A 55,861-nucleotide genomic window follows, 5' to 3' on the forward strand; every position below is an offset into this window, starting at 1 on the left:
GAGGGCTCTGACACCAGGCCGCCCGGCGTAGCCAGAACCATATCCGGATACAGCTGCAGCGCCTCTTCGAGGGCCCGGCGCTCGTAGCGCCGGTAGGCGGTGGCGCCGTACAGGCTGTGGATTTCGAGTATGCCGCAACCCGCCACCCGCTCGATCTCGCTGCTGAGTTCGATGAAGGGATAGCCGATATCGGCCGCCAGCATGCGCCCCAGCGTGGACTTGCCCGCGCCGCGCAGGCCGATCAAGGCGATCTGGCGCAGGCGGTTGCGGGGCGGCCTTTCGGGCTGGCCGGCGAACAGTTCGGAAAGCGTCTGGCGGGCCAGCTGAAGCTCTTGTTCGCCGCGGCCTTCGAGCAGTTCACGGATCAGCAGCCATTCGGGCGTGGAAGTGGTGACGTCGCCGACCAGTTCGGCCATTGCGCAATTGAAAGCCCCCGCAATGCTTTGCAGCACCAGGATGGACACATTGCCCACACCTCGTTCGAGATTGGCCAGATGCCGCTCGGACACCGCCGCGGCCCGGGCGAGCTCCTTGCGCGTCATGCCGCGCCTTGCGCGCAACCGCCGCACGCGCTCGCCCAGCGCAAGCAGGTAGGCGTCGCGCACTGTCTCCGTATTGGCCGCCGTGGCGGCGACCTTATCATCTAGTGCTTTATTCTTCACCCAGAAAAACCCTAAGAAAGCCGTTGATATGCATTATAGTGCTTGACATGACAGAAGAAAAGGCATAATTTTCAGCCTGACAAGCACATCGGATCGGCGCCCGGCAGGTCCCAGGCCATGCGCCCGAGCCGATCCAAGAAGGACGCAACATGAGCAACATCGAGACATTTCAGGGGCTTATCCGCCAGGTAACAGATTTTATCGGCGCCCAGCCCCTCGACAAAACCCTTCAGGAAAAACTGAATAAGCAGTTTCCTTACGGCGGCGACGTCTGTCAACGCATTGTGGAGGCCTGTAGAACCGGGGTCCAAGAGGGCTGGATGTGCCAGTACGAAGCCGGCGGCCTGCGTTACGGCCGTGTCATCAAGCCCGCGGCCGAACTGCACAATTATTCCGTCGACGTCGTCGACATGGAAGACATCGCCGGCCCCCACCATCGGCATCCCAATGGCGAGATCGACCTCATCATGCCCATGGCCGCTTCGCAGGACGCGCGCTTTGACGGCCAGCCGGGCGGCTGGCTGGTGTATGGACCCGATTCCGCCCACAGCCCCACCGTGACGCAGGGGCGCGCCCTGGTGCTCTATCTGTTGCCCGAAGGCAAGATCGAGTTCACCCGGCACTAGGGCCTGTTGACGCTACAAGGACAGTCCGCAGGCCCGAGGCGCGCCACGGCCGGCCGTCTTTCCGGCGGACTCCGTTCGCCCCGCTCTAAAAACCGAATTGGATACTTATGAAGAAACTTGCTAACTATGTTCAAGGCCGATGGCAGGAAGGCACCGGCGACGGCGCCGTCCTGGTCGACCCCGTTCTGGGCACACCGCTGGTTGCGGTCTGCGCCAAGGGCGTGGACATGGCCGCCGCCTATGACTTCGCCCGCGAACAGGGCGGGGTCGCCCTGCGCAAGCTCAGCTACGCCGAGCGCGCCGGGCTGCTGTCCCAGGTGGCGCAGGTGCTGCAGGCCAATCGCGACAAATACTACGACATCTCGCTGCAGAACTCCGGCACCGTCAAGAACGACACGGCCGTCGACGTCGACGGCAGCATCTACACGCTGTCTTATTACGCCAAACTGGGCGCCAAGCTCACCGACGGCCAGGTGCATCTGGACGGCGACTCCGACTCGCTGGCCAAGGACAAGGCCTTCGCTACCCAACACATCGAGGTTCCCGCGCACGGCGTCGCCCTGCTCATCAACGCCTTCAATTTCCCGGCCTGGGGGCTGTGGGAAAAAGCCGCCCCCGCCCTGCTTTCCGGCGTGCCGGTCGTGGTCAAGCCCGCCACGGCCACGGCCTGGCTCACTCATGAGATGGTCAAGGACGTGATCGAAGCGGGCATTCTGCCCGAAGGCAGCCTGAACATCGTCTGCGGGCGTCCCGAAGGCATGATGGACGCCCTGAACGGCCTGGACATGGTGTCGTTCACCGGTTCGGCCGACACCGCCGCCACCCTGCGCCGGCATCCGCGCATCCAGCATGACGGCGTGCGTTTCAACGCTGAAACCGACAGCGTCAACTGCGCCCTGCTCGACCCCGAAGGTACGGGCGCCGACCTGCTGGTGCGCGAAGTGGTGCGCGAGCTCACCATCAAGTCCGGGCAGAAATGCACGGCCATCCGGCGCATCCTGGTGCCCGAAGCCAGCTACGACGCCGTCGCCAAGGCCATCGCCGACAAGCTGCAGACGATCACCGTGGGCGATCCGCGCAACGAATCCGTGCGCATGGGCAGCCTGGTCAGCGCCCAGCAGAAAAAAGCCGTCCAGGAGGGCATTGAACTGCTGGCCGGCCACTGCGACGTCGTCTTCGACGGCCGCAACACCCCCATACTGGCCGAATCGACCGACCATGCCTGCGTGGCGCCCATGCTGTTCGGCACCCGCGATCCCGACGGCCTGGCGCTGGTCCACGAAACCGAGGTCTTCGGCCCCGTGGCCACCATCATGCCCTACCGCGACCCCGAGCATGCCTATGCGCTGGCCCGCCGCGGCATGGGTTCGCTGGTGGCCTCCGTCTATGGCGAAGATCCCGGCTTCCTGGCACGTGCCGCGCTGAGGCTGGCCGAAAGCCACGGCCGCGTCCACGTCATCAACAGCGAGGTCGCCAAAGTACAGACAGGGCATGGCAATGCCATGCCGCAATCCAACCATGGCGGTCCCGGACGCGCCGGCGGCGGCCAGGAGCTTGGCGGCCTGCGCGCCCTGGCCTTCTATCATCGCCTGGCCGCCATCCAGGCCCCGCCCGAGGTCCTGGCGCAGCTCACCGCCAGCCCCTGATAGGCCCCGCCCGTTGAAGCACGACCCACGCAACACCCTATAAGACAACCCAACCGACACAAAGACGCCCAGCGCCGCCAGCAGTACCTACGCAAGATCTGGAGACACTCATGCAAGCCTGCCCCGCAGAATTCAACTTTGCTCAACATATCGCCGAAATCAATGCGGGCCGCGCCGGCAAGACGGCCTATATCGACAGCCAGGGCACGCTGTCATACGGCGAACTGGCCACACGCGTCGCCAAGTTCGCGGGCTTGCTCGCCGAGCTCGGCATTCGCCGCGAAGAGCGCATTCTGCTTTCCATGCTCGACACCAATGATTGGCCGGTCGTCTTCCTGGGCGCCCTGCACGCCGGCGTGGTGCCGGTGGCCGTCAACACGCTGCTGCCCGCCGCCGACTATGCCTACATGATGGAACACAGCCGCTGCCAGGCGGTGTTCGTCTCCGAGCCCCTGCTTGCCACGGTCCAGGAGGCCATGGCCAGCGCCCGCCACGAAGTCAAGCACATCGTCGTGGCCCGTCCTCAGGGCGAACTTGCCGCCGGCCACATCGAATTCGAAAGCCGCCTGCAGCAGGCCCCCGAGGCGCCGCCCGCCCCCACCAAGGCGGACGAGATCGCTTTCTGGCTCTACTCGTCGGGCTCGACCGGCCAGCCCAAGGGCGTGGTGCACAGCCACGCGAATCTGTGGCACACCGCCGAGCTCTATGGCAAGCCGGTGCTGGGCGTGCGCGAGGACGACATCGTGTTTTCGGCCGCCAAGCTCTTCTTCGCCTATGGACTGGGCAACGGCCTGACCTTTCCCCTGTCGGTCGGCGCCACGGTGGTGCTGATGGACGAACGTCCCACGCCGGCGGCCGTGTACAAGCGCCTGGTCGAATACAAGCCCACTGTCTTCTGTGGCGTGCCCACCCTGTACGCCAGCATGCTGGCCTACGACGCCATCCCCTCGAAGGCCGAGGTGGCCATGCGGGTGTGCGCGTCGGCCGGCGAGGCCCTGCCGCGCGATATCGGCGACCGCTTCACCCAGCAATTCGGCTGCCGCATCCTCGACGGCATCGGCTCTACCGAGATGCTGCACATCTTCCTGTCCAATCGCGAAGACGACCTGCGCTACGGCACGACCGGCAAGCCCGTGCCGGGCTACGAGGTCGAGCTGCGCGACGACGAGGGCCGGCCGGTGCCGCGCGGCGCCATCGGCGACCTCTATATCAGGGGGCCCAGCGCCGCCCTCATGTACTGGAACAACCGCGACAAGACCCGTTCGACCTTCCTGGGCGACTGGGTCAAGAGCGGCGACAAATATGTGTGCGACGAAGAAGGCTATTACACCTACTCGGGCCGCAGCGACGACATGATCAAGGTCAGCGGCCAGTACGTATCGCCCATCGAGGTCGAGAACATCCTCATCCAGCACACCGCCGTGCTGGAGGCCGCCGTCATCGGCGCGGCCGACGGACAGGGCCTGGTCAAGACCACCGCCTACGTCGTGCTGCGTTCCGGCAATGCCGCCTGCGACGCCATCCAGCAAGAGCTCCAGGCCTTCGTCAAGGGCCAGCTGGCTCCCTTCAAGTATCCGCGCACCATACACTTCGTCGACGAACTGCCCAAGACGGCGACGGGCAAGATCCAGCGCTTCCGCCTGCGCGAACAAGAGAGGCACTGACATGCCGAACACAGCCGCTCTGGCCAAGGCGCCGACCCATGTGCGCATACGCGCGCTGGGCCGCGAGATGGACATCGAGTACAGCCTGATCGCGCCCGAGAAGCGGGACGCCGACCTGATCGTCTTCCTGCACGAGGGCCTGGGTTCGGCCTCGATGTGGAAAGACTGGCCCGCCCAGCTGTGCGAAGCCGCCGGCTGCCGCGGCCTGGTTTTTTCGCGCTATGCCTATGGCGCCAGCACGCCCCGGCCCCCGGATGAAAAATGGTCCGTCGAATACATGCACGACCAGGCCCGCGAGGTCTTGCCGGCGCTGTTCGAGGCCCTGGGCCTGCAGGACGAAAAACCCGTGCTGCTCGGACATAGCGACGGCGGCTCGATCGCCCTGCTGTATGCCGCCATGTATCCCGACGCGGCCAAGGCCATCGTCGTCGCGGCGCCGCACATCTTCGTCGAAGACATTTCCATCGAAAACATCGAAAGAGCCCGCGTCGCCTACTTGGAGACCGATCTGCCCCAACGCCTGGCGCGCTACCACGACGACCCGGATTCGGCCTTCTGGGGCTGGAACGACATCTGGCTGAATCCCGCCTTTCGCCACTGGAACATCGAGTCCTGCCTGGACAAGATCCGCTGCCCGATCCTGGCCTTGCAAGGCGTCGACGATGAATACGGCACGCTCGAACAGATTCGAGGGATTAAACGGATTGCAACACATGCAAAGCTCTGTATCATTGAGCGCTGCCGCCATTCCGCCCACAAAGACCAGCCCGAAACAGTCATCAACGAGGTCACGGATTTCATCCGCGATCTTTCCTGAACCGCGCGCCCTCTTGCGCATCCCTGAAGTCATCCCTTTTCATAAAAAACAGGAGTAGGCAATGAAAAAAATCTTCACCCATACCGCCCTGGCCACGGCGCTTGCACTCAGCGCCGGCAGTGCGTTCGCCGCCGTCAAGGTCGGCTTCATGCTGCCGTACAGCGGCACGTACGCCAAGCTGGGCGAAGCCATCGAAAACGGCTTCAAGCTGTATGTGCAAGAGCAAGGCGGCAAGCTGGCCGGCCAAGAGGTCCAGTACTTCAAGGTCGACGATGAATCCAATCCCTCGAAGGGCCCCGAGAACGCCAACCGCCTGATCAAGCGCGACGGCGTCGACATCCTGGTCGGCACCGTGCACTCGGGCGTGGCCATGGCCCTGGCCAAGGCGGCCAACGATTCCGACACCACCCTCATCATTCCGAACGCCGGCGCCGACGCCATCACCGGGCCCCTGTGCAGCAAGAACGTGTTCCGTTCTTCGTTCTCGAACTGGCAGCCCGGCTATGCCATGGGCGCCGTGGCGGCCGAAAACGGCGACAAAACCGCCGTCACCATTTCCTGGAACTACGCGGCCGGCAAAGAGTCCACCGACGGCTTCAAAGAGTCCTTCGAGAAGGCCGGCGGCAAGGTCGTCAAGCACCTCACCCTGCCGTTCCCCAACGTCGAGTTCCAGCCTCTGCTGACAGAAATCGCCTCGCTCAAGCCCGATGCGGTCTACACCTTCTTTGCCGGCGGCGGCGCCGTCAAGTTCGTTCAGGACTATGCCGCGGCCGGCCTGAAAGACTCGATTCCCCTGTATGGCGCCGGCTTCCTCACCGACGGCACGCTCGAAGCCCAGGGCGCATCGGCCCAGGGCCTGCAGACCGCGCTGCACTATGCCGACGGCCTGGATACGCCGCGCGACAACAAGTTCCGCGAAGACTACATCAAGAACTTCCCGCAGCTTCCGCCCGACGTCTACGCCGTGCAGGGCTACGACGCCGCGCAGATGCTCGAAGCGGGCCTGAAGGCCGTGGACGGCGACATCAGCAAGAAGGACGCCATGCGCGACGCCATCCGCAGCGCCAAGATCGACAGCCCGCGCGGCGAGTTCACGCTGTCCAAGGCCGGCAACCCGGTGCAGGACATGTATCTGCGCAAGGTCGAAGGCGACAAGAACCAGTTCGTGAAGATCGCGGTCGAAAAACTGGCCGACCCCGCTCGCGGCTGCAAGCTGTAAATCCGTACCCGCAAGGGGCGCGTGCGCGCGGCGCGCGCGCCCCTTGCCCCGTTGAACCAAAGGAATATTCGTGGACCCGGCCATCCTCCTGATCCAGTGCCTGAACGCCGTGCAATACGGCCTGTTGCTTTTCCTCGTCGCCAGCGGCCTGACCCTCATCTTCGGCATCATGGGCATCATCAATCTGGCCCATGGCAGCTTCTACATGATCGGCGCCTACATGGCCTTTGCGCTGCAGCCGCTCGTGGCCCAGTATCTGGGCGGGGGCTTTGTCCTGACCGTGCTGGTGTGCGTGGTGCTGGCCACGGTGCTGGGGTATTTCCTCGAGTGGGCCTTCTACAGCTACCTGTACACGCGCGAGCACCTTCAGCAGGTGCTCATGACCTACGGCCTCATCCTCGTCTTTGAAGAACTGCGCAGCATCATCGTGGGCAACGACGTGCACGGCGTGCCGGTGCCCTCGTGGCTGACCGGCTCGGTGCGCCTGGGCGACGTCATGACCTATCCCGTGTATCGGCTCTTCATCTCGCTGGTGTGCATCCTGGTCGCCGCGCTGATGTTCTGGGTGCTCACGCGCACCCGGCTGGGCATGATGATCCGCGCCGGTGCCAGCAACCGCGAAATGATCAATTCGCTGGGCATCGACATCAACCGGCTGTTCCGCATCGTGTTCGCCATCGGCGTGGCGCTGGCCGCGCTGGCCGGCGCCATCGCCGCCCCGGTCTCCTCGGTGTATCCCGGCATGGGCAACGCGGTACTGATCATCTGCTTCGTGGTGGTGGTCATCGGCGGCATCGGCTCCATCAAGGGCGCTTTCCTGGCCGCCATGCTGGTGGGCTTCGTCGACACCTTCGGACAGGTGTTCTTCCCGGCCGCCGCGGGCGTCATGGTCTACCTGCTGATGGCCGCCATTCTTCTGTTCAAGCCCGAAGGGCTCTTCAAACACTGACAAGGCTGACCACGCATGCGTTTCATTCTTCGTGCCATTTTGCTGTTGGTGCTGCTGGCGCTGGTGCTGTCCTTGCCCTCGTTCGCCACCAGCTACTATCTGGGCCTGGTCGTCAAGATCATGATCTACGCCCTGTTCGCGCTCAGCCTGCAACTGCTGGTGGGCTGTACCGGCCTGGTCAGCCTGGGGCATTCGGCCTTCTTCGGCATCGCCGCCTATTTCGTCACGCTGCTCTCGCCCGAGTCGGGCGCGGGCAATATGCTGTGGCTGCTGCCCGGCGCCATACTGGCGGCCATGGCCTACGCCGTGGTCACCGGCGCGCTGGCGCTGCGCACCAAGGGCATTTATTTCATCATGGTCACGCTGGCCTTTGCCCAGATGGCCTATTACGTCTTTCACGACACGGCGCTGGGCGGCGGCACCGACGGCATCTATCTTTACTTCCGTCCCGAGATCCGCCTGGGCGACTGGGTCGTGCTCAATATCGACGACCAGTTCGTGTTCTACGTGTTCACGCTGGTCTGCCTGCTGCTGACCTGGCTCTTCCTGGCCCTGCTGATGCGCTCGCGCTTCGGCGCGGCCCTGACCGGCATCCGGGTCAACGAGCAGCGCATGCGCGCCGCGGGTTTTTCAACCTTCAAGTACAAGCTCATCGCCTACATCATCGGCTGCGGCCTGGCCGGCGTGGCAGGCTTTCTGTATGCGGTCAAGGACGGCTATGTGAACCCCGAACTGCTCGCCTGGGAGCAATCGGGCCTGGTGCTGCTCATGGTCATCCTGGGCGGCATGGGCCGCCTGTGGGGCGCCATCGTCGGGGCCGTCGCGCTGACCCTGCTGCAAGAGGTCTTCCAGTCGCACGCGCTGTTCGGCGAATTCGCCAGCAGGTGGCACCTGACCTTCGGCCTGGCCATCATCGCGCTGGTCGCCGCCCTGCCGCAAGGGCTGGCCGGTCTGCCCGATCAGTGGCGCAACCGGCGCCGTCCCAAGTCCATCTCCTCGGCTTCGGCCCAGTAAAGGCAGTACCATGACGCAAACCCTGCTATCGGCCAAGCACATCACGCGCCGCTTCGGCGGCCTGACGGCCATCGACAATGTGTCGCTCGAGCTCAAGCGCGGCGCCGTGCACGCCGTCATCGGCACCAACGGCGCGGGCAAATCCACCCTGGTCAGCGTCCTGTCGGGCGAACTGGCGCCCAACGAGGGCACCATTCACCTGAACCAGGAGAACATCACCGACTGGCCCCAGCCCCGCCGCGCGCGGGCCGGCATGGGCCGCAGCTACCAGCGCACCACCATTTTTCCCTCCCTCACCGTGCACGAAAACTGCCGCCTCACCGCGCAGGCCAATCATCAGCACTTCTGGAGCTGGACACCGGCCCGCCGCTGCACGCAAAGCAACGAAGCGGCCGACCGGGCGCTCGAACTGGCGGGCCTGACGGGCTTTCGCGACCAGACCGCCGGGCTGCTTTCGCACGGCGGCAAGCGCCAGCTCGAAATCGCCATGAGCCTGTCCACCCATCCCACGGTCCTGCTGCTGGACGAGCCGCTGGCCGGCATGGGCTCTGAAGAAACCGACCGCATGCTCAACCTGCTGGCCTCGCTCAAGAGCGAGCACGCCATCCTGCTGGTCGAACACGACATGGACGCCGTCTTTCGCATTTCCGACGAAATCACCGTCATGGTCAATGGCGCGGTCATCGCCCATGGCGACCCGGTCAGCATCAAGGCCAACCCGCTGGTGCAGACGGCTTATCTCGGAGACGAAGAATGACGACGCTGATCGAAGCCTGCGGGCTGCATACCTACTACGGCGCCAGCCACGTGCTGCACGGCATCGACCTGCGCATCGAAGCGGGCGAATCGATCGGGCTGCTGGGCCGCAACGGCATGGGCAAGACCACGCTGATCCGCACCGTCATGGGCCATCTGGCCCCAGCGCAGGGCAAGATCGTCATCCGCGGCCAGGACAACACCCGCGCCCAGCCGCATCAGATCGCCCGCCAGGGCGTGGCCTACGTGCCCGAAGGGCGCGGCATCTTCCCCAACCTGGACGTGCGCGAAAACCTGCTGGTGGCCGCCCGCCCCGGCTACAAGGGCCGCAAGGACTGGACCTACCAGCGCGTGCTGGACACCTTTCCGCGCCTGACCGAGCGCCTGGGCCATGGCGGCCAGCAGCTTTCCGGCGGCGAACAGCAAATGCTGGCCATCGGCCGCGCGCTCATGACCAATCCGGACATCCTCATCCTGGACGAGGCCACCGAAGGCCTGGCGCCGCTCATCATCAACGAGATCTGGCGCATCATCGAAGCCATCCGCGATACCGGCGTAGCCACCCTCATCGTGGACCGCAACTACCGCAAGGTGCTCACCCATACCGATCGCTGCGTGGTGCTGGAAAAAGGCAAGGTGGTCGAACAGCGCGACAGCGCCACGCTAGCCAGCCAGACCGAACTGCTGACGCGGTATCTGGGGGTGTAGGGGTGCAGGCTTATGCCGACGGCGCTTCAGTCTTAAAACGTCGTCGGCTTGCGTTCATGGCTTGCGGATCGTCCTGCTACATCGGACTCCAGCACCATTCTCACATAGCGGGTATATGGAATGCCTTTGGCCTTGGCCTTGGCTTTTACCGCCTCGAGCAGCGAGGCGGGCAGGCGCATATTGAGCGCGGCTGACTTGGGTTCGACTTCGAAATGCATGGGTTGAAAGCCCGATAGATCATATTCGGACAGATCGGCCTCGGCGACGAACCGTTCGGCTTCGGCATCGCTGCGTATCGAAGGCATCGGTTTAGCTTTGTTTCGCATAATGTGCAACCTCCTTCTTATGCATATACCGGGCGCTGATGGGCCGTAGGACAGCCTGTCCGCTGACATGCTTCAGCACAAACACCAGGAATACATATCGGCCAGTTGGCGTTCTCCCGATTGCACGCATGCGTGGCTCGCCGGGATGAGGATCGGCCATCACCATGGGCGCTTTCAGCAGCACTGCTTCAATCTCGGCCAGGGATACGCCATGCTTGCCGCATTTCGGCCAATTGCCGCTGTCCCAGTCGAAGCCCGCTATCCTTATGCGTTGATTATACATAATGTGTAGACAAACGTATTACATTACCTGGAAGCGTCGGAGGACGCACTTGCCCAATCAGGCGCGCAAGCAATCAAATTAGGGTAAGCAGGCGGAAAAGGACATTAGGCAAACTCGCCCGGCCGGACGAGAAGGCCACCCCGGATAAGCGCAGCGAAAGCGAATTCGCCTCTTCCTTGCGCCGCCGGGCAATGCGGATGGCGAAGAAGACTAGGCTGTGAAGGCCGCCGCGGCGCGGCCCAGCCTGTCATTGACGGCGCGCCAGGGCGCTGAGCGGGGGGGCTGCTCGAAGATCAGGCGGGTGTAGCCGCCCTGATCCAGGCGGCGCAGCAATGCGTAGAGCTCGCGGGCGTAGGCATCGGGCTGCGCCGGCGCCGCAAAGCAATCCACGCCGGGGCCCAAGGCGAAAGCATCTTGGGGCGGTTCGAACATGACGCAGGCCACACGGCCCTCATGGGACTTGACGCCGTCCAGCAGCGCCAGCATCTCTTGCCGCGGCAATACCCGCAAAGGCGTGCGAGGCGCATAGTGGGCCTTGAGCGAACCGGAAACGCGAGGCGCGTGAGCATGCGCCTGTCCCTGCTCCTGGTTTTGGCTCTGATCCTGAGCTGTGCCTCGCTCTAGCGCCCGTACTTGCTCGTGCTGCCGCGCAGGGTCCGCATCGCGCGCATCGGCGTCCCCCTCGGCGGGGATGAGGTCCGCGGGCGCAAGGCCCAGCACTTCGCCGATCTCGGCGGCCGTGATGTGGCCTGGGCGCAGAATAATCGGCCCCACCCCCCGCTCCAGGCGAGAAAGATCCAGTATGGTCGATTCGATACCTACCTCCGAGGCGCCGCCCTCGAGGATGAGCAAGTCCTCTTCGGCCATGGCGGGGAATTCGGCCCGCACGTGTTCGGCAAGGGTGGGAGACACTTGGCCGAACTGATTCGCCGAAGGCGCGGCGACGCCGCCATGGCCGCCCTTCAGCTCGGCAAAGCGGCGCAGCAAGGCCTGGGCGACAGGATGCGACGGGCAGCGCAGTCCGATGCTGTCCTGGCCGCCGGCCACGTCCGCGGGAATGCGGTCGGCTCGGGGCAGGATGAGGGTCAGCGGCCCCGGCCAGAAGGCATCGATCAGCAAGTGCGCCTGGGGCGGCACCTGCGCCGCCCAATAGCCGAGGCCGGCGCCGGGCGCCAGATGAACGATGACGGGATGGTTCGCCGGCCGGCCCTTGGCCGCATAGATGCGCGCAATGGCCTGCACGTTTTCAGCGTCCGCCCCCAAGCCATATACAGTTTCGGTCGGAAAGGCGACGAGGCCGCCGTCCAGCAGGCGCCGGGCGGCCCGCTCGATCACTGCTTCCATTGGATTCCCAGCGCCGCGGCAACGTCACGCGCGCGGCCGCGCGCCGCTTCGAGCGTGTCGCCCAATACCGTGACGTGGCCCATCTTGCGGGCACGGCGTGCCTCGGCCTTGCCGTAGAGATGCAGCTTGGCGCCGGGCACGCGCAACACCCCGGTCCAATCGGGCTCGCGCAGGCCGCCCTGGCCGTCGAACCAGACATCGCCCAATATATTCAACATGACCGAAGCGCACAGGCAGGAAGGATCGCCCAGCGGCTGGCCGGCCATGGTGCGGGCCTGCTGTTCGAACTGGCTGCTGATGCAGGCGTCGATCGTATAGTGCCCGCTGTTGTGAGGCCGCGGCGCCATTTCGTTTGCTACCAGCCGCCCGTCGTTCAGCACGAAGAACTCGACGCACAGCACCCCGACATAATTCAATGCATGAGCAATATCTTGAGCGATGCGCGCCGCGGTCCGATGGAAGGCCTGGGCCACCCTCGCACCCGCAGGTTCGACCGTGGAAACCGCCAGAATGCCGTCACGATGCTCGTTCACGGAAGGCGCATAGGCCACGGCCTCGCCATGCACGTTGCGCGCGACCACCACGGAAATCTCGCTGGTAAGCGGCACCAGCGCCTCGAGCACGCAAGGGACGCGCCCCATCGATTCCCATGCCGCCAGCGCTTCGGCGCGGCCGGCGACGCGCGCCTGGCCCTTGCCGTCGTAGCCGAGGCGGGCGGACTTCAGAATGCCGGGAAATAATTCCTGACCGGCCTCGTCGAGGTCGCCCGGCTGCACGACAGGCATATGCGGCGCCACAGGCACGCCTGCCTGCGCCAGAAAGGCCTTCTCGGCGATGCGGTCCTGCGCAACGGCCACTGAACGGGAGCCGGGACTGACGCGAACGCTCTGTTCCAGCCGCGCCAGGCTTTGCGCGGGCACGTTCTCGAACTCCGTCGTGACCGCGGCGCACAGTCCGGCCAGCCGGTCCAGCGCCTGCTCGTCATCGTACTCCGCCCGGATGTGCAGGTCGGCCACCACGCCCGCCGGACACTCCGCGGCGGGGTCCAGCACGGCGACCTTGTAGCCCATGCTTTGCGCGGCGTGGCAGAACATGCGTCCCAACTGGCCGCCGCCGAGCATGCCGAGCCAGTTGCCCGGCGCGATCACGGAAGCATCGGAAGATTTATTCATGTTGGATGGATGTTGTGCCCGCGTTGAAAAAGGAAATCAGCCCGCCCGGCCGGATGCGGGCGGCGGGACGACCATGTTGCGCGCGGCCTCGGTCTGCCTGGCCCGGAAAGCGTCGAGCTTGTCGCGCAGCGCGGGATCGGTAACCGCCATGCAGGCGATGGCGTGCAAGGCGGCGTTGGCCGCGCCCGCCTCGCCGATGGCGAAAGTGGCGACCGGCACGCCCTTGGGCATCTGCACGATGGAAAGCAGGGAATCCTCGCCTCGGAGATAGCGCGACGGCACGGGCACGCCATAGACGGGGACCGGCGTGAGCGCGGCCATCATGCCGGGCAGATGGGCTGCGCCGCCCGCGCCGGCAATGATGCCGCGCAAGCCCCGCTGCGCCGCCTGCGCGCCGTACTGCGCCATGTCGCCGGGCATGCGGTGCGCCGAGATGACGCGGGTTTCGTGGGCCACGCCGAAGTCGCTCAGCATGTCCGCCGCGTGTTTCATGATGTCCCAGTCGCTGGACGACCCCATGATGATGCCGATCAGCGGGCGCTCATCGGTGGACGTGTCGGCGAAGGTGCTCATAAGCGTATCGGCAAAAAGGCCCGGCGCGCGGGCAAAGGAGTACGGGGATCAGGAGGTAAGGCGAGTGACCGCCTCGCGATACTTGGCGGCCGTCTTTTCGATGACCTCGGCCGGCAGGCGCGGCGCGGGCGGCGTTTTGTCCCAGGGCTGGGTCTCGAGCCAGTCGCGCACGAACTGCTTGTCGAAGGACGGCGGACTGCCGCCTTCGGCGTACTGATCGGCGGGCCAGAAGCGCGATGAGTCGGGTGTAAGCACCTCGTCCATCAGATGCAGGGCGCCCGCCGCGTCCAGGCCGAACTCGAACTTGGTGTCGGCGATAATGATGCCCTTGCCCGCCGCATACGCCGAAGCCTCGGAATAAAGCCTGAGGGTGATGCTGCGGATCTGCTCGGCCATATCTTGCCCCACCTCGGCCACCACGCGCTCGAAATCGACGTTTTCGTCGTGGGCCCCGACCTCGGCCTTGGCCGCCGGCGTGAAAATGGGCTCGGGCAGGCGGCTGGCTTGCTTCAGCCCGGCGGGCAGCGAGATGCCGCAGACCGCGCCCGTGGCCTGGTAGTCTTTCCAGCCGGATCCGATCAGGTAGCCGCGCGCCACGGCTTCGACCAAGATGGGCTTGAGCCGCTTGACGACCACCGCGCGGCCCGCGACCTGGTCGCGTTCATCCGCCGCCACGACGTCTTCGGGCGCGATGCCGGTGGAATGGTTGGGAACGACATGGGCGAGCTTGTCGAGCCAGAACGAAGTGAGCTCGGTCAGCACCTGCCCCTTGCCGGGGATGGGGTCGTCCAGAATGACGTCGAAGGCGGAAATGCGGTCGGAGGCGACGATGAGCAGCTTGTCGTCGCCCACGGCATACATATCGCGCACCTTGCCGCGTGCCAGCAGGGGCAGCGACCTGATCTGCGATTGATGCAGTGCCGCCATTTACTGCACCACCTGGGCCAGCTCGCCGGCCGCATAGCGGCGCGCCATTTCGTCGAGCGCGACAGGCTTGATCTTGCTGGCGTTGCCGGCCGTGCCGAACTGCTGGTAGCGCTGCAGGCAGATTTGCTTGGCGGCCAGGCGTGCGGGCTTGAGGTATTCGCGCGGGTCGAACTTGGAGGGGTTCTCGGCCATGAAGCGGCGGATGGCGCCGGTCATGGCAAGCCGGATATCGGTATCGATATTGACCTTGCGCACGCCGAACTTGATGGCTTCTTGGATTTCCTCGACGGGCACGCCGTAGGTTTCCTTCATGTCGCCGCCGAACTGGCGGATTTCGGCCAGGAGCTCTTGCGGCACGCTGGAGCTGCCGTGCATGACCAGATGGGTATTGGGCAGGCGGGCGTGGATCTCTTTGATGCGCGAAATGGACAGGATGTCGCCCGTGGGCTTGCGCGAGAACTTGTAGGCGCCGTGGCTGGTGCCGATGGCGATGGCCAGCGCGTCGAGCTGGGTCTGGCGGACGAAGTCGGCGGCCTGCTCGGGATCGGTCAGCAGCTGGTCCATGGTGAGCGTGCCCTCGGCGCCGTGGCCGTCTTCTTTGTCGCCTTTCATGGTTTCGAGCGAGCCGAGACAGCCCAGTTCGCCCTCGACCGTGATGCCCAGCTTGTGGGCCATCTGGACGACGCGCTTGGTGACGTCCACGTTGTAGTCGTAGTCGGCGATGGTCTTGCCGTCTTCTTCGAGGGAGCCGTCCATCATGACGCTGGTGAAGCCCAGGTCGATCGCGCCCTGGCAGATCGCCGGCGATTGGCCGTGGTCTTGATGCATGACCACGGGCAGATGCGGATAGCTTTCGACCGCCGCCTGGATGAGCTGTTTCAGGAAGCCCTCGCCGGCGTATTTGCGCGCACCCGCCGAGGCCTGCATGATGACGGGGCTGTCGGTTTCGTGCGCGGCCTCCATGATGGCCTGTACCTGCTCGAGGTTGTTGACGTTGAATGCCGGGATGCCGTAGCCGTTCTCGGCGGCATGATCGAGCAACTGGCGCATGGAAACTAGGGCCATGACAGGACCTCCAAATCAAAGAATAAAGGGGATTGCAGCAATTTTACCCGAATGGGCGGCGGGCATCGGCCCGCGCGGCGCGCCAAAAACGTTTGGAGACAAAGGCTTGAGGCCTGTAAAGGCTAGGGCCGCCCTATGCGCGCGGCCGACTTGGGCCGGAAGGCCTTGACGACCTCTTCGCGCGTCTCGATATAGGGGCCGCCGATGAGATCGATGCAATACGGCACGGCGGCAAAGATGCCCGGCACCACGTGGCGGCCGTCGGCATCCTTCAGACCCTCGAGCGTTTCCTTGATGGCCTTGGGCTGGCCGGGCAGATTGATGATGAGAGCGGCATGACCGGCGGTCTCGCGGATGACCGCCACCTGGCGTGAAAGTATGGCCGTCGGCACGAAGCGCAGGCTGATCTGGCGCATCTGTTCTCCGAACCCGGGCATCTCTTTGGTGGCCACGTCCAGCGTGGCCTCGGGCGTGACGTCGCGCCGCGCGGGGCCCGTACCGCCGGTCGTCAGCACCAGATCGCAGCCCGCCTCGTCCACCAGTTCGATGAGCGTGCGGGCGATGACCGGCCTTTCGTCGGCGATGAGGCGGGTCGCGTACTGTGCGCCGCCCAGCAAGGCCTCATCCAGCCAGGACTGCAAGGACGGAATTCCCTGGTCTTCGTAGGCGCCGCTGGACGCGCGGTCGGAGACCGACACCAGGCCGACCAGAAGCTCGTCGGAATTGCGGCGGACCAGCCGGGCTTGCGTGGACATGGGACCCCTCCTGTGCAGTTGAATTCAAGCAGCGGCGCGCTGCTGCAGGACGTCGACGGCGGGCAGGACCTTGCCTTCCAGAAACTCCAGGAAGGCGCCGCCCCCGGTCGATATATAGCCGACCTTGTCGGCGATGCCGTACTTGGCAATGGCGGCCAGCGTATCGCCGCCGCCGGCGATGGAGAACGCCTGCGACTCGGCAATGGCGCGGGCGATGGCCTCGGTGCCGCCGGCAAAGGCGTCGAATTCGAACACGCCCACCGGGCCGTTCCAGACGATGGTGCCGGCCTGGCGCAGCTTGTCGGCCAGCGCGGCGGCCGTGTCGGGGCCGATGTCGAGAATGAGGTCGTCGTCCGCCACCTCGTCGGCCGGCTTGACCGTGGCGGCCGCATCGGCCGCGAAAGACTTGGCGCACACGACGTCGACCGGAATGGGCACATCGGCGCCGCGCTGCTTCATCAGTTCGATGACCACGCGGGCCTGATCGATCTGCTCGGGTTCGGCCAGCGACTTGCCGATGGACAGGCCCTGGGCCAGCATGAAGGTGTTGGCGATGCCGCCGCCGACGATGAGCTGGTCCACCTTGTCGGCCAGCGACCGCAGTATGGACAGCTTGGTCGACACCTTGGAGCCGGCCACGATGGCCACCATCGGGCGCTTGGGATCCTGCAGCGCACGGCCCAGGGCATCGAGCTCGGCCTCGAGCAAAGGGCCCGCGCAAGCAATGGGGGCGTAGCGGGCGATGCCGTGCGTGGTGGCTTCGGCGCGGTGCGCGGTGCCGAAGGCGTCGTTCACGTATACATCGCACAACGCCGCCATCTTGCGCGATAGCGACTCGTCGTTCTTCTTCTCGCCCACGTTGCAGCGGCAGTTCTCGAGCAGCACCACCTGGCCCGGATCCACCTGCACACCGTCGATCCAGTCCTGCAACAGCCGCACCGGCTGGCCCAGCAGCTCAGTCATGCGCGCCGCCACGGGCGCCAGGGTGTCCCCCTCCGCCACGGTGCCCTCGGTGGGCCGTCCAAGGTGCGAGGTCACCATCACCGCCGCTCCCGCGTCCAGCGCCATGCGAATGGCGGGAATGGAGGCACGGACGCGCGTATCCTCGGAGATGTCGCCTTCGTCGTTGAAAGGCACGTTGAGGTCGGAACGGATGAAGACGCGCTTGCCGGACAACGCGTCGGTCTTGGACAGGGCCGATAGAGTTTGGATCGAAGACATGGAAACGGATCGTAGTTGAAGCGAAGAACGCCGGCCTGCGGGCCGGGCCTCTGCGCCACTGTTTCAGGGGAGCCTTCGGCTCCGCAAAGTTACGGTCAAAGGGCGGGATGATTCCCGCCCTTCAAATGCTGCAGCGTCGGACTACTTGGCCGACATCAGGGCCACGGTGGTGTCGAGCATGCGGTTGGAGAAGCCCCACTCGTTGTCGTACCACGAACCCACCTTGACCAGGTTGCCGGAGACCTTGGTCAGGCCTTCGTCCACCGTGCTGGAGGCGGTCGAGTGATTGAAGTCGACCGACACCAGCGGCTCGTCGGTGTAGGCCAGAATGCCCTTGAGGGGGCCTTCGGCGGCGGCCGCCTTGAGGATGGCGTTGACTTCGTCCACCGAGGTTTCGCGGGCGGCCACGAACGACAGATCGACCAGCGAGACATTGATGGTGGGCACGCGGATGGCGTAGCCGTCGAGCTTGCCGTTGAGTTCGGGCAGCACCAGGCCGACCGCGGAAGCCGCGCCGGTCTTGGTGGGGATCATGCTGGACGTGGCCGAGCGCGCGCGGCGCAGGTCGCTGTGATAGACGTCGGTCAGGACCTGGTCGTTGGTGTAGGCGTGGATGGTGGTCATCAGACCGGTGACGACGCCGAGTTTCTGATGCAGGGGCTGCACCAGCGGAGCCAGGCAGTTGGTAGTGCACGAGGCGTTCGAGATGACGGTGTCGCTGGCCTTGAGTACGTCGTGGTTCACGCCGTAGACGATGGTGGCGTCGACGTCCTTGCCGCCGGGAGCCGAGATGATGACCTTCTTGGCGCCGCCCTGGATGTGGGCGCCGGCTTTTTCCTTGGTGGTGAAGAAGCCCGTGCACTCGAGCACGACGTCCACCTTGAGCTCGCCCCAGGGCAGTTCGGCCGGATTGCGATTGGCCAGCACGCGGATGCGGTCGCCATTGACCACCATGTAGTCGCCGTCGACGTCGACCGTGCCGGGGAAGCGGCCGTGCGCCGTATCGTAGCGGGTGAGGTGGGCATTGGTCTTGGGGTCGCCCAGGTCGTTGATGGCGACGATCTCGATGTCGTGCTTTTTACCGTCTTCGTAGTGGGCGCGCAGGACGTTGCGCCCGATGCGTCCGTATCCGTTGATCGCTACGCGAATTGCCATGGTGATTCTCCTGTTTTACAAAACTTGCTCGACGGCTGCCGCGACACGTTCGACGGTCAGGCCGAAATGCTTGAATAGGACGCCGGCGGGCGCGGATTCGCCATAGGTGTCGAGACCGACCACGGCGCCCTCCAGGCCCACATATTTGTACCAGCCGGCCGTGACGCCGGCCTCGACGGCGACGCGGGGCAGCCCCTTGGGCAGCACGGCCTCGCGCCATTGCGCGTCCTGCTCGTCGAAAAGCTGGGTGCAGGGCATGGACACCACGCGCACCGCGATGCCGCGGGCCGCGAGCTGCTCTTGCGCGCCCAGGGCCAGCGCCACTTCGGAGCCGGTGGCGATGATGACCGCCCGGGCGTCCTCGGCATCGCGCAGCACATAGCCGCCGCGTGCAATCGCCTCGACGGCCTCGGGCTCGCGCTGCACGAAGGGCAGATTCTGGCGCGAAAGCAGCAAGGCGCTGGGGCCGCCCTGGCGAACCGCCATGCCCAGGCTGGCCGGACGCTGCAGCGCCAGCTGCCATGCCACGGCGGTTTCGGTCGTGTCGCAGGGGCGCCATACGTGCAGATTCGGAATGAGACGCAGGCTGGCGGCGTGCTCGACCGACTGGTGGGTAGGGCCGTCTTCGCCCAGGCCGATGGAGTCGTGCGTGAAGACGTGCACCACGCGCTGCTTCATGAGAGCGGCCATGCGCACCGCGTTGCGCGAATAATCGGAGAAGGTCAGGAAGGTGCCGCCGAAAGGCAGGTAGCCGCCGTGCAGGGCCAGGCCGTTCATGACGGCCGCCATGCCGAACTCGCGTACGCCGTAGTTGATGTGGCGGCCGAACTGCAGGCCGTCATCGGTGGCGCGCACGGGCGTCACGCCCTTCCAGTCGGTGAAGTTCGAACCGGTGAGGTCGGCCGAGCCGCCCAGCATCTCGGGAAGGATCCCGGCAAACGCCGCGATGGCGAATTGCGAAGCCTTGCGGCTGGCCACGGTCTCGGCCTTTTCGGCCGTGGCCCGGACAAAGGCCAGCGCCCGCTCGGCGAAATCGGAGGGAAGCTCTCCCGCCATGCGGCGCTTGAACTCGGCGGCTTCGGCCGGATAGGCCCGGGCGTAGGAGTCGAACGCGCGCTGCCACTCGTTCTGCCACAGCTGACCCTTGTTGCGCGCATCCCAGCGCTGGTAGACATGGTCGGGGACCACAAAGGGCTCGTGGGGCCAGTTCAGCGCGTCGCGCGTGGCGACGATCTCGTCGGCGCCCAGCGGAGCGCCGTGCACCTTCTCGGTGCCCGCCATGGTGGGCGCGCCCTTGCCGATGACGGTGCGGCAGCAAATGAGCGTAGGGCCTTTGCCTTGGGCCGCCCAGGCCTTGGCCTGCTCGATGGCCTGGTCGACGTCTGCGACGTTATGGCCGTCGACGTTGCGCACCACGTTCCAGCCGTAGCTTTCGAAGCGCCCGGGGGTATCGTCGCGGAACCAGTTCTCGACCTTGCCGTCGATGGAGATGCCGTTGTCGTCGTAGAAAACGATGAGCTTGGACAGGCGCAGCGTGCCGGCCAGCGAGCACACCTCGTGCGAGATGCCCTCCATCAGGCAGCCGTCGCCCGCGAAGGCATAGGTGAAGTGGTCGACGACCTTATGGTCGTCGCGGTTGAACTCCCGGGCCAGCAGGGCTTCGGCCAGCGCCATGCCGACCGCGTTGGCCAGGCCCTGGCCCAGCGGACCCGTGGTGGTTTCTACCCCGGCGGTGATGCCGACTTCGGGGTGGCCGGGGGTGCGCGAATGCAGCTGACGGAAATTCTTGAGCTCGCCGATGGGCAGGTCGTAGCCGGTGAGGTGCAGCAATGCGTAGATCAGCATCGAGCCGTGGCCGTTCGACAGCACGAAGCGGTCGCGGTCGAACCAGGCCGGATCGGCCGGATTGTGGCGCAGGTGGCGGGTCCAGAGGGCCTCCGCGATGTCGGCCATGCCCATGGGCGCGCCCGGATGGCCGGAATTGGCTTGTTGGACAGCGTCCATGGAAAGCGCGCGGATGGCATTGGCCAAAGTGGAGTCTTGGGCTGGCGAAGGGCTCATGGGGTATTCTCTAGGACCTGGCGGCCGCGTGCGGGCCGCATTCCGGCAATGCGTTGCAAAGCTATTGATTTTACCACCTCGCATTTTTCCCAGCCCATGGCCCGACCCAGATTCTTCTGCCCCCTTCCCCTGCAGCCGCATCAGGCCCTGGCGCTGCCTGCGGACCTCGCTCATTACGCCTTGCGCGTATTGCGCCTCAAGGATGGCGCGGCGGTCATCCTGTTCGACGGGCTGGGCGGGGAATACGAGGCCGTCCTGCGGGTGCAGGGCAAGTCGGCCGAGGCGCTGGTCGGGGCTCACCACGCCCTCGAAGCCGAGTTGCCGGGCCGCATCACGCTGGTGCAGGGCCTGCCCTCGGGCGACAAGATGGACTGGATCGTGGAAAAAGCGGTCGAACTGGGCGCGAACCGCCTGATTCCGATCGCAGCCCGGCGCAGCGTGGTGCAATTGAACCCCGAGCGCGAGGCCAAGCGCCTCAAACACTGGCAGCGCATCGCCCAGTCGGCCAGCGAACAATGCGGCCGCAACCGCCTCATGCGCATAGACGCCCCCCTGAACCTCGAGGCCTGCCTGGATGCGCTGGACGCGGCAGGCCCGGCGCTGCTATGCCACCCCGAGGCCGGGAAGACGCTGGGCCAGGCGCTGGGCCCGGAACCGGACGTCACACTGCTGGTGGGGCCCGAAGGCGGCTGGTCGCCCGAAGAACAGCAACTGGCGCTGCGCCGGGGCGCCACGCCAATTCGGTTCGGAACACGGGTGCTGCGCACCGAAACGGCGGGACTGGCGCTGATCGCAGCCGTCAGCGCCTTGAAAGGCTGGAACTGAAGCATTGAAGCGGCCTTGCCGTCACCTCCGGTGGACCGGACGCCTGGCGCCTGGAACGGTCGAGCGGCTCACGCCGCAGCGCGCGGCTCGAGCCCGCCCGGGGCTATTCTTCTTCGCGCGCCCCCGAATAAGGCGTGGGCGCCACCCCCGGCTCGGGATCGGGATGCTTGCCAGCATGCACGACGGCATACGAGAAACTGCGCTCGTTGTTGCTGGCGAACTCCACCACGTCGTCGCATACCGTCAGGATGGCCTGGGCGTCTTCGGTCAGCGCCGGATCGCCCGAGTGCAGCTTGTCGAACCAGAGAAACAGGCCGGCCTTCTGGTCGAGAACGGTGTCACAGATGCAGTCGTACAGGGCGTCGAGGTTGCCGCCGAAGAATTCGGGGAAATCGACCGCCTTGACCACCGCGCGCAGCACCGCTGAACGGCTGCGCGCCCGGTCGCAATCGACCACATAGGCAGTAAGGCCGGCGGCCTGGGCCCGCTCGATGGCTTCATCTCTGGAAATGGCGGCAGAATCGATCAGGCCGCCCTTCTGAAATTTTTTCTGCCATGTCTGCGCTTGGGTCATTGTGGCGTCTCCTTGAAAAACGCTTTGACTTCCTCAACACGATCCATGCTGTCGGCTCGTCCTAGGCGGATGAGTTCACGGGTATACCCGGCCTCGAACAGCAAGTAGGATACCAACGCACCGCCTGTCGTGGCCCCGGAACCCGACGATACACCGAGTACCCGGAAAAGTGTACGAACCGAACGTGGCATTTGATGCAAAAACTCCATGGCAATGTTGTCCAGCGGCTTGCTGGGGGTGATGGTCAGTGCGCTGACCGTCCTGAGTGACTGCTTTTCGACCTTCTCGGCCGGCGCCAGGCCGAGAAGGTCGTTGATGCGCTCCAGCCTTTCGACGTCCATGGACAGGCTGTCGACGAATATGCTGGAGAGCACCTGGCCGCCCACCTGAGCGAGCGGCGGATAATTCGAATCGACCCGGCGCTCTTCGGCATGGGTGTCGTCCCTGTGCCCCGTGCCGATGACCAGCACCCGCTCGGCGCCGAGGTGAATGGCCGGGCTCAGGGGCGCCAACTGCCGCATGGAGCCGTCGCCGCACCATTCGGTCTTGCCGTTCACCAGGATGGCCTGGGCGGGAAAGACGAAGGGAATGGCGCTGGAAGCCATGAGGTGCTCCACGCCTACTGTTCCGGGCACGGCGCGCCGCAGGCTTCGTGTCCAGGGCTCTATGAGGTGGCGCGCATTATAGAAGGTAAGATGCTCGCCCGAGATAAAGGCGGTTGCGGTGATGGCAAGCGCACGCAACTCGCCCTTGTCCAGATTATCGTTGAGGCGGTCGAAATCCAGCGTGGACGCCAGCAGATCGGCCAGGGGGCTGTTGTCCAGCAGCGAACTGGGACGCCGTCCGCGCAGGCTCGGCCACAGCCAGCCCAGGGCCAGCATGCTCAGCCAGCGCCAGCCCGTGCTCAGCAGCGAAAGCGCGTCGCTGCGATAGATATTGTCGGTATGAAGCGTTTCCCACAAGGTGACCAGGCGGTCTACCGCCAGATGGCTGTCGTTGGCCCGGCAGGCCAGCGCCGCCGCGTTGATGGCGCCGGCCGACGTGCCGCACACGATGGGAAAAGGGTTGCGGAACTGCGGTGAACGCTGCGGATCGAGTATGTCCAGAATGCCGGACAGTACACCGACCTGATAGGCGGCGCGGGCGCCGCCCCCCATCAGGACCAGGCCTACCGGCGATCGACCGAAGCCCTCGCGCATGACATCAGGTCGGGCGGGGCGTGTTGGCGTCGACGACGGTCAGGGCGGCCATGTTGACGATGCGCCGCACCGTCGAACTGGACGTCACGATGTGCACCGGCGCATTGGCCCCCAGCAGGAACGGGCCCACCGCCACGTTTCCGCCCGCCGCCGTCTTGAGCAGGTTGTAGGCGATGTTGCCGGCGTCGACGTTGGGGCAGATGAGCAGGTTGGCCGGGCCCTTGAGCGTGCTCGAAGGCAGGATGCGCTGGCGCAGCGCCTCGTCCAGGGCGCAGTCGCCGTGCATTTCGCCGTCCACCTCCAGCGTGGGGTCCTGCTCGCGCACGATGGCGAGCGCGTCGCGCATCTTGGCGCCCGAGGCCGAGCTGCCGGTGCCGAAGTTCGACCGCGACAGCAGCGCCGCCTTGGGTTCGATATTGAGGCGCCGCATTTCGCCCGCCGCCGCCAGCGTGATCTCGGCGATCTGCTCGGTGGTGGGGTTGTCGTTGACATGCGTGTCCGCCAGCGCGATGGTGCGCTCGGACAACAGCAGGATGTTCATGGCCGCATAGGTGCGGGCGCCGGGCGCCTTGCCGATGACTTCATCGATGAACCGCAGGTGGTCGGCGTAGGCGCCGACCGTGCCGCACACCATGCCGTCGGCATCGCCTAGATGGATCATCATCGCGCCGATGAGGGTGAGCCTGCGGCGCATCTCGACCCGGGCCATCTCTTTGGTGATGCCTCGCCGGCACATCATTTCCCAGTAAGTGGTCCAGTAGAGGTGGAAGCGCTCGTCGTACTCGGTATTGGTGACCTCGACGTCTTCGCCGAGCTTGAGGCGCAGGCCGAATTTCTTGATGCGGGCCTGCAGCACCTCGGGCCGGCCGATGAGAATGGGTTTGGCCAGTTTCTCGTCGACCACGATCTGCACCGCCCGCAACACGCGCTCTTCTTCGCCTTCGCTGAACACGATGCGCGCCTTGCCGCCTTCGCGCACCATGCTCTTGGCGGTGGAAAACAGCGGCTTCATGAAGGAGCCGGAGCGATACATGAACTGCTGCAGCTCTTCGACGTAGCTGTCGAAGTCGGCGATGGGCCGCGTGGCCACGCCGTCTTCCATGGCGGCGCGCGCCACGGCCGGCGCCACGCGCACGATGAGGCGGTTGTCGAAAGGCTTGGGAATGAGGTATTCGGGGCCGAACGAAACGTTGTAGGTGCCGTAGGCCGCCGCCACCGCATCGTTCTGTTCTTCCTGGGCCAGTTTGGAGATGGCCTCGACCGCGGCTTTTTCCATGCCGCGCGTGATGGTGGTGGCCCCCACGTCCAGCGCTCCCCGGAAGATGTAGGGAAAGCACAATACGTTGTTGACCTGGTTGGGGTAGTCGGAGCGGCCCGTGGCCATGACGACGTCGTCGCGCACCGCGTGGGCGTCCTCTGGCAGGATCTCGGGATTGGGATTGGCCAGCGCCAGGATGACGGGCCTGGCGGCCATGGCCGCCACCATCTCGGGCTTGAGCACGCCTCCGGCCGACAGGCCCAGGAACACGTCCGCGCCGCCGACGATGTCGCCCAGTTTGCGCGCGTCGGTATCCTGCGCAAAACGCTCTTTGGCCGGGTCCATGAGGACGGTGCGGCCCTTGTAGACCACGCCCTCGATGTCCGAGACCCAGATGTTCTCTATCGGCAGCCCCAGGTCGACGAGCAGGTCGAGGCAGGCCAGCGCGGCGGCCCCCGCGCCCGACACGACCAGCTTGACCTGCTTGATGTCTTTCTCGACGACTTTCAGCGCGCTGATGAAGGCCGAGGCCACACAGATGGCCGTGCCGTGCTGGTCGTCGTGGAAGACGGGGATCTTCATGCGCTCGCGCAGCTTGCGCTCGACCACGAAGCATTCGGGCGCCTTGATGTCCTCGAGGTTGATCCCGCCGAAGGTGGGCTCGAGCCCGGCAATGATGTCGACCAGCTTGTCGGGGTCGTTTTCGTTGATCTCGATGTCGAAGACGTCGATGCCGGCGAACTTCTTGAACAGCACCGCCTTGCCTTCCATGACCGGCTTGGAGGCCAGCGGGCCGATGTTGCCCAGGCCCAGCACGGCGGTGCCGTTGGTGATGACGCCGACCAGGTTGCCGCGTCCGGTGAAGCGGAACGCATTGACCGGATCGTTGACGATTTCTTCGCAGGCGGCGGCCACGCCGGGCGAGTATGCCAGCGCCAGGTCCCGTTGGTTGGACAGCTGCTTGGTGGGCGTGACGGCGATTTTCCCCGGTCGGCCTTGCTCGTGGTATTCGAGGGCCGCTTTGCGAAAGTTTTCTTCCATGATGATCGACTCAGACAGGACGAGATGAATAAGAGACGATCATTCTATCCCCTCACGCGCCTTCGGTCATGGTGTGATGCCTACGCGGCAAGCCGCGCGGCATGCGGCTTCGGGCGCCGGAGCACGGCAAAGCGTCAAAGATCCTGGCCAGGATCGGGAAAAACGCCTGCGGGATCGAAGAGGGTCTTGACCTTGCGATCGAGCGTAGACGCTTGTTGCCAACGACCGTCGTCGCCCGCCGGCGGGCGGCTGGTATAGGCGGTGGCCCAATCGGCGGACGGCAGGGGCGGCCGCGCTTCGAAGACCATCCATTCGATCCAGCCCAGGTCGCCGCCATGGCCCAGCATCAGATGCGACAGGTTGACGTCGTGTCCCGGACGGGGCGCAAGGGCGTCGAGGCGGTAGCGGGCGGGCCAGCGATCCAGGGCTGCAAACCCGGCGGCGGGCTCTTCCGCGGCCAGGGCGAACAATTGGGGCACGAGCTTTTGCAGGGTCAGGGTGCCCAGCGGCAGGCGATTGCCGGCGCCAAAAGGCCCGAGCACGGCGCTGCTGCCGTCGGCCATCAGGACCGAGGCATGCAGCAGGCCGCAACGGAAGGCTTCGCCGGGCGCCCAGCTGCACAGGCTGCGGTCGGCGGCCCACGCTGCGACGGTCAGATAGCCGGGCTGGTCGGCTAACTGGGTCAGCCCCGCATCGACGAGTTCGCTGAGATGGGTGCCGGGCTGGACGAACCATTTGCCGGGATCGTCAGGCAGGGGCTGGCAGCCGGCCATGGAGCCGTCGAGTTCTATCCACAGGACGGACTGCCCGGTGAGGCTGTCGGCCTGGTTGACGCCGCTCAGGGCCAGGACGATGCCGAACTCCCGGCACAGGGCATGGGCCAGGCGCAGGTCGCCGCCCTGGCTGGGCGTGAGGCGGGCGCTGCCCTTGCCTTCGTACAGGCCGAAGTCGAGAAAGTCGCCGGCGACGCCGCGGCGCATGCGGCGGCAGAATTGTTCCCAGGGGGTCTGTGCCGGCCGGCGGCCGGTCAGAAAGGCCCGTCTAGAGGAGGACTCCATGGTGTTCCTGTTGGGGAAGGTTTACCGCTAAGCGGCCTATGATGTGGGCGGCGCAGGCCGCGCTGCACGGATTGCCGGTCAGCATTGTCATTGCTAGAACGATTGCGGGTAGGGTTTTGGAGAAAGTATAGCGATGAGTCCTTGCTTTGGTCATTGGCGGGGGCTCGTTGTGATGCCTCTACTGTGCTCTTGAAGTCGGACTGGGGCTTATTGCGATGCTCTTGCTTTGCCCTTGAACCCAGCGAGGGCGTGTTGCGACGCTCCTGTGTGTTCTTGAGCCAGGGCGGGGCTTACTGCAATGTTTTTGTTGTGTCCTTAAGCGCCTCTGGAGAAGACTGTATTTTTCCAGGCGGTCGGGCGGTCCGCGGCAGCGCCCTCCAACGCCTGTAAAAATACAGTCTTCTCCAGAGGCTCAAGCTGGCGGCAAGCCATGCAAATCGGGGTTCTGTTGTCGGTTAAAGGGATGTTCGCGACGAACCCCAGCCCTCAATCTGGAGATCTTCCCATTCGTGGCCAGCCGCAATAGCAAGCCGTCGGAGGCGATGCGGTTAAAGACCCAGATAGAAGACTCTCGAGAGCCCAGATGTAACCCAGACCGAACATGACGCCCCCCTTCCTCGCCAAGACACTCTGACCTGGTCGAAACGACACACGATTAAACAACACCGCGGTCTACAATCGAGTTTTTCTTCGAACCCGAGTCCAGTTCATGTCCCGTCTTGCCAAGCGCACCGATCAGGTGATGCCCTTCTACGCAGTGGAAATCTTCAAGCAGGCCAGCGCCCTGAATGCACAGGGCCGGGACATCATCAGCCTGGGCATCGGCGAGCCGGACTTCACGGCGCCGGCCCAGGTGGTCGAAACACTCAATCGGGCCGCCGAGGCCGGACTGAGCGGCTATACCTCGCCGGCTGGCCTGCCGGCGCTGCGCGAGGCCATTGCGCACTACTACAAGCAGGAATTTGGCTCCGCGGTGGAGCCCGGGCGCGTCATCATCACGTCCGGCGCGTCCGGAGCGCTGCTGCTGGCGGCGATGGCGCTGATCGATCCGGGCGACGAGGTGCTGATGGCCGACCCCTCCTACCCGGCCAACCAGAATTTCATCATGGGCGCGGGCGGCATACCCCGGCTCATTCCTTCGTCGGCGGAACAGCGCTTCCAACTGTCGGCGCAGGACGTGCGGCAGCATTGGGGGCCGGCCACCCGGGGGGTGCTGGTGGCCTCGCCCAGCAATCCCACGGGCACCACGATCGAACAGGAGGCGCTGCGCGAACTGGTCGGCGAGGTACGCCGGCGCGGCGGCTTCGTCATCATGGACGAGATCTACCTGGGCCTGTATTACGGCGACGCGCCGCGCAGCGCGCTGGCGCTGGATGACGGCATCGTGGTCATCAACAGCTTTTCGAAGTACTTCCACATGACGGGCTGGCGCCTGGGCTGGATGATCGCGCCGCAAGAGATGGTGCCGGCGGTGGAAAAGCTGGCGGCCAGCCTGGCGATCTGCGCCCCCTCCCTGGCCCAGCACGCGGCCCTGACCTGCTTCGAGCCGGAAGTGATGCGCATCTACGACCAGCGGCGGCTGTCGTTCAAGCAGCGGCGCGACTATCTGCTGCCGGAGCTGGAACGCATCGGGCTGCATGTGCCGGCCGCGCCGGATGGCGCCTTCTACATCTATGCCGACATCGGCCGCTACAGCCGGGACAGCGACGATTTCGTGCACCGGCTGCTTCACGAGGCCGGCGTGGCCACGGTGCCGGGCCGCGATTTCGGGCCGGCCCACGCGGCCCATTCGATCCGCCTGTCATACGCCACCGGCCTCGATCGGCTGAAGGAAGCGGTGGAGCGAATGGAAAAATTCCTGGCTTCGGCGGAACAGAACGCCTGAGCCGCCGCAAGACGACTCGACGCGCAGCGTCTCCCGCGCCGGCAGCGAGCCCGACAAGGTTGAAAAACGGAGTTCGCCGCAACGGCGCATGGCGGGACGCCATGCCGCTCTCGACCCGGGAGGACAGCGGCACGCCTATTGGCTGGGAGGAATCCCCGAAGCCAGCGAAAGCCGCCGGCGTTCGGCCAGCACTTTCGCCCCATAGCCCCCGTCGCTGGGGCCGGTGGCGCCGACGTAACAGGCCAGGCCGCCGGTGACCGAGCCGCGGCGCTGGATGCAGTCGTGCAGGATCTGGCTGCCCACGCGTATGTTGGCGATGGGATTGAGGGCCGCCTCGGCGCCGCCGCCTTCGAAGCGTTCGAATTTGTCCTGATGCACCTTGGTCATGACCTGCATCAGGCCCTGCGCCCCGACGTGGCTTTCGGCAAAGGGGTTGTAGCGCGACTCGATGGCGATCACGGCCAGGATCAACAGGGGGTCGAGCTTCTTCTCGCGTCCCACGGCATATACGGTATGGATCAGCACCCCGGCGACGTCGTGGGCGATGCGGTACTTGCGTGCGATGTAGCTGCGCAGCGCCTGGCTCTGCACCTTGGTGACGCCCGGAATGGAAAAGGAATCGAGCGCATTCAGGGCTTCGGCGAAGGTCTGCGGCTCTCCGTCCTCGTGCGCCGCGTCGGCATCGCCTCGGCCGGTGGGCAGCTCTACCCGTCCGCCCGACAGTCGCTCGGCCAGCGACAGGCCGGAGCCCTCGTCGCCAACGGTGCCCGGTTTCAGGCTGACCAGCAGCGCGGCATGGATCTGCTGGGACTGGTCGCGCAAGGAAGGCACGACGAAGCTCAAGGACACCGTCACCAGCACGGCAATGCCCAGATACACCGCCGTGGCGTGCGTCAGCTCGGCCGCGCGCCGGCCCATCAGGCGCAGCGAGCGTCCCAGCCATGTATAGCTGCCCGAACCAGCCATGTCTTATCCCGCTCCTTGAGCGAACCCGCATCCCGGGCCCGGTCCAATAAAATGACGAGCTCGATGTTAACCTTAGACGTCCGTCAAAACCAATCAGTGAGAGTTTCTTGAAATACCGTGACCTGAGGGATTTCGTGGCGCAGCTGGAGACCGCCGGCGAGCTCAAGCGCATCACGCATCCCGTTTCGACGGCGCTTGAAATGACCGAAATCAGCGACCGCGTGCTGCGCGCCGAAGGGCCCGCCCTGCTGTTCGAACACGCCATGCACGGCGGCCGCCGCGCCTCGATGCCCGTGCTGGCCAACCTGTTCGGCACCCCCCGGCGCGTGGCGCTGGGCATGGGCGCGGACGACGTGGCGGCCCTGCGCGACATCGGAGAACTACTGGCTTCGCTGCGCGAGCCCGAGGCTCCGCGCGGGCTGCGCGATGCCTTCGCCAAGGTGTCCATGCTGAAATCGGCCCTGTGGGACATGAGCCCCAAACGCGTCCGCAGCCCGGCCTGCCAGGAAATCGTCCTGGAGGGCGGCGACGTCGACCTGGACGCCATACCGCTGCAGACCTGCTGGCCCGAGGATGCCGCCCCGCTGCTTACCTGGGGCCTGGTCATCACGCGCGGGCCCAACGCCCGCCGCCAGAACCTGGGCATCTACCGCCAGCAGATCATCGGCCGCAACAAACTCATCATGCGCTGGCTGTCGCATCGCGGCGGCGCGCTCGACTTCCGCGACCATGCCCTGGCCACCCCCGGCAAGCCCTTTCCCATCGCGGTCGCCCTGGGCGCCGACCCGGCCACCACCCTCGGCGCCGTCACTCCGGTGCCCGACAGCCTGTCGGAATATCAGTTCGCGGGGCTGCTGCGCGGCTCGCGCACCGAGGTGGCCGACGCCCTGGGCAGCGACCTCACGGTTCCCGCCTTCGCCGAAATCGTGCTGGAGGGCCATATCCTGCCCTCGGACCACCCCGGCGCGGTCGCGCCCCAGGTTCCCGAAGGCATCAAGCCGCCCGCCGACACCGGCTACGAAATGGCGCTCGAAGGCCCCTACGGCGACCATACCGGCTATTACAACGAGCAGGACTGGTTCCCCGTCTTCACGGTCGAGCGCATCACCATGCGGCGCGACCCCCTCTACCACAGCACCTACACCGGCAAGCCGCCCGATGAGCCGGCGGTGCTCGGCGTCGCCCTGAACGAGGTGTTCGTGCCGCTGCTGCGGCGGCAGCTTCCGGAAATCGTCGATTTCTACCTGCCGCCCGAAGGCTGCAGCTACCGCCTGGCGGTGGTGTCGATACGCAAGCAGTACGCCGGCCATGCCAAGCGGGTCATGTTCGGCTTGTGGAGCATATTGCGGCAGTTCATGTATACCAAGTTCATTATCGTGGTGGACGACGACATCGACGTGCGCGACTGGAAAGAGGTCGTCTGGGCCATGACGACCCGCATGGACCCGGCGCGCGACACCCTGCTGGTCGAGAACACGCCGATCGACTACCTGGACTTCGCCTCGCCGGTGTCCGGGCTGGGCGGCAAGATGGGCCTGGACGCCACCAATAAATGGCCCGGCGAGACCCAGCGCGAGTGGGGCCGGCCTATTGAAATGGATAAAGAGGTGAAAGCCCGCGTAGATGCCATGTGGACCCAGCTCGGGCTTTAACCTCGATCAATCCATGGCGAAAATCTTCCCCGGATTCATGATGTTGTCGGGGTCGAGCGCCTTCTTGATGGTACGCATCATGGCGACCGTGCCGGCGCCGGCCTCTTCCACCAAGAAGCCCATTTTGTGCAGGCCGATGCCGTGTTCCCCTGTGCAGGTGCCTCCCAGTTCGATGACGTGCCGAACCAGGCGGTGATTGAGCTGTTCGGCACGCGCGCGCTCTTCGGCGTCGTCGGGGTCGATCAGGTAGCACATGTGAAAATTCCCGTCACCGACATGGCCCACGAGGAAATGGGGAATGCCGCTGGCCTCGGCATCCTCGACGCTCCGGAGCAAGGCGTCGGCAAGGCGAGAGATCGGCACGCAGGTATCGGTAGTGAGGCACCGGCAGCCGGGACGGGTTTGCAGTGCTGCGAAGTAAGCGTTGTGGCGCGCCGTCCATAAACGGCTGCGCTCTTCGGGGGTATCGGCCCATTCGAAGCCGGCGCCGCCGTGCTCGCTGGCGATTTCCTGGACTGTCTCGCTTTGCTCCTTCACGCTGGTGGCCGAGCCGTGAAACTCCATGAGCAGCATGGGCTCTTCGCGCAGACTGAGTTTGCTGTGCTTGTTGACCGCCCGTATGGCATTGACGTCGATCAGTTCCACGCGCGCGATGGGCACGCCGAGCTGGACGGTCTCAATCACGGTCGTGACCGCGGCGGCAATGGAGGGAAAGGAGCAAACGGCTGCGGATACGGCCTCGGGCAAGGGGTAGATGCGCAGGGTGATTTTCGTGATGACTCCCAGCGTGCCTTCGCTGCCGATGAAAAGACGAGCTAGGTCGTAGCCGGCACTGCTCTTCTTTGCGCGGGTGCCGGTGCGGATGACCTCTCCGCTTGCGGTGACCACTTCCAGCATGAGCACGTTCTCGCGCATGGTGCCGTAGCGTACCGCATTGGTGCCGCTGGCACGGGTCGCACACATGCCCCCGATGGATGCGTCCGCGCCCGGATCGATCGGAAAGAACAACCCTGTACTTCTGAGTTCGCTATTGAGCTGTTCGCGCGTCACGCCCGGCTCCACCGTCACTGTCAGGTCCTCGGCATTCACTGCGAGGATTCTATTCATACGGGACAGGTCGATGCTGATGCCACTCTGCACGGCGAGCAAGTGGCCCTCAACGGAAGACCCCACGCCGAACGGAATGGCCGGCACTTTGTATCGAGCGCACAGCTTGACGGCATCGCTGACGTCCTGTGCGCTTTCCGCGAAGACGACGCCCGCCGGCGGCGGGACGGTCGTGAAGGAAGACTCATCGCGCCCATGCAATTCGCAAACCGTGACGCCGGTTGAGCATTGGGCTCCGAAGCGGCTCTTCAACGCGTCGATGAATTCGGGAGGCACGTCGCGCGGCTTGACCACGGGCAGAAGCTGGGGGAAGTTGGCGGGTGAATTCATTCTGGTCTCCTGTTCAGGCCATAAGATACCTGTCCGGGGCGGGCGTGGCGCCCTTATTGCCGCGCTGCCATGCATTCCGCGCGCCGCCGAACCGGATGACGAGGTCTTGTTGATCCCGCTTCGCCCGTGCGTCGACGCGCTCCGGATCCAGAAGCGACCGCAATCGCGCCTCGAATTCTTTGAGCACGCCCTTGTACCGTGCCGATTGTGCGAGATTTCTCGTTTCCTCCGGGTCGTCGACGAGATCGAACAATTCCGGGGGATAGTTGACGTAGTGGTGATATTTGTAACGGCCACAGGCAAGCATGTAGGCGGCGCCATCCGCGCCTACGGCATGGTATTCGCTGAACCCGATGCGCTGGTGGTCATCCGGCGCCTGAGCCAGCCCGATCAGCGACTTGCCCGGCAACAGCCGCTCTTCCGGCAGAGGCTCGAGCCCGGTCGCTTCGAGCGCGGTCGGATAGACATCGATCAAGCCGACATGGGTCTGCCGCCTCGCACCCGCCGGAATGCCCGGCCCTGCGATGATCATGGGAATACCGGTCGATTCGCGGTAGAGCGTCGATTTGTTCCACAGCCCGCGTGCGCCGAGGTTGTCGCCATGATCGGACGAATACAGCACAGTGGTGTTTTCCGCCAAGCCCAGCCGGTCGAACGCGCCCAATACTTTTCCGAGCTGCGCATCGAGAAAAGTGACCAGGCCGAGGTACGACTGCCTGGCCGTGCGCCGACGATCGTCGGTGCCCAGCGCCGCGTCGTGATCCCAGAATCTGGCCATGCGTTCAACCCAGGGATGGCGCAACGCTCCGTCACGCGGCAACAGCTTGAAAGGCCTCTGTGCTTCGTTCGAGTAAAGCGAAAAATACTCCTCCGGCACGACGAGCGGCATGTGAGGAGCTACGAATCCGACGAATAGCGCCCAAGGCGCTTCGTCGCCGCGATGCGCCTCCAGCCACTCGCAGGCTCGCTCGGCGATGCGCATGTCGTAGCGGTTATAGGCGGACTCCCCGATGCCCAATTCCTCGAATATGGGGGACGGCCCACGCGACCCGGGCAGCGGATGGCGGACAGCCCCCCACACCAGTCCCACGCCGTCCTGAATGTGCATGGTTTCGTGCTGGACGGCAAAGCCGGTGGGATCTTCCTCGCGCCGAAAATGGAGCTTGCCGATCGACTCGACCCGTATGCCCGCATTGGAGAGTCGATGGTGCCAGCTCGTGCTGCGCCCCTCATAGGCGATCGCGTTGTCCCAGTAGCCGATGTCGTGAACATGGCGCCCCGTCGCCAAGCTGCTGCGCGCCGGAACGCAAATCGGACTCGACGTGTAGGCGCGCTCGAAGCATGTGCCCCTGGCCGCCAGCCTGTCGAGATTGGGCGTCTTGATCCAGGAGTTGCCGTAGCAGCCGGTATATCGTGGATCGTGTTCGTCCGACAGCAGAATGAGAAAGTTTCGGGGCGGCTTAGACATGTGTGCTTCCGGTGTAGTGTTCCTGCCATAATATTGTCATAACAATGTTGTTTTGACAATATTATGGCATTTATGGCGCACTTGGTTTCTTGTCGCGCCCCAAAAGCTGCGTCCGGGGCCCCGCCTACGTGTGTCGGCCGATCCCTATTCTTTTGCGGGCCGTTCGAGCATGGTGTCCGCCACGGTTTGCAATCGTTCTATGAAGCCCTTGAATTGCTTGTACTCCTGCTCGGAGAACGCGCCTTTCAAGCGCTCCTGCCGCTGGAGAGACCACGCGGAGATTTCCAGATGAAGCCGGCGTCCGCTATCGGTCAGCTCCAGCGTAAATTGCCTTCCGTCCGAAAGGAGCGGCTTGCGCTGAATGAAGCCTTTTTTCTCGAGATTAGCGACAGTTCGACTGACCCAGGCTTTATCGACGGCGATCGCCCGTGCCAAATCATTGAGGGAGAGCGCGCCACGGCTCCCGACCGCCGAGATGATGCGCCATTCGGGCACGGTGATCTCCGCTACCTCCGACAGGTCACGCGCGGCTGAACGCGTGAGCGTGTTTGAAAGCAACAGGATCCAATAAGTCAGGTTTTGAGTGACATCCACCGGGCTTGTCGTCTGGTTCGTGCGTTTTTTCATTCGTTCAGTGTCTCGTCGCAGGCGCGTTTTTTCCATTATCAACCAGGAAGCTGTGGGAACTTACACCATATCAGGACAATTTTATATTGACAACACAATGTTGTTAACACAACAATGTCGTGACAACAAAATAAATGGCTGCCATTTGCCAGCGTGGGCAAATGGGAAAGTGGCTGATGCGGAAGCTGGACAATGTTCGTATTCAAGGAGACAAAGAATGAATAAGGTGGTTCAGGCGTGGTCCATCGTTGCGCTGCTGGTGATATTCATGCTCATCAATTTCATGGACAAAGCCGTGCTCGGCATGGTCGCCCCGCCGCTGATGAGCGAGCTCGAGCTTACGCCCGCACAGTTCGGCTTTCTGGGTGGCAGCTTCTTCTGGCTGTTTGCCATATCGGGCATCGTAGTGGGCCTGGTTGCAAATCATGTGTCGGCAAAAAAGCTGCTGCTGCTCATGGGGCTGTCCTGGGCGGTGCTGCAATTGCCCATCTATTTTTCATCTTCGCTCAGCGTACTGGTGATCTGCAGGATTCTGCTGGGAGCGGGCGAAGGCCCGGCCTGGGCCATCGCCGTTCATGCGATCTACAACTGGTTTCCGGACGAGCGGCGGGCGCTGCCGGTCGGGGTCCTGGCGCAGGGCGCCATGGCGGGGCTGCTGTTGGCGGGTGCCGTGATTCCCCCTGTTACCGTGGCCTATGGATGGCGCGCCAACTTCTTGATGCTTGGCATCGTGGGCGTGGCGTGGGCGGTCATCTGGCTCCTGGTGGGCAAGGACGGCAAGGGGGCGGCGCAAGGCGGGCCGAGCGCACCGGCCCAGAACGGCAAACCCGTCCAGAGCAATGAACGCGTCCCCTACCGGTATCTTCTCTGTAATCGCACCGTCGTCTCCACAATAGTCATGCACTTCGCCTTCTATTGGAGTTTCGCCCTGGTGATTACCTGGCTGCCGTCGTACCTGAACCGTGGCCTCGGGTTTGAAAACATAACCGCCGGGCAGCTTTTCTCTGCTTTTGTCATCCTGAACACGCCCGTCAACCTTGTTCTGTGCTGGTTCGCCCAACGCCTGTCCCGGCGTGGATACTCCTCTCGGATTTCGCGTGGCATATTCACGAGCGTGGCGTTCATCGCGGGCGGCGTCCTTCTATTCGTACCGTGGTTGATGGAGGTCTCCGCCTGGATGAAGATAGTAGCGCTTGCGGCATCTTTCGGCGCGATCACCGTAGTGGTCTCTCTCGGGCCTGCGATGGTATCCGAAGTAAGCCCCCCGGCGCAGAGAGCCGGAATGATCTCGATCGAAACGGCAATCGCCTCAATCGCCGGCGTACTGGCGCCCATGGTCATGGGCGGCCTGATCCAATGGCTTGCACGCGAGACCAGCCCTTCATACGCGTATGAAGTCGGTTTTGCACTGACCGGCGTGCTCTTGCTCGCGGCCGGAGGCGCGGGGCTATTGTTCGCCACGCCAGGGAAATCCGCGCTCAGGGTGCGCGAACTGACGGCCCGTCTTATATGAATCCCCAGCGGGCGGGGATAGCGCAGGGAGTAAAAGAGAAGATGATCGAGTCTAAATTTGTCGCCGCGGTGGTGCAGGCGGCACCGCAATATCTTGATCTTGACGCGTCCGTAACCAAGGCCATCGACTTGATCGGCGAGGCTTCCGCCGCGGGCGCAAGCTTGATCGCCTTTCCCGAGCTCTGGCTTCCAGGCTATCCGTGGTGGGTGTGGATGGGCTCGGACGAATGGGCGGCATCGCATGACTTTACCGACCGATACAGGCATGCCGCCTTCGATTATTCGAGCCGCCACGCACTGCGGCTACGTGAAGCGGCACGCAAATACGGCATGGCCGTGGTTATGGGAGTGGCCGAGCGCGCGGACGAGACGCTCTACATCGGCCAGTGGCTGATCGGCGGCGATGGCCAGACTTTGTGGCGGCGACGAAAACTCAAGCCCGGTTTCCTCGAGCGAAAGCTTTTCTCCGAAGGCGGCGGTGGCAACCTGACTGTGGTCGACACGCCCTTGGGGCGGCTCGGCGGCTTGTGCTGCAGCGAACATCGTCACCCTTTGTTCAAATATGCGCTGTATGCACAAGGCGAGGAGATCCATATTGCCGCGTGGCCCAGTTTCCAGCCGCATCAGGCCAAACGCCCGGGTATCGGTCCTGTCGTGAACAATGCGCTCAGCCAGGTGTATGCGATCGAGGGCGGATGCTATGTGCTGGCTCCGTGCGCGCTGGTGACGGACGCAATGATCGAGGCTCTTTGCGACACCGCCGAGCGCAGAGCATTTCTACGTCGAGGGGGAGGCTTTGCATGTGCCTTCAACCCGCATGGCGCTCCGGTGGGCGGCCTGATCGATGAACATGAAGAGGGCCTGGTGCTGGTCACCATCGATCCCGATGAGATCCGCGCAGCCAAGTCGGCCTACGACGTGGCGGGGCATTCCGCGCGCCTGGACATTGTCGGGCTCTCATGGGCAAGCGCCGGAGAGACGTCTTCCGAAGAGGTGGACGATGTCTAAAGCGCTATTCCTGACCGACGAGCAGAAGGCGATGCAGGCCGGCGCGTTCGGCGAAAGCGCACGCTGGGCGATCGAGCAGCAGATCAGCGTCGGAAAGTTCTTCGGTTCGGCCCGCTTGCTGCCGGTCGCTTCTGTGCATGCCAGCGCCGAGATCGGCATCATGGGCGATAGCGGCTTGTCACGCATGACGCAGCTGTCGCGCTCCGGCGCCCGGGTGCGCGTCCCCGCCACCACCGCCGCCTGCAGTGTCGATTTTTGTCGCTGGCGAGAATTCTGCCTGGCCTCGGACCACGTCGAGCAGGAGCGGGAACTGCACGACTCCTTGCGCTCCATGGGTTTCATCGACACATCGACATGCATCAATTATCAAACGGTCAGTCCCCCTCGTTTTCGCGAGCATCTCGCATGGGGAGACACCGGAGCCGTCACGTTCGCCAATGGCGTGGTCGGCGCGCGCAGCAATTATGAAGGCGGCCCTGCCTCGATCGCCGCCGCGCTGTCCGGATACACCGCGGAATACGGCTTTCATCTGGAGCGGAACCGCAAGGCGACCCATGTGTTCGATATTGACGCTCGACTTCAGGGAGCCAGCGACTGGGGGGCTCTCGGCGCCTTGATCGGCGAGACGATCGCGGATTACTGGAAAGTGCCCGCGGTGGTCGCTCCCGCATGCTCTCCGACGGTGGACGAGTTAAAGCACTTTGCGGCGTCGCTGGCAAGTTTCGGGTCGATAGCGATGTTTCACGTGGTGGGCGCTACTCCTGAAGCGCCCACGCTCGATACGGCGTGCCACGGCGACATGGCGGGTGTCACGCGAAGCACATTGTCCATGCATGACATAAGAACGGTCTACGAGCGCTTTCCGGCGCCGGGCCGGCGCATCGATCTGGTCGTGTTCAGCGCGCCGCAGCTATCGCTGCTCGAAGTAACGCAAATCGTGGAAATGCTCGAGGAACGGCATGTCGCCGTCGGTACCCGGCTGATCATCACGGTCAATCACCAAGTCAAAGCAGAGCTCGACCGCCTGGGTTCGACTCAGGCCTTGCTTTCCTCAGGCGCGGAGTTATTGGTGGGAACCTGCTTCTATGTGATGTCCCCGGCCGAAGTGCGAGACCGGTTCGGATTCCGGACGCTGGTGACGCCTTCCGCCAAACTGGCCAATATCGCGGGAGGGGCCGGCTACACGCCAACGCTGCTCGATGTCCGTTCCAGCGTCGAATCGGCCATAGCGGGAGAGTACCGCCATGCATAGTGCCAATGCACAGTCCCGGATGGGTCCCTCGGCCGCAACCCGCTTGCTCCGCTTCGGACGTGGGTATGGAGAGGCTGTCGAGGGCGAACTCATCGTCTCCAGTCAGGGCTTCAATGCCCGCTACGACATGGATCTTCATAAAGGTATCTTCTCCCGTCCGGGACATGACTTGTATGGCCAGTCGATCCAGGGCAAGATTTATGTCTTTTCCACGCCCAAGGGAGGCATTGCCACTTCCTGGGCGCTGGCTAACCTTTGCGAGCGCGGCCTGGCGCCGCTCGCACTCATATGCCGCCGGGCAAATCCGGTTGTGGTTCAGGGAGCCGTGCTAGCCCGCATCCCTATTGTGGATTGTCTCGAACAAGATTCCGCCGATTGGCTTGAAACAGGCCAGCGCGCCCATCTCGATCCGGCTCGCGGCGAGTTGATTGTATACACTTAACGGGACCTCTTCCGGCATCAGCCCCCCGGACCCCGTTGGTCCCGGCCGCCCATGTTGCGGGCCACCTGCCAGCTCAAAAGCAGGCCCGCCCCCAGCCGCAACAGGCGATGCCGCTTGCGTACGCCGGAAAGCAGCGCCGAGGCCGTCGATACGATGACGGGATAGCGCCTCATGAGCCCCACCCCCTGGAACAGCCAGTCGGTGGGACGCTTGCGGCTGACCGCCGCCGGCAACAGGCTGCGCAGCAGAGCCCTGGGCTGAAGGTCTTGCCCCAGGTGGTGCAGGCTGTTGTGCAGCGTCTGGCGTTCGATGGCTGCCCGCGCGCGCAGCAGCTCGATCTTCACTTCGCGCATTCGAGCGGCGGATGCTTTTTTAGCCATGCCTTTCCCCTCTGGAATCACTGTGTTCATCCGGCTCGCGCAGGCGCTCGGCCAGCGAAATATCGCGTTTGAGCTCGTCCAGCGTAGCGGAAAAAGGGATGGGACCGTTGCTGAGGCAATGCCAGACGCCCCAGAACAAGCCGAGACCGGCCAACGCGTAGATAAGGGCCAGCACACCTATCGCCAGGTAGCGCTCTTCGGTCGGCCAGAAGTACAGCGCCACTGCGATGGAGAACACCAACAGCGCCAGCGACAGGAGCAGCAAGGCGCCGAACGCCATGCAAAGTATCCGGATGAGGCGCGTTTTTTCGCTCACCGCTTCGAGCGAAAACAGCTCAAGGCGGGTACGAACCATGGACAGGACGGTGCTGGCAAGGTCTCCGATGGAGTGTCGTAGCGCCATAAATTCCCTTGGTTGAGGCGCCATGCCAGCCGTCGCAGGGGCGGCCGGGATGGCGCCGGATGTTGACGAAGGGGCCTAGTTGCGGCTGATGAGCATGCCCACCAGCAGGCCGGTCAAGCCGGCGATGCCCACCGCCTGCCAGGGATTGTCGTGGACGTAGTCGTCGGTGGCGCGGGCCGCCTGCCGCCCTTTCGCCAGCACCGCGTCCTGCGCATCGTACAGGGCCACCCGCGTACGGCGCAGCGACTCCATGGCCTTCTCGCGCAGCTCGTTGGCCTTGTCGCCCGTGGTATCGGCCGCTTCGCGCAAAAGCTTTTCGGCATCGTCGAGGCTTTCTTTGACGCTGTTGATGAATTGATCTTCTCTGGACTGGAGGTCTTTGCTTCGTGCCATGGTGGGCTCCTTGTGAAGAATGGAAAATACTGCGGCCTTCAAGAACGATATTAGCGGAAGCTGCAACACACTTATTGATTCATGTCATGCCATCCAGGAAAGCCTGCCGCGCCATGCTTCGGGCTTGCCGCCCGAAGGGGCTGCCGCGCCTTGGGGACGTCATATGCAAAAAACATGCCCGCCTTCGCCGCGCCGGCTTCAAGAGGCCGCTGACCGGGTTATTTCAGTTCGGACACCTCGACCGTAGAGGACACCCCCTGCTGCTGGCTTTCCTGCCGCATGACCATATTGAGCTCCGGACAGAACCAGTCGGTGACGGTGGAGCGGATTTCGGGGATGGGCAGCACGAGCCCGCTGAACGAGGCCTGGGTCGACTCTATGACCCGCGAATAATTGATCGGCCAGCACGACTGCGTGCCCGCGGCGGTTTGGATGGACGCTTTCTCGCCCACGGTCTTGGCGCCGGTATGGACGACGACCGGCTTGGCGTCGACGCCCTTGTGGTCGACGTTGATCTGGAACTTGCGCGCCGGAAAGGTTTGCCCGGCGCGCGTGATGGGCTCGCCGTAGGAAAACAGGCCCAGCATGCGCAAATCGAATTTGCCCTGGACCGGCTCGCGTCCGCCCTGCTGGGTCTGGCGCTCGAAGCTAGCCTGTCCGTCGCGCAGCGTCATCCAGTAATCGAGGTCGGATTTACCCGGCGGAAGACCCGCCAGGCCGAACGTGGCGGTGCCCTGCACCCGAGCCTGGCATTCGCCCTGGCCGGTCTTTTTTACCTCGGAGATGGATAGGTCGGCGCCCAGCCGCAGGGCGCCCGAACCGTCGAGCCTGACCTTGCCCTGGTCGTGCATGAACGGCGCGTCGCACAAGCCTGCCGCCCCGGCCCCCCCGTGCAGGCCCAGCAACAGAACTGCCAATGTACATCCCGCTTTTGCGGCCATCTGCATTTATCACCTCTGCTCGAAGCGCAACAGTTACATCCTACTCGTTTTGCGCGGCGCGTGCGGTGCGCCCGGGGTGAAAAAAGTTATCAATATCTTACCGCTGCGCCGGGCGTCAATCGTCTTTTTGCTTGGTGCCGAATATGCGGTCTCCGGCGTCGCCCAGGCCCGGAATGATGTACCCGCTGCGGTTCAGATGGCTGTCGATGGAGGCGGTGAAGACCTGCACATCGGGATGGGCGGCTTGCACGGCGCTGATGCCTTCGGGAGCGGCAACCAGCACCAGCGCCCGGATATTGCGGCAACCGGCTTTCTTGAGCATGTCGATGGTGGCGACCATGGAGCCGCCCGTGGCCAGCATGGGGTCGACGATCAGGGCCAGGCGCTGGTCCAGCGCGCCGACCAGCCGCTCGAGGTAAGGCTGGGCCTGAAGGGTTTCTTCATCGCGTGCGATGCCCACGGCGCTGACCTTGGCGCCGGGAATCAAAGTCAGCACCCCTTCCAGCATGCCGATCCCGGCCCGCAGAATGGGAACCACGGTAACCTTCTTGCCGGCGAGCTTCTCCACTTCGATCTGGCCGCACCAGCCTTGCACCGAGCAGGATTCCAGGGGCAGATCCTTGGTGGCCTCGTAGGTGAGCAGGGCCGCGACCTCTTGGGACATCTCGCGGAAGTTCTTGGTGCTGAGGTCGGCGCGACGCATGAGCCCAAGTTTATGGCGTATCAGCGGATGACGGATTTCGTGTATGGACATGGTGGTGTGATCTGCAGAGAAGAAGTCAGCGAGCGGCCAGCCAGGCGATCAGCGCGTCGTCGAAGGGCCGGATGGCCGTCGAACGCTCGCCATTGGCGAGACTGACGACAATATAGCGCTTGCCGCTGGCCCCGAGCACATAGCCGGCCAGGGCGCGAGCATCGCGTAGCGTGCCTGTCTTGAGATGCGCCATGCCCCGGACCTCGTCCTGGCGCAAGCGCCGGCGCATCGTACCATCGACCCCCGAGATGGCCAGCGAAGAGACGAACTCGGGCATGAGGGGCGATCGCCAGGCGGCGTCCAGCATGCTGGCCAAGCCGCCCGCCGTCAGGCGCCCATTGCGCGACAGGCCGGACCCATTATCTATTTGCCAGCCCCGTGTGTCCACGCCCTGCTCGGCCAGAATGGCCATGACCGCCCGGGCCCCGCCGGCCGGGGTGGCCGGCCGGCCGGTTTTTTCCGCCCCCAGGGTCAGCAGCAGGGTGCGCGCCATGACGTTGTTGCTCTGCTTGTTGATCTCGCGGATGGTATCGGCCAGCGTCTCGGAATCGCTCCAGGCCAGGACGCGCGCATTGCCGGGGACGCGGCCTTCGCGCACCCCCTTGGCAAGCGTGCCGCCCAGGTCGCGCCAAAGCTGGCGGAACAGGCTGGAAAAATAGTCATGCTGCGACTGCACCAGCCGGTAGACGCTGAATTCGCCGCAGGAACCGGCGGCCGTGCCGGCCACCTCGACCAGGGTTTCGGCCCCCACCTGGCGCGCCTGGGCGGACACCGACGGAGAGCCGGGACACACGGCGTCGCTGTATTTCACCTCGCCCTGCACGCGCACCCCCGGCAGGGGCGGGTCGATCACGGGTATCCACTTGCGGCCCACGGTGTCGGGCACGAACAGCAGGCGCGCCGCGCCCAGCCCCACCATCATGGCGTCGGGACTAGCGTTGTAGGGACGGTCGCCCGCGGCATCGAATTCGTTGGGGTCGATGGCCACCTGGCCGAAGACGGAGCGGTCGACCACCACCTCGCTGAGATTCTTGACGCCCCGCAGGCGCAGTTCGCGCAACAGATGCCAAAGCTCTTCGTGGGTCAGCAGGGGATCGCCCGCCGCCCTGATGTACAGCGGCCCGCGCAAGCCGCCCTGTGCGTCGATGCGGGCGCCGCCCTCTGCCAGCAGCTCGGTGCGCCAGGTGTACTCGGGCCCCAGGCCGGACAGCGCCGCCCAGGTGGTGACCATCTTCATCACGGAAGCGGGATTGCGCGGCACCGCCGGATTGAGCTCGATCAGGCGTGGCCCGCCGATCTCCTGCACGACCAGGGAGACATCGCCCTGCTGCAGCCGTGCGCCCCGCCATGCCTGCTCGAGCTCGGGCGGCAGCGCCTGGGCGCCGGCCGCGAACCCAAGCAAGGCAAAACAGATAAGTAGTAGAAAACGCGCAACCATGGCAAGCGGCCGGGCGGCCCGGCGGGCGGCAAAAAAACATCAGCATACCGGAAGGAAGGGCGCCGGGGGAGGCTGCGAGCGGAAAAATCGCGGGGCGGCTTAAAATGGCGTGTTGCCCATTGCCTATCTTCGCGCGTGAACCCCTCGCTTCAACTGTCGCAGTTCGACTACCACCTGCCCTCCGAACTCATCGCCCAGACACCCGCCGCCACCCGCCGCGGCAGCAGGCTGCTGCACCTGGACGCGGACTCGGCCCTGCACGACCGCCTCTTCGCCGACCTGCCCTCGCTGCTGCGTCCCAACGACCTGCTGGTGCTCAACGACACCCGGGTCATCAAGGCGCGGCTGCGCGGGCGCAAGGACAGCGGCGGCAAGGTCGAGGTCCTGGTCGAGCGCATCACGGGTCCGGTCACCGCCCTGGCGCACATCAAGGCCAGCAAGTCGCCCAAGGCCGGCACCCGGTTGCATCTCGCGGACGACGCCTTCACGGTGGAGGTCGCCGGCCGCCAGGACGAACTGTTCGAGCTGGCGTTTCCGGCCCGGGCGCTCGACCTGCTGGAGCGCCATGGCGCCACGCCCCTGCCCCCGTACATCACGCATGAAGCTCAGGCCCAGGACGAAGAGCGCTACCAGACCGTCTATGCCCAGGCGCCGGGCGCGGTCGCGGCGCCCACGGCGGGCCTGCACTTCGACCGGCCCATGCTGGACGCGCTGGCCGCCCAGGGCGTCCAGCACAGCTTCGTCACCCTGCATGTGGGCGCCGGCACCTTCCAGCCCGTCCGGGTAGAAGACCTGTCCCGGCACCAGATGCACGCCGAGCGCTACGTCGTGCCTCAGTCCGTCGTGCGGCAAATCGGGGAAGCCCGCCGCCGGGGCGGCCGGGTCATCGCCGTGGGCACCACCAGCGTACGGGCCCTCGAATCGGCCGCGGCGCAGCAAGCCAGCGATCTCGATCCGCTCGAGGGCGATACCCGCCTCTTCATCACGCCCGGCTACCGCTTCTCGTACGTGGATGCGCTGATCACCAATTTCCACCTGCCCCGCTCGACGCTGATGATGCTGGTGTCGGCGCTGGCCGGCATGGAGCCCATACGGCGCGCCTACGCCCATGCGGTACAGTCCCGCTATCGTTTCTTCAGTTATGGCGACGCCATGTTCATCGAATCACCCAAATCATGACCGGCCTGCACTTCGAGCTTCTGGCCACCGACGGCGCCGCGCGCCGCGGGCGCCTCACCCTGAACCACGGCGTCGTCCAGACGCCCATCTTCATGCCCGTGGGCACCTACGGCAGCGTCAAGGCCATGCTGCCGCACGAACTGGAGGAAATCGGCGCCCAGATCGTGCTGGGCAATACCTTCCACCTGTGGCTGCGCCCCGGCACCGACGTTCTCGAGAAGCACGGCGGACTACATGGCTTCATGCAATGGTCCAAGCCCATCCTCACCGACTCGGGGGGGTTCCAGGTCTTCAGCCTGGACGGCCTGCGCAAGATCACCGAGGAAGGCGTGAAATTCGCCTCGCCCATAGACGGCTCGCGGCTGTTCCTCACACCCGAAGAGTCCATGCGCATCCAGCGTTCGCTCAATTCGGACATCGTCATGGTGTTCGACGAATGCACGCCCTACGCCATCGACGGACGCCCGGCCACGGCCGACGAGGCCGCGCGCTCCATGCGCATGTCGCTGCGCTGGGCCAAGCGCTCACGCGAGGCCTTCGACACGCTGGAGAATCCCAACGCCCTGTTCGGCATCGTGCAGGGCGGCATGTACGAAGACCTGCGCGACGAATCGCTGGCCGGCCTGACCGACATCGGCTTCCATGGCTATGCCATCGGCGGCCTGTCGGTGGGCGAGCCCAAGGAGGACATGCAAAGGGTGCTGGCGCACGTCACGCCGCGCCTGCCCGCCGACGCGCCGCGCTACCTGATGGGCGTGGGCACGCCCGAGGATCTGGTCGAGGGCGTGAGCCGCGGCGTGGACATGTTCGACTGCGTCATGCCGACACGCAATGCGCGCAACGGCTGGCTGTTCACCCGCTACGGCGACATCAAGATACGCAATGCCCGCTACCGCGACGATACGCGCCCCCTGGACCCTTCATGCTCGTGCCATACCTGCTCGCATTTCTCGCGCTCGTACCTGCACCATCTGCAGCGGGCCAATGAAATCACCGGCGCGCGCCTGAACACCCTGCACAATCTGCACTTCTATCTGACCATCATGGCCGAGATGCGCCAGGCCATCGAAGAGGGCGGGTTCGAGGCGTGGCGCAGGCAGTTCGCCGAAAACCGCGCCCGGGGCATCGAATAGGCCCGGATGTCGCTACAATAGAAAATTCGCTTTTTTTGCACACCGACCTTACAAATACTTTCATAGATAGATCAGGAGCCACACCATGCAGGCAGTCGACCTACTCAATCTCATAAGCGCCCAGGCCGCGGGCGACGCCGCGGGCGGACTGATGGGCATGCTGCCCATCATCCTGATGTTCGTCATCTTGTACTTCCTGATGATCCGCCCCCAGATGAAGCGCCAGAAAGAACATCGCAATCTCGTGGCCGGCCTCAGCAAAGGCGACGAGGTCATCACCTCGGGCGGCCTGCTGGGCAAGGTCACCAAGGTCAGCGACAACTACATCACCATGGAAGTCGCCGAACTGGCCGACAAGCCGGTCGAAGTCGTCCTGCAGCGCAATGCCGTATCCAACGTGCTGCCCAAGGGAACCATCAAGTCGCTGTAATCCCGGTGCGCCGGGCCTTTATGCGGCCGGCGCTCAGTTCCGGCGGGCGCCCGGCCGACCCGGGCCCGCCCGCTTATCTAATTGATCGACGATGAACCGTTACCCCCTCTGGAAATACCTTACCGTGCTGGCCGCCCTGATCATCGGGCTGCTGTATACGCTTCCCAATTTCTTCGGCGAGTCGCCGGCGGTACAGATCGCAGGGGCCAAGACCTCGGTCAAGATCGACAACAGCGTGCTGGCCCGCGCCCAACAGGTGCTGGCCGAACGCGGCATAGAGTCCACCGGCGCCTTCTACGAGCAGAACGGGCCCGTGGGCGCCGTGCGCATCCGCTTCGCCACGCCCGACATCCAGCTGGCGGCCAAGGACGCCCTCGAAAAGGCCTTCAATCCCAATCCCGAAGACCCCGACTACACCATCGCCCTGAACCTGCTCTCGGCCTCGCCCAACTGGCTCACCGCCATCGGCGCGCGCCCCATGTACCTGGGCCTGGATCTGCGCGGCGGGGTGCACTTCCTGCTCGAAGTCGACATGCAGGGGGCGCTTACCGGGCGCTACGACTCCCTGGCCAACGACGTACGCAGCAGCCTGCGCGACGCCCGCATTCCCGTCTCGGGAGTCGAGCGCAGCGACCACTCCGTCGTGGCCCGCTTCGACAGCGAACAAAGCCGCGACGATGCCGTCTCGGAACTGCGCCGCCGCATGGGCGACATGGCGTTCACCACCGGCACGTCGGGCGACAGCTTTCTGCTCACCGGCGTCCTGACCGAGACCGCCATCGCCCAGGTGCAAGCCCACGCCCTGCGCCAGAACATCGTCACCCTGCACAACCGCATCAACGAGCTGGGCGTGGCCGAGCCCGTCATCCAGCAACAGGGCGCCGACCGCATCATCGTCCAGTTGCCGGGTGTGCAGGACGTGGCCAAGGCCAAAGAGATCCTGGGCCGCACGGCCACACTGGAAATCCGCATGGTCGACGACTCGCCCTCGGCCATGGCCGCGCTGTCCAGCGGCAATGTGCCCTTCGGGCTCGAGCGCTATACCGACAGCGACGGCCGGCCGCTGCTGCTGCGCCGCCAGGTCGTGCTCACCGGCGAAAACCTGCAGGACGCCCAGCCCGGCCGCGACCAGCAGACGCAACAGCCCTCGGTCAACCTCACCCTCGACGCCAAGGGCGCCCGCATCTTCCGCGACGTCACGCGCGACAACGTCGGCAAGCGGATGGCCATCCTGCTGTTCGAGAACAACAAGGGCCAGGTCGTCACCGCCCCGGTCATCCGCGGCGAAATCCCGGGCGGACAGGTGCAGATCAGCGGCAGCATGAACGCCCAGGAAGCCTCCGACATCGCCCTGCTGCTGCGCGCCGGCTCGCTGGCCGCGCCCATGAGCATCATCGAAGAGCGCACCATCGGCCCCAGCCTGGGCGCCGACAACATCAAGATGGGCTTCAATTCGACGCTGTACGGCTTCCTGGCGATCGCCGTCTTCATCATTCTTTACTACCACCTGTTCGGCCTGTTTTCCACCCTGGGCCTGGCCTTCAACGTGCTGCTGCTGCTGGCGGTGCTGTCCATGCTGCAGGCGACCCTGACGCTGCCCGGCATCGCCGCCATCGCCCTGACGCTGGGCATGGCCATCGACGCCAACGTGCTCATCAACGAACGCATACGCGAAGAACTTCGCGCGGGGCTGCCGCCCCAGCAGGCTATTTTCCATGGCTTCGACCGTGCCTGGGGCACCATTCTGGACTCCAACCTCACCACGCTCATCGTCGGGATCGCATTGCTGGCCTTCGGCTCGGGCCCGGTCCGCGGCTTCGCCGTGGTGCACTGCATCGGCATCCTCACTTCGATGTTCTCGTCGGTGGTCGGCGTGCGGGCATTGGCCAATCTCTGGTATGGCCGCCAGCGCAAGCTGCAAAGCATCTCGATCGGCCAGATCTGGAAACCCAAACAGGACTGACACATCGTGCCGGGGCACGCCCCGGCATCCGATAACACAGGTACGAAACCAAGATGGAATTCTTTCGCATACACCGCACCATCCCCTTCATGCGCCATGCGCTGGTGCTGAACCTGATCAGCCTGATCACCTTCTTGCTGGCCGTCTTCTTCATCGCCACCCGCGGCTTCCACCTCTCCATCGAGTTCACCGGGGGCACGGTGATGGAAGTGCACTACCCCCAGGCGGCCCAGATCGAAGAAGTGCGCAGCGCGGTCGGCTCGCTCGGCTATTCGGATTTCCAGGTGCAGAATTTCGGCACTTCGCAAGACGTCATGATCCGCTTGCCCGTGCGTGAAGACCTCGGCTCGGCGGCCCAAAGCGAAACAGTGCTCGAAGCGCTCAAGGCGCAGTCGCCCGACGTCGAGCTGCGCCGCGTCGAGTTCGTCGGCCCGCAGGTGGGGCAAGAGCTCGTCACCAACGGCCTGCTGGCGCTGCTGTTCGTGGTCATCGGCATCATGGTCTACCTGGGGCTGCGCTTCGAATGGAAGTTCGCCGTGGCCGGCGTGGTGGCCAACCTGCACGACGTGATCATCATCCTGGGCTTTTTCGCCTTCTTCCAGTGGGAATTCTCGCTGGCCGTGCTGGCGGGGGTGCTGGCCGTGCTGGGCTACTCGGTGAACGAATCCGTCGTCATCATGGACCGCATCCGCGAGAACTTCCGCAAGCAGCGCACCGCGTCGGTCCAGGAAGTCATCAACGGCGCCATCACCCAGACCATCTCCCGCACCATCATCACCCACGGCTCGACACAGATGATGGTGCTGTCGATGTTCTTTTTCGGCGGCCCCACCCTTCACAACTTCTCGCTGGCCCTGACCATCGGCATCTGGTTCGGCATCTATTCCTCGGTGTTCGTGGCCGCCGCCCTCGCCATGTGGCTGGGCGTCAAGCGTGAAGACCTGGTCAAGCCCGTCAAGAAGGACGATCCCGCCGCCGAAGTGCCGTAAAGCAGCCGGCTTCCCGCCGCAAACACGTGCGCCGGGAAGCCGCCAGGCTTGTCACACTTCCTTGCCGACCTTGATGCGCGTGATTAGATAGGTCAGCGCAGCACCCGCTATGAACCAGCCGGCTCTTTGATCCAGCCATTCATGAGTGATGGCGCTGGACAACCCGGCGCCCAATACGAACCAGACGGCCCTGGCTCGCCAGAACATCCGCAGCAGCGATTGCTCTTGCGATTGGCCGGCGGTTGTGGATATTGCCGCGGCTAGAGCAGGCATATCGGCCTCGCGAGTGCCGGCGCTTGCCGCTTCGGGCCTGCTGCTGTCGGGCGCCTCCGCCTGGGATACGGCGTTTGCGACGCTTTGCGGCTGCTCCTCTGGAGCTTTCCCTTCGGGATCGAACACGGCGCGAAAGCGCTCGAAGAACTGCCCCGCCAACTTCTTGGCCGTGGTGTCGATCAGCCGCGCACCTATCTGGGCAAGTTTGCCGCCGACATGGATGACGGCATCGTATTGCAGAAGGGTTCCGCCGTCGCGCGGCGTCAGTTCCACCACCGCCTCGCCTCGCGCAAAGCCGGCAGTGCCGCCGGCGCCCTGAAACACCAGCTTGCATCGTTGAGGAGCTTGGACGTCCTGCATTTCGACACGGCCCGAAAAACGCGCTGAAACGGGGCCTATCTTCAGTGCCAGCTTGCTGGTGTAAGCGTATTCGGACTCCCGGGTGACCGACTCGCATCCCGGCAGGCATCGCTGCAGGATTTCAGGGTCGAACAAACCCGCCCATACTTGCTCAACCGTTGCGGAAATCTGCTGCCCGCCCTTCAGCTCCATACTTGTCTTCCTTTATCTGGCAGCGGCGCTCACGCCCGCTGCTATCCGCCCGAACCGGACAGGCAGTAGAAAACGCCGGCCGCCCATGAGGCCGCCGGCGGGCAATCTCAGGCGTCAAGCCTGGCGCGCTTTTGCGCCGTCCATTCGTCCAGCTGGGCGCGCGCCACCTTGGACTCGTCCTCCATCTGCTCCATGCTGACCTTCCAGCAAGCCAGCTCTACGCGCAAGCCGTTGGGGTCGAAGAAATAAATGGATTCCATGGTGCGGTGGTCGGTCGGCCCCAGCACGGAAATACCGTGGGTTTCAAGCCTTTTCTTGAAATCCATCAGCTCTTCGTGGGTCGCGACTTCCAGCGCCAGATGGTTGACCCAGGAGGGTGTATTGGGCGAAGGCTCGGGCGCGACGCCGTCTCCGAGGTCGAAGAAAGCGACGCATGAGCCGTCGTTCATCTTGAAGAACAAATGGCAGAACGGGTTGTATTCGCCGGTGGAGGGGACGTTCTCGGCGCGTACGATGTGATATAGCGGCAGGCCGAGGATGTCTTCGTAGAAGTGCCGCGTTTCCTCGGCATCCTTGCAACGATAGGCGAAGTGATTGAGTTTCTGGATGGCAATGCTCATGATGACCTTTCTCCGTCAAGTCCAGCTGCGCGGTGTCGCGCGTAGCCTATAGCCGCTGCGCGAACGCGGCGATCGCGTCCGACATCTGCGCGACCAGATCAGGGCGGCCTGTCAGGTAGTGGTCGCCCCCCCTCAGCTCGTGCCGCTCCATGCGCGGCCCCGCAGCCTGAGCCCATACTTCGTTGTCGCACGGGAAGATGGAGGAATCCGCCGTGTGCTCGAACAGCACGACCGGCACCGAGGTGCGCGCCAGATTGGTGGGGCCGTCCGCGCAGCTGAACGGCGACCACTGGCTCATGAAGCCCGTCAATGAAGTGTAGCGCCCCATGCTGTTGCCGGCATAGTTCTGCGTTTTCGGCGGCCCCCAGATCGTCGTGCGGGGCGCTCGGTCGTTGGGGTCTATGGACGGGTCCATGCAGCGCGGATCGGCCAATGTGCGATGAATGACGAAGGCCATGTCGCGCGGACCGTCCGGTATTGCCCGCAACTGCCGCAGCTTGGCCTGCGCCCAAGCCGTTATTTTCTGCATCCTGGCCTTTTGCGCGGCACGGTAGCGCTCCATGAATGCAGCAGAGTACGCCGGACCGTTGGCGGGATTGAACATGTCCAGCTCCGGGTCGGATGCCAGCACATCGTTCTCGTCGATGACAGCCGGGTCTATCCAGTTCTCGATGATGCGCGAACGGCCGAGATGCGCGGCGCATAGCGCGATGCCGTCCGCGGGAGGCAGGTCGTCCGGATGCACGGCGATAGGATCGCCCGCCGGCGTATGGGTGATCGTCAGGTTCTCAGCCTGGGCCTGATACAGCGACACCAGTGCCGCACCGCCCGAATTGCCGATCAGCAGCACCCGCTCATAGCCCTGCGCGCGCAGCCACTTGACGCCCGCCCCCAGGTCCTGAATGGCGCGTTCGAACAGCAGCACGGAGTCGTTGCCGACGTAGCGCGTGTTCAACGCGAACATCGTCAAACCGCGCTGGGACAAGGGCTCCAGCAAATAATGCGCGTGAAAATTCGACGTCGGATGAATGACGATGGCGGCGCAGCGCGCGCCGTCCACCTTGTGCAATACGCCCCAGATGCGGGGATTCATCATCTGCAGACCCGATTGGCTTTCCTGCGCCGCGCCCGCCTTAACGTCCAGCCTGATTAGTTCCATCTTCATGCTCCGTGCTCGTCCGTCGTTTCAACGGCGCCGGTGTAGCCCTGCGCCGCTTCTTCTATCAGGGACGCCGCCAGCGCGGCGTCCGTCATGTTCTGCATCAGCAGCATCGCCAGACGCGCCAGCACCATATCGGTATTGCCTTCGCCGGCCTGCGTCAGCCTGTTGCACAACAGGTTGTAGAGGTCTTCAATTTCGTCTTGTGTCATGGCAGTTCCCAAACAACCTCGTTCGTCAATGGCAGTCGCTGCACCGCGGCCAGGATGTCGGCGGCCCGGGCCTGGCGCCACCGGCCCAGCGTATGGCCGTCGGGACGCACGATGTACAGCGTTCCCGGGACCGCATCGAAGTTCGAAAACAACTTGCCCGTGTGGTCCTCTATCCAGGCGCCGGCTGCCTGCGGGCGCTGCCTGGCAACGACGTGCAACGCGAATGGCACGGCTCGCCCGGCCTGCTCGCACGCCTGCTTGATGGCCGCGGGCACCTCGCCCGACTCGGTGAAGTAGAAAGCATCGAACCGCGATCCCAGCGTGTCGGTCAGGAAGCAGTCGGTGGCGCCCGCCCGATCGTGCATGCGTATACGGCATTCGGGCAATACCCCGCCGGGCAGCGGGCCGCCCCGGAAGGCATCGCCGGCGTCGGGTACGGTCAGCGGCGACTCGCTCAGCACCGTGGCCGTATGCTGGCGGGGGATCACCAGCGTCTTCAGCAATTCGTTCGTCGGCGCCAGCGTCAATACCGCGTCGCGCATCAGCTTGTGCGGCGCCGAAGGCGGCGCCATGAATTCCGCGCCTCGCGAGGCGTAGCGATGGTTGGCCTCGGCGGCGAAAATGCGCTCTTGCGAGTAGCTTTGCAGCAGCGAGGCATCGCATTTCCCTTGCAGCACCAGTGCCAGCTTCCAGGCCAGATTGTGTACGTCCTCGACGGCGGAATTCATGCCGCGCACGCCGAAAATGGGTACCAGATGGGCCGCATCGCCGGCAAACAGCACGCGGCCGTGGCAGTAATTGTCGAGCGTCAGCGCGCTGGCCCGATACAAGCTGAGCCAGACGGGCTCCCAGGGTTCGGTAATGCCCTGCATATCCAGATGCTGCTGCACGTTCTTGAAGACCTCCTCGGGCTTCGAGGCCCATTCGACCTGGTCTTCGCGTATCTGATAGTCGAAGCGCAGCATGCCGCGCGGCTGCTTGTACATCAGCAAGGTGCCGGAAGGCAGCGAAGGAGGCGAGAACCAGCAATGGCGCCCCGCGCGCATGTCGTCGGTATTGAGCCGGATGTCGATGATGACGTAGCGTCCGGCGTGGCGCTTGCCCCGCATGCGCAGGCCCAGTGCGCTGCGCACGAAGCTCTGGCCGCCGTCGCACGCCACCAGCCAGTCCGCCTGCATGCGGTAGCTGCCCAGCGGCGTATCGACTTCCAGACTAACGCCGTGATCGTGAGCCTGCAAATCCTGCAGCTTGGACTGCCAGCGTATGTCGATCAGATCGGCGTAGTCGCGCTCGGCTTTGCGCGCCATGCAATGCTCGACATAATTTTGCAGCTGGCTGATGGACGGCGGATATTTCTGGCTGTCGTCATCGGGCAGGCGCATGCGCGCGATCTCGGTCAAGCCATGGAAAGTCCAGCCTTCCTTCCAGCTCAGGCTGGTGTCGAGCACCTCGTCGATAATCCCCAGGCGGTCGAGAATTTCCATCGTGCGGCGCGTGAATGCGCTGGCGCGGCTGCCGGTGCACACGGTCGCATCGGCTTCCAGCACGACGCTGGGTATGCCTTGCAGCGCGAGATCCAGGGCCAACGCCAAGCCGGTGGGACCTCCACCGGCGATCACGACGCGATGGCGCGCAGTTTCCGCCCCGCCTTCCAAGGGAGGCAGCTTGGGCTCGTAATGGTCGTAAGGAAAGTACTCTGAAAAAACGATGTCCATCGATACTCTTTGCAGTCGGTTGTTGGGCTTTGCTACGCTCGCCGCCGTCCCACGGGATGCCGGGTCACCGGCGGCCGCCGGCGAGTGTCTCCGGACGGCCGCCCCGACCCGGCCTGGCGGCGGAGGTGCATCGTGCCGGACGGCTCGGGCGTTCAGCGTGGTGCGCCGGTCTTGATGTCGCCCTTGGGCACAAGCGCGCCATTCTCGACCACCACGATTTGCATCTGAGTGATCGGATAGCCGTTGGTCGATGCGTTGTTGAACGTGATGCCGGGCAGCAGGAAATCGTTTTCCTGCTTGTCGACCTTGCGCAGTACCGCCATCAACTCTTCGCGAGTGGGCTCTTTCATCTGCTCCAGCGCCTTGACCAGCGATTGCGTCAACGCCACGCCCATGGGCTGCGCGGTGGGGTCGAAACCCGCGCCGTAATACTTGTTCATCGCCGCGAGATAGGTCTTGGCGCCCTCGTCGTCTTTGAACCGTTCATCGGTGGGATCTTTCAGGTACATGGCGCTGACCACGCCTTCGATGACGTCCTTCGGCAGACGCTTGAGCAGGCCGGACGAGGCGGTCGTGGTTTCAACGACCGTCAATGGCTTCCAGCCGACGTCGCTGGCTTTTTGCAATGCCTGGGCTGCCGCACGGCCGATGGCGAAATTCACGAAGGTGTCTGCGCCGCTATTGGCCAGCCTGACGATCTGGGAGTCTACGGTGGCGTCGGTAGGCTCGTAGCTTTGCGACGCGACGATGGAGGCGCCGCTGCCCTCCAGCGCTTTCTTGATGCCCTCGAGACCATCCTTGCCGTATTCGTCGGCGCCATGCAGCACCGCGACCTTGGCGTTGGGCTTGACCTGCTTGATGTAGTCGCCATAGATGGACATCTGCGTATTGGGCACCGGCGGGAAACCTATGGTCCATGGATATTTGTCCGGCTGGCCCCAATTGGAAGCGGCGCTGAGCAAATAGACGTGCGGTACCTTTCTGCCGTTCATGTAATCGATGATCGCCTTGTTTTCGTTCGTGCCGAACACGCCCACCACCGCAAAGACCTTGTCCCGCTCGACCAGTTCGCGCGCGCCGGATACGGCCCGCGCGGGCGTGCCGCCCGAGTCCAGCAGGCGCACGGCCAGCTTGCGCGTCTTGCCGTCGCCCATCTTGATGCCGCCCTGATCGTTCAGATACTGCGCATAGGCGCCGATCTGGCGGTTGTAGATGGACAGCGGCGCCGCTGGGCCCGACAAGGGGCCTATGGTGCCTATAGTGATGGTGTCGTCGGTGATCCCGGGAGAAGCAGCTTGCGCCAGGGCGTGGGAACCGAATACCGCCAGGCCAAGACTCATGGCCAAATATCTGAGACTACGCATTTCGTGCTCTCCTAATTTTTAATAATCACGGCGCTTGCCAGCGCCGGCAACCCGTTGAAATCCCCGCAAGACACGCTGCGGCAGCCCGGCCATTCCCTCGGGGAGCAGGAGAATGAACAAAATGACGACCACGGCGAAACACACGCCCGCCACGGCGGGCGCGATACTGCCGGCGTACAGCGGCAATATCACGATGAACAGGCTTCCTATGACTGCGCCCCACTCCGACTTCTTGCCGCCGACGACCAGCGCTATGATGAGGAGCGCGGCCAGGCCGATGGTGAAGTTTTCCGGTGCGACGAACCCTACGGATACTGTGAAGGCGCTGCCTCCCAAGCCGGCCAGCAAGGTGCTGTAGCCGAATGCCATCACCTTGAAATACGCCACGTTGATGCCCAGCGAGGCCGCGACCAATTCGTTTTCTCGTATGGCCTCCAGGGCACGGCCTACGCGGCTGAGGCGCAGGGCGCGGGTCATGGCGAAGGCCAGCACGGTGATGATCAGCGCCACGAAGTACGCCGCCTGGGTATTGTCCATGCCCAGCCATTCGGGCGGCTCGGGCAAAAAGACCGAAATGCCGCTGGCTCCGCTGGTCAGGCCTTCGAAATGCTTGATGACCTGGGGTGCGGCCACCGCGATGGAGAGGGTCAGCACGGCAAGGAAGTGTCCGCGCAAGCGCAGCCCGGGAATGCCGAACAGGATGCCGCCCACCAGGGACAACAGCCCTGCGACGGGGAAAGTCGCCCAGAACGGCCAGCCGTAGCTCTGCACCAGAATGGCGGTGGTATAGGCGCCGAGCGCGAAGAATGCGCCGTT

The 55,861-nt window shown here is 64.5% G+C and carries 54 protein-coding genes (2 of these 54 cut by a window edge); 21 read left to right on the forward strand and 33 right to left on the reverse strand.

The features are described 5' to 3' along the window. On the reverse strand, positions 1–662 hold the 5' portion of the coding sequence (locus CSC67_RS14730) for a helix-turn-helix transcriptional regulator (RefSeq protein WP_118995198.1). The gene continues 277 nt to the left of window position 1, outside the view; only the first 662 of its 939 coding nucleotides appear in the window; the start codon lies at positions 660–662; the stop codon falls past the left edge of the window. A gap of 149 nt (positions 663–811) precedes the next feature. Between CSC67_RS14730 and CSC67_RS14735 the strand changes: the two genes are divergently transcribed. From CSC67_RS14735 to CSC67_RS14775, 9 genes are all read left to right on the forward strand, one after another. Further along, positions 812–1,288 (forward strand): 4-hydroxylaminobenzoate lyase, encoded by a 477-nt coding sequence (locus CSC67_RS14735; protein ID WP_118995199.1) that lies wholly within the window; start codon positions 812–814, stop codon positions 1,286–1,288. A gap of 107 nt (positions 1,289–1,395) precedes the next feature. Next, complete coding sequence (locus tag CSC67_RS14740; RefSeq protein ID WP_118995200.1) at positions 1,396–2,934, forward strand: 3,4-dehydroadipyl-CoA semialdehyde dehydrogenase; 1,539 nt, start codon at positions 1,396–1,398, stop codon at positions 2,932–2,934. Positions 2,935–3,044: 110 nt separating this feature from the next. Beyond that, positions 3,045–4,598 carry a benzoate-CoA ligase family protein gene (locus CSC67_RS14745; protein WP_118995201.1) on the forward strand — a complete coding sequence of 518 codons (1,554 nt, stop codon included), beginning with the start codon at positions 3,045–3,047 and terminating at the stop codon, positions 4,596–4,598. A 1-nt stretch (position 4,599) separates the two neighbouring features. Then, on the forward strand, positions 4,600–5,415 hold the full coding sequence (locus CSC67_RS14750; protein ID WP_118995202.1) for an alpha/beta fold hydrolase: 816 nt from the start codon (positions 4,600–4,602) through the stop codon (positions 5,413–5,415). Positions 5,416–5,476: 61 nt separating this feature from the next. Next, on the forward strand, positions 5,477–6,634 hold the full coding sequence (locus CSC67_RS14755; RefSeq protein WP_118995203.1) for an ABC transporter substrate-binding protein: 1,158 nt from the start codon (positions 5,477–5,479) through the stop codon (positions 6,632–6,634). 70 nt (positions 6,635–6,704) lie between these two features. Continuing rightward, a complete protein-coding gene (locus CSC67_RS14760) occupies positions 6,705–7,583 on the forward strand; it encodes a branched-chain amino acid ABC transporter permease (RefSeq protein WP_118995204.1) in 879 nt (292 codons plus the stop codon). A gap of 15 nt (positions 7,584–7,598) precedes the next feature. Next, positions 7,599–8,597: a branched-chain amino acid ABC transporter permease gene (locus CSC67_RS14765; RefSeq protein ID WP_118995205.1), complete on the forward strand. Its 999-nt coding sequence runs from the start codon at positions 7,599–7,601 to the stop codon at positions 8,595–8,597. A gap of 10 nt (positions 8,598–8,607) precedes the next feature. Further along, entirely contained in the window at positions 8,608–9,354 is a 747-nt protein-coding gene (locus CSC67_RS14770) for an ABC transporter ATP-binding protein (RefSeq protein WP_118995206.1), read from the forward strand. Next, positions 9,351–10,061, forward strand: a complete 711-nt coding sequence (locus CSC67_RS14775; protein ID WP_118995207.1) for an ABC transporter ATP-binding protein — start codon at positions 9,351–9,353, stop codon at positions 10,059–10,061. The genes CSC67_RS14770 and CSC67_RS14775 overlap by 4 nt, the downstream gene beginning before the upstream one ends. Before the next feature lie 32 nt (positions 10,062–10,093). Here CSC67_RS14775 and CSC67_RS14780 read toward each other — a convergent pair whose 3' ends face one another. The 11 genes from CSC67_RS14780 to tkt form a co-directional block, all read right to left on the reverse strand. Then, complete coding sequence (locus tag CSC67_RS14780) at positions 10,094–10,387, reverse strand: BrnA antitoxin family protein (protein WP_118995208.1); 294 nt, start codon at positions 10,385–10,387, stop codon at positions 10,094–10,096. After that, a complete protein-coding gene (locus CSC67_RS21780) occupies positions 10,371–10,670 on the reverse strand; it encodes a BrnT family toxin (RefSeq protein WP_209304334.1) in 300 nt (99 codons plus the stop codon). Before CSC67_RS21780 ends, CSC67_RS14780 begins: the two co-directional genes overlap by 17 nt. A gap of 210 nt (positions 10,671–10,880) precedes the next feature. Beyond that, a complete protein-coding gene (locus CSC67_RS14790; protein WP_118995209.1) occupies positions 10,881–12,014 on the reverse strand; it encodes an L-threonylcarbamoyladenylate synthase in 1,134 nt (377 codons plus the stop codon). Further along, positions 12,002–13,186, reverse strand: a complete 1,185-nt coding sequence (locus CSC67_RS14795) for a 5-(carboxyamino)imidazole ribonucleotide synthase (RefSeq protein WP_118995210.1) — start codon at positions 13,184–13,186, stop codon at positions 12,002–12,004. The genes CSC67_RS14790 and CSC67_RS14795 overlap by 13 nt, the downstream gene beginning before the upstream one ends. A 36-nt stretch (positions 13,187–13,222) precedes the next feature. Further along, entirely contained in the window at positions 13,223–13,759 is a 537-nt protein-coding gene (gene purE, locus CSC67_RS14800) for a 5-(carboxyamino)imidazole ribonucleotide mutase (RefSeq protein WP_167752904.1), read from the reverse strand. Between the two features lie 48 nt (positions 13,760–13,807). Next, entirely contained in the window at positions 13,808–14,686 is an 879-nt protein-coding gene (locus CSC67_RS14805) for a phosphoribosylaminoimidazolesuccinocarboxamide synthase (RefSeq protein ID WP_118995211.1), read from the reverse strand. Next, a complete protein-coding gene (fba, locus tag CSC67_RS14810; protein WP_118995212.1) occupies positions 14,687–15,751 on the reverse strand; it encodes a class II fructose-bisphosphate aldolase in 1,065 nt (354 codons plus the stop codon). It abuts the gene before it with no gap. Between the two features lie 122 nt (positions 15,752–15,873). Next, entirely contained in the window at positions 15,874–16,506 is a 633-nt protein-coding gene (gene mog, locus CSC67_RS14815; protein ID WP_118995213.1) for a molybdopterin adenylyltransferase, read from the reverse strand. A gap of 24 nt (positions 16,507–16,530) precedes the next feature. Continuing rightward, positions 16,531–17,727, reverse strand: coding sequence for a phosphoglycerate kinase (locus CSC67_RS14820; protein ID WP_118995214.1), 1,197 nt, complete (start codon positions 17,725–17,727; stop codon positions 16,531–16,533). Between the two features lie 141 nt (positions 17,728–17,868). Next, the gene (gene gap, locus CSC67_RS14825; RefSeq protein ID WP_118995215.1) at positions 17,869–18,882 is read right to left on the reverse strand and encodes a type I glyceraldehyde-3-phosphate dehydrogenase; all 1,014 of its coding nucleotides are present in this window, start codon (positions 18,880–18,882) and stop codon (positions 17,869–17,871) included. Between the two features lie 15 nt (positions 18,883–18,897). Then, positions 18,898–20,943 (reverse strand): transketolase, encoded by a 2,046-nt coding sequence (tkt, locus tag CSC67_RS14830; protein ID WP_118995216.1) that lies wholly within the window; start codon positions 20,941–20,943, stop codon positions 18,898–18,900. Positions 20,944–21,039: 96 nt separating this feature from the next. On the opposite strand from tkt, the gene CSC67_RS14835 reads away from it, so the two are divergent. After that, positions 21,040–21,768: a 16S rRNA (uracil(1498)-N(3))-methyltransferase gene (locus CSC67_RS14835; RefSeq protein WP_118995277.1), complete on the forward strand. Its 729-nt coding sequence runs from the start codon at positions 21,040–21,042 to the stop codon at positions 21,766–21,768. A 103-nt stretch (positions 21,769–21,871) separates the two neighbouring features. On the opposite strand, the gene CSC67_RS14840 is transcribed toward CSC67_RS14835, so the two are convergent. The 4 genes from CSC67_RS14840 to CSC67_RS14855 form a co-directional block, all read right to left on the reverse strand. Beyond that, the gene (locus tag CSC67_RS14840) at positions 21,872–22,342 is read right to left on the reverse strand and encodes a barstar family protein (RefSeq protein WP_118995217.1); all 471 of its coding nucleotides are present in this window, start codon (positions 22,340–22,342) and stop codon (positions 21,872–21,874) included. Further along, positions 22,339–23,541 (reverse strand): patatin-like phospholipase family protein, encoded by a 1,203-nt coding sequence (locus CSC67_RS14845; protein WP_118995218.1) that lies wholly within the window; start codon positions 23,539–23,541, stop codon positions 22,339–22,341. The genes CSC67_RS14840 and CSC67_RS14845 overlap by 4 nt, the downstream gene beginning before the upstream one ends. A gap of 4 nt (positions 23,542–23,545) precedes the next feature. Further along, positions 23,546–25,840: an NADP-dependent malic enzyme gene (locus CSC67_RS14850; protein ID WP_118995219.1), complete on the reverse strand. Its 2,295-nt coding sequence runs from the start codon at positions 25,838–25,840 to the stop codon at positions 23,546–23,548. A 134-nt stretch (positions 25,841–25,974) separates the two neighbouring features. Then, positions 25,975–26,898 (reverse strand): hypothetical protein, encoded by a 924-nt coding sequence (locus tag CSC67_RS14855; RefSeq protein ID WP_135227472.1) that lies wholly within the window; start codon positions 26,896–26,898, stop codon positions 25,975–25,977. Between the two features lie 709 nt (positions 26,899–27,607). On the opposite strand from CSC67_RS14855, the gene CSC67_RS14860 reads away from it, so the two are divergent. Beyond that, the gene (locus tag CSC67_RS14860) at positions 27,608–28,783 is read left to right on the forward strand and encodes a pyridoxal phosphate-dependent aminotransferase (protein WP_118995221.1); all 1,176 of its coding nucleotides are present in this window, start codon (positions 27,608–27,610) and stop codon (positions 28,781–28,783) included. Between the two features lie 135 nt (positions 28,784–28,918). Here CSC67_RS14860 and CSC67_RS14865 read toward each other — a convergent pair whose 3' ends face one another. After that, complete coding sequence (locus CSC67_RS14865; RefSeq protein WP_245220248.1) at positions 28,919–29,701, reverse strand: lytic transglycosylase domain-containing protein; 783 nt, start codon at positions 29,699–29,701, stop codon at positions 28,919–28,921. A gap of 155 nt (positions 29,702–29,856) precedes the next feature. On the opposite strand from CSC67_RS14865, the gene CSC67_RS14870 reads away from it, so the two are divergent. Further along, entirely contained in the window at positions 29,857–31,401 is a 1,545-nt protein-coding gene (locus CSC67_RS14870) for a UbiD family decarboxylase (RefSeq protein ID WP_118995223.1), read from the forward strand. Positions 31,402–31,407: 6 nt separating this feature from the next. Here the strand turns inward: CSC67_RS14870 and CSC67_RS14875 are convergent, their stop codons facing one another. From CSC67_RS14875 to CSC67_RS14885, 3 genes are all read right to left on the reverse strand, one after another. Then, positions 31,408–32,838 (reverse strand): FAD-binding oxidoreductase, encoded by a 1,431-nt coding sequence (locus CSC67_RS14875; RefSeq protein WP_118995224.1) that lies wholly within the window; start codon positions 32,836–32,838, stop codon positions 31,408–31,410. A gap of 13 nt (positions 32,839–32,851) precedes the next feature. Then, positions 32,852–34,306: a sulfatase-like hydrolase/transferase gene (locus CSC67_RS14880; protein ID WP_118995225.1), complete on the reverse strand. Its 1,455-nt coding sequence runs from the start codon at positions 34,304–34,306 to the stop codon at positions 32,852–32,854. 144 nt (positions 34,307–34,450) lie between these two features. Further along, positions 34,451–34,933 (reverse strand): MarR family winged helix-turn-helix transcriptional regulator, encoded by a 483-nt coding sequence (locus tag CSC67_RS14885; RefSeq protein WP_167752905.1) that lies wholly within the window; start codon positions 34,931–34,933, stop codon positions 34,451–34,453. Between the two features lie 217 nt (positions 34,934–35,150). Between CSC67_RS14885 and CSC67_RS14890 the strand changes: the two genes are divergently transcribed. Genes CSC67_RS14890 through CSC67_RS14905 form a run of 4 tightly spaced genes read left to right on the forward strand, consistent with a single transcriptional unit; the run spans position 35,151 to position 39,147 of the window. Next, a complete protein-coding gene (locus tag CSC67_RS14890; protein ID WP_167752906.1) occupies positions 35,151–36,446 on the forward strand; it encodes an MFS transporter in 1,296 nt (431 codons plus the stop codon). A gap of 41 nt (positions 36,447–36,487) precedes the next feature. Further along, a complete protein-coding gene (locus CSC67_RS14895) occupies positions 36,488–37,453 on the forward strand; it encodes a carbon-nitrogen hydrolase family protein (RefSeq protein WP_167752907.1) in 966 nt (321 codons plus the stop codon). Then, the gene (locus CSC67_RS14900; protein ID WP_167752908.1) at positions 37,446–38,705 is read left to right on the forward strand and encodes an aconitase X catalytic domain-containing protein; all 1,260 of its coding nucleotides are present in this window, start codon (positions 37,446–37,448) and stop codon (positions 38,703–38,705) included. Before CSC67_RS14895 ends, CSC67_RS14900 begins: the two co-directional genes overlap by 8 nt. Continuing rightward, the gene (locus tag CSC67_RS14905; RefSeq protein WP_118995230.1) at positions 38,698–39,147 is read left to right on the forward strand and encodes an aconitase X swivel domain-containing protein; all 450 of its coding nucleotides are present in this window, start codon (positions 38,698–38,700) and stop codon (positions 39,145–39,147) included. The genes CSC67_RS14900 and CSC67_RS14905 overlap by 8 nt, the downstream gene beginning before the upstream one ends. Before the next feature lie 17 nt (positions 39,148–39,164). On the opposite strand, the gene CSC67_RS14910 is transcribed toward CSC67_RS14905, so the two are convergent. The 6 genes from CSC67_RS14910 to dacB form a co-directional block, all read right to left on the reverse strand. After that, positions 39,165–39,527: a hypothetical protein gene (locus tag CSC67_RS14910; RefSeq protein ID WP_118995231.1), complete on the reverse strand. Its 363-nt coding sequence runs from the start codon at positions 39,525–39,527 to the stop codon at positions 39,165–39,167. Then, positions 39,520–39,930 carry a phage holin family protein gene (locus CSC67_RS14915; RefSeq protein WP_118995232.1) on the reverse strand — a complete coding sequence of 137 codons (411 nt, stop codon included), beginning with the start codon at positions 39,928–39,930 and terminating at the stop codon, positions 39,520–39,522. Before CSC67_RS14915 ends, CSC67_RS14910 begins: the two co-directional genes overlap by 8 nt. A 75-nt stretch (positions 39,931–40,005) precedes the next feature. Continuing rightward, positions 40,006–40,323, reverse strand: a complete 318-nt coding sequence (locus CSC67_RS14920) for an ElaB/YgaM/YqjD family protein (RefSeq protein WP_118995233.1) — start codon at positions 40,321–40,323, stop codon at positions 40,006–40,008. A 218-nt stretch (positions 40,324–40,541) separates the two neighbouring features. Then, complete coding sequence (locus CSC67_RS14925) at positions 40,542–41,240, reverse strand: hypothetical protein (protein WP_118995234.1); 699 nt, start codon at positions 41,238–41,240, stop codon at positions 40,542–40,544. A 139-nt stretch (positions 41,241–41,379) separates the two neighbouring features. Next, on the reverse strand, positions 41,380–42,018 hold the full coding sequence (upp, locus tag CSC67_RS14930; RefSeq protein ID WP_118995235.1) for a uracil phosphoribosyltransferase: 639 nt from the start codon (positions 42,016–42,018) through the stop codon (positions 41,380–41,382). Between the two features lie 25 nt (positions 42,019–42,043). Then, on the reverse strand, positions 42,044–43,456 hold the full coding sequence (dacB, locus tag CSC67_RS14935; RefSeq protein ID WP_118995236.1) for a D-alanyl-D-alanine carboxypeptidase/D-alanyl-D-alanine endopeptidase: 1,413 nt from the start codon (positions 43,454–43,456) through the stop codon (positions 42,044–42,046). Between the two features lie 135 nt (positions 43,457–43,591). Between dacB and queA the strand changes: the two genes are divergently transcribed. The 5 genes from queA (at position 43,592) to secF (ending at position 49,150) form a co-directional block, all read left to right on the forward strand. Then, a complete protein-coding gene (gene queA, locus CSC67_RS14940) occupies positions 43,592–44,635 on the forward strand; it encodes a tRNA preQ1(34) S-adenosylmethionine ribosyltransferase-isomerase QueA (protein WP_118995237.1) in 1,044 nt (347 codons plus the stop codon). Then, entirely contained in the window at positions 44,632–45,768 is a 1,137-nt protein-coding gene (gene tgt, locus CSC67_RS14945) for a tRNA guanosine(34) transglycosylase Tgt (protein WP_118995238.1), read from the forward strand. The genes queA and tgt overlap by 4 nt, the downstream gene beginning before the upstream one ends. Before the next feature lie 85 nt (positions 45,769–45,853). Then, the gene (gene yajC, locus CSC67_RS14950; RefSeq protein WP_118995239.1) at positions 45,854–46,198 is read left to right on the forward strand and encodes a preprotein translocase subunit YajC; all 345 of its coding nucleotides are present in this window, start codon (positions 45,854–45,856) and stop codon (positions 46,196–46,198) included. A 91-nt stretch (positions 46,199–46,289) separates the two neighbouring features. Beyond that, positions 46,290–48,161 carry a protein translocase subunit SecD gene (gene secD / locus CSC67_RS14955; RefSeq protein ID WP_118995240.1) on the forward strand — a complete coding sequence of 624 codons (1,872 nt, stop codon included), beginning with the start codon at positions 46,290–46,292 and terminating at the stop codon, positions 48,159–48,161. Between the two features lie 53 nt (positions 48,162–48,214). After that, the gene (secF, locus tag CSC67_RS14960; protein WP_118995241.1) at positions 48,215–49,150 is read left to right on the forward strand and encodes a protein translocase subunit SecF; all 936 of its coding nucleotides are present in this window, start codon (positions 48,215–48,217) and stop codon (positions 49,148–49,150) included. A gap of 51 nt (positions 49,151–49,201) precedes the next feature. On the opposite strand, the gene CSC67_RS14965 is transcribed toward secF, so the two are convergent. The 7 genes from CSC67_RS14965 to CSC67_RS14995 form a co-directional block, all read right to left on the reverse strand. Beyond that, entirely contained in the window at positions 49,202–49,975 is a 774-nt protein-coding gene (locus tag CSC67_RS14965; protein WP_118995242.1) for an SRPBCC family protein, read from the reverse strand. A gap of 107 nt (positions 49,976–50,082) precedes the next feature. Next, entirely contained in the window at positions 50,083–50,595 is a 513-nt protein-coding gene (locus CSC67_RS14970) for a VOC family protein (protein WP_118995243.1), read from the reverse strand. A 46-nt stretch (positions 50,596–50,641) separates the two neighbouring features. Continuing rightward, on the reverse strand, positions 50,642–51,760 hold the full coding sequence (locus CSC67_RS14975; RefSeq protein WP_118995244.1) for an alpha/beta hydrolase family protein: 1,119 nt from the start codon (positions 51,758–51,760) through the stop codon (positions 50,642–50,644). After that, on the reverse strand, positions 51,757–51,966 hold the full coding sequence (locus CSC67_RS14980; protein ID WP_118995245.1) for a hypothetical protein: 210 nt from the start codon (positions 51,964–51,966) through the stop codon (positions 51,757–51,759). Before CSC67_RS14980 ends, CSC67_RS14975 begins: the two co-directional genes overlap by 4 nt. Further along, positions 51,963–53,681, reverse strand: a complete 1,719-nt coding sequence (locus tag CSC67_RS14985) for an FAD-dependent monooxygenase (protein WP_118995246.1) — start codon at positions 53,679–53,681, stop codon at positions 51,963–51,965. The genes CSC67_RS14980 and CSC67_RS14985 overlap by 4 nt, the downstream gene beginning before the upstream one ends. 152 nt (positions 53,682–53,833) lie before the next feature. Then, positions 53,834–55,045 (reverse strand): ABC transporter substrate-binding protein, encoded by a 1,212-nt coding sequence (locus CSC67_RS14990; RefSeq protein WP_118995247.1) that lies wholly within the window; start codon positions 55,043–55,045, stop codon positions 53,834–53,836. Between the two features lie 18 nt (positions 55,046–55,063). Further along, positions 55,064–55,861: the 3' portion of a branched-chain amino acid ABC transporter permease gene (locus CSC67_RS14995; RefSeq protein ID WP_118995248.1), read on the reverse strand. Its footprint extends 177 nt past the window's final position; only the last 798 of its 975 coding nucleotides appear in the window; its start codon lies off the right edge, out of view; its stop codon occupies positions 55,064–55,066.

The sequence above is a fragment of the Pusillimonas caeni genome, assembly GCF_003545815.1.
GTDB lineage: Bacteria > Pseudomonadota > Gammaproteobacteria > Burkholderiales > Burkholderiaceae_B > Pusillimonas > Pusillimonas caeni.

Excerpts from the sequence above, each read along its gene's own strand:
- CSC67_RS14735 (WP_118995199.1), top strand. The coding sequence starts at position 812 with ATGAGCAACATCGAGACATTTCAGGGGCTTATCCGCCAGGTAACAGAT.
- CSC67_RS14740 (WP_118995200.1), top strand. The coding sequence starts at position 1,396 with ATGAAGAAACTTGCTAACTATGTTCAAGGCCGATGGCAGGAAGGCACC.
- CSC67_RS14745 (WP_118995201.1), top strand. The coding sequence starts at position 3,045 with ATGCAAGCCTGCCCCGCAGAATTCAACTTTGCTCAACATATCGCCGAA.
- CSC67_RS14750 (WP_118995202.1), top strand. The coding sequence starts at position 4,600 with ATGCCGAACACAGCCGCTCTGGCCAAGGCGCCGACCCATGTGCGCATA.
- CSC67_RS14755 (WP_118995203.1), top strand. The coding sequence starts at position 5,477 with ATGAAAAAAATCTTCACCCATACCGCCCTGGCCACGGCGCTTGCACTC.
- CSC67_RS14765 (WP_118995205.1), top strand. The coding sequence starts at position 7,599 with ATGCGTTTCATTCTTCGTGCCATTTTGCTGTTGGTGCTGCTGGCGCTG.
- CSC67_RS14770 (WP_118995206.1), top strand. The coding sequence starts at position 8,608 with ATGACGCAAACCCTGCTATCGGCCAAGCACATCACGCGCCGCTTCGGC.
- CSC67_RS14775 (WP_118995207.1), top strand. The coding sequence starts at position 9,351 with ATGACGACGCTGATCGAAGCCTGCGGGCTGCATACCTACTACGGCGCC.
- CSC67_RS14780 (WP_118995208.1), bottom strand. The coding sequence starts at position 10,387 with ATGCGAAACAAAGCTAAACCGATGCCTTCGATACGCAGCGATGCCGAA.
- CSC67_RS21780 (WP_209304334.1), bottom strand. The coding sequence starts at position 10,670 with ATGTATAATCAACGCATAAGGATAGCGGGCTTCGACTGGGACAGCGGC.
- CSC67_RS14790 (WP_118995209.1), bottom strand. The coding sequence starts at position 12,014 with ATGGAAGCAGTGATCGAGCGGGCCGCCCGGCGCCTGCTGGACGGCGGC.
- CSC67_RS14795 (WP_118995210.1), bottom strand. The coding sequence starts at position 13,186 with ATGAATAAATCTTCCGATGCTTCCGTGATCGCGCCGGGCAACTGGCTC.
- purE (WP_167752904.1), bottom strand. The coding sequence starts at position 13,759 with ATGAGCACCTTCGCCGACACGTCCACCGATGAGCGCCCGCTGATCGGC.
- CSC67_RS14805 (WP_118995211.1), bottom strand. The coding sequence starts at position 14,686 with ATGGCGGCACTGCATCAATCGCAGATCAGGTCGCTGCCCCTGCTGGCA.
- fba (WP_118995212.1), bottom strand. The coding sequence starts at position 15,751 with ATGGCCCTAGTTTCCATGCGCCAGTTGCTCGATCATGCCGCCGAGAAC.
- mog (WP_118995213.1), bottom strand. The coding sequence starts at position 16,506 with ATGTCCACGCAAGCCCGGCTGGTCCGCCGCAATTCCGACGAGCTTCTG.
- CSC67_RS14820 (WP_118995214.1), bottom strand. The coding sequence starts at position 17,727 with ATGTCTTCGATCCAAACTCTATCGGCCCTGTCCAAGACCGACGCGTTG.
- gap (WP_118995215.1), bottom strand. The coding sequence starts at position 18,882 with ATGGCAATTCGCGTAGCGATCAACGGATACGGACGCATCGGGCGCAAC.
- tkt (WP_118995216.1), bottom strand. The coding sequence starts at position 20,943 with ATGAGCCCTTCGCCAGCCCAAGACTCCACTTTGGCCAATGCCATCCGC.
- CSC67_RS14835 (WP_118995277.1), top strand. The coding sequence starts at position 21,040 with ATGGCCCGACCCAGATTCTTCTGCCCCCTTCCCCTGCAGCCGCATCAG.
- CSC67_RS14840 (WP_118995217.1), bottom strand. The coding sequence starts at position 22,342 with ATGACCCAAGCGCAGACATGGCAGAAAAAATTTCAGAAGGGCGGCCTG.
- CSC67_RS14845 (WP_118995218.1), bottom strand. The coding sequence starts at position 23,541 with ATGCGCGAGGGCTTCGGTCGATCGCCGGTAGGCCTGGTCCTGATGGGG.
- CSC67_RS14850 (WP_118995219.1), bottom strand. The coding sequence starts at position 25,840 with ATGGAAGAAAACTTTCGCAAAGCGGCCCTCGAATACCACGAGCAAGGC.
- CSC67_RS14855 (WP_135227472.1), bottom strand. The coding sequence starts at position 26,898 with ATGGAGTCCTCCTCTAGACGGGCCTTTCTGACCGGCCGCCGGCCGGCA.
- CSC67_RS14860 (WP_118995221.1), top strand. The coding sequence starts at position 27,608 with ATGTCCCGTCTTGCCAAGCGCACCGATCAGGTGATGCCCTTCTACGCA.
- CSC67_RS14865 (WP_245220248.1), bottom strand. The coding sequence starts at position 29,701 with ATGGGCCGGCGCGCGGCCGAGCTGACGCACGCCACGGCGGTGTATCTG.
- CSC67_RS14875 (WP_118995224.1), bottom strand. The coding sequence starts at position 32,838 with ATGAATTCACCCGCCAACTTCCCCCAGCTTCTGCCCGTGGTCAAGCCG.
- CSC67_RS14880 (WP_118995225.1), bottom strand. The coding sequence starts at position 34,306 with ATGTCTAAGCCGCCCCGAAACTTTCTCATTCTGCTGTCGGACGAACAC.
- CSC67_RS14885 (WP_167752905.1), bottom strand. The coding sequence starts at position 34,933 with ATGAAAAAACGCACGAACCAGACGACAAGCCCGGTGGATGTCACTCAA.
- CSC67_RS14890 (WP_167752906.1), top strand. The coding sequence starts at position 35,151 with ATGAATAAGGTGGTTCAGGCGTGGTCCATCGTTGCGCTGCTGGTGATA.
- CSC67_RS14895 (WP_167752907.1), top strand. The coding sequence starts at position 36,488 with ATGATCGAGTCTAAATTTGTCGCCGCGGTGGTGCAGGCGGCACCGCAA.
- CSC67_RS14900 (WP_167752908.1), top strand. The coding sequence starts at position 37,446 with ATGTCTAAAGCGCTATTCCTGACCGACGAGCAGAAGGCGATGCAGGCC.
- CSC67_RS14905 (WP_118995230.1), top strand. The coding sequence starts at position 38,698 with ATGCATAGTGCCAATGCACAGTCCCGGATGGGTCCCTCGGCCGCAACC.
- CSC67_RS14910 (WP_118995231.1), bottom strand. The coding sequence starts at position 39,527 with ATGGCTAAAAAAGCATCCGCCGCTCGAATGCGCGAAGTGAAGATCGAG.
- CSC67_RS14915 (WP_118995232.1), bottom strand. The coding sequence starts at position 39,930 with ATGGCGCTACGACACTCCATCGGAGACCTTGCCAGCACCGTCCTGTCC.
- CSC67_RS14920 (WP_118995233.1), bottom strand. The coding sequence starts at position 40,323 with ATGGCACGAAGCAAAGACCTCCAGTCCAGAGAAGATCAATTCATCAAC.
- upp (WP_118995235.1), bottom strand. The coding sequence starts at position 42,018 with ATGTCCATACACGAAATCCGTCATCCGCTGATACGCCATAAACTTGGG.
- dacB (WP_118995236.1), bottom strand. The coding sequence starts at position 43,456 with ATGGTTGCGCGTTTTCTACTACTTATCTGTTTTGCCTTGCTTGGGTTC.
- tgt (WP_118995238.1), top strand. The coding sequence starts at position 44,632 with ATGACCGGCCTGCACTTCGAGCTTCTGGCCACCGACGGCGCCGCGCGC.
- yajC (WP_118995239.1), top strand. The coding sequence starts at position 45,854 with ATGCAGGCAGTCGACCTACTCAATCTCATAAGCGCCCAGGCCGCGGGC.
- secD (WP_118995240.1), top strand. The coding sequence starts at position 46,290 with ATGAACCGTTACCCCCTCTGGAAATACCTTACCGTGCTGGCCGCCCTG.
- secF (WP_118995241.1), top strand. The coding sequence starts at position 48,215 with ATGGAATTCTTTCGCATACACCGCACCATCCCCTTCATGCGCCATGCG.
- CSC67_RS14965 (WP_118995242.1), bottom strand. The coding sequence starts at position 49,975 with ATGGAGCTGAAGGGCGGGCAGCAGATTTCCGCAACGGTTGAGCAAGTA.
- CSC67_RS14970 (WP_118995243.1), bottom strand. The coding sequence starts at position 50,595 with ATGAGCATTGCCATCCAGAAACTCAATCACTTCGCCTATCGTTGCAAG.
- CSC67_RS14975 (WP_118995244.1), bottom strand. The coding sequence starts at position 51,760 with ATGAAGATGGAACTAATCAGGCTGGACGTTAAGGCGGGCGCGGCGCAG.
- CSC67_RS14980 (WP_118995245.1), bottom strand. The coding sequence starts at position 51,966 with ATGACACAAGACGAAATTGAAGACCTCTACAACCTGTTGTGCAACAGG.
- CSC67_RS14985 (WP_118995246.1), bottom strand. The coding sequence starts at position 53,681 with ATGGACATCGTTTTTTCAGAGTACTTTCCTTACGACCATTACGAGCCC.
- CSC67_RS14990 (WP_118995247.1), bottom strand. The coding sequence starts at position 55,045 with ATGCGTAGTCTCAGATATTTGGCCATGAGTCTTGGCCTGGCGGTATTC.